Below are 53,637 nucleotides of genomic sequence, written 5' to 3'. Positions count from 1 at the left end.
ATCCACCGTGATGAGATCGTCGGGGGCGGCATAGAGCGGGAAGCGTGCCCGTGCGGTACGCGCCCGGTCGCCTTTCAACAGGGGCTCGTAGTAGCCGGTGATCATGCCTTCGGTGCTGCCGTCTTCCTGGCTGGCCTGATAGGGCTGGAAACGCTGCTCGAAAAATGTCCGCACGGCCGCGTTGTCGGGAGACGGCATCGCAGCCGCATCGGCGCAGACCGCTTGCCATGCGGTGCGCTTGCCGAGCGTGGCGCAGCTGCGCAGAAAGGCGGTCCAGGCTTCGCCGGCGCTGTCGTCCTGCCAGAAGGCCACGGCTGCCCAGTCCACCGGTCTGAGCAGGGGATAGGCTACGGACGGAGTGGGGATGAGCGCGGGGGGCGCGGGTTCAAGTTGCGGAACGGGAGGCGGAACCGGCACCGGCACCGCTACCGGCGCCGGTGGAACGGGCGGCTTTCCTGGCGGCTGCACCGCACAGGCCGACAACAGCAGGGCGAACAGCCACGGACTTGCGCGTAACAGCATCACGGGTGAAGATGGCCCCATCGAAAACATGCGCCGAGTATAACAATGGAGAGACGGGTTTAATGGAGACACAGGGGCTGGGCTGGCTGCTGCTGGAGGCAGGAGTCGCGCTCGGACTGCTGCTGTTCATCGTGTGGTGGACGATGAAAAAATAAAACCCGGGCGCAGGGCCAAGGATTCATGGGGACGGCCTGGCTGCGCCCCCGTCTTTTTAGTGAAGCACCCTCGGCATCGACAGCGTGAACCGGGGGATTTCGGCGTCGAACTTGTTGCCGTCCTCAGCCACCATCTGATAGCTGCCGCGCATGGTGCCGACCGGCGTCGCCAGCGCGGTGCCGCTGGTGTACTCGAAACTTTCGCCCGGCCGCAGCAAGGGCTGTTCGCCGACCACGCCGAGTCCCCTGACTTCCTGGATGACGTTTTCGGCGTCGGTGATGATCCAGTGGCGCGAAATCAGTTGCGCGGCTTCGGTACCGGTGTTGGCGATGGTGACGGTGTAGGCGAACACGTAACGATCGGCCGAGGGATCGCTCTGTTCGGCCAGATAGGTCGTGTTGACGTTGACGCTGATACGGTATTTCTTGCCTTCGGCCACGGGCATGCTCGACGGGTACGGGATGCCTGGAGTGTAACGCAATGACGTGGCAGGCTGCTAAAATGGCCGGGTTTTCCCAAAAAATCCCGGAGCTTCCCATGACGTACCGCATCGCCCCGTCCATCCTGTCCGCCAACTTTGCCCGGCTCGGCGAGGAAGTCGACAACGTGCTCGCCTCCGGCGCCGACATCGTCCACTTCGACGTAATGGACAACCACTACGTGCCCAACCTCACCATCGGCCCGCTGGTGTGCGAAGCGCTGCGCAAGCACGGCGTCACCGCGCCGATCGACGTCCACCTGATGGTGAAGCCGGTCGACCGCATCATCCCCGATTTCGCCAAGGCCGGCGCCACCTATATCACCTTCCACCCGGAAGCGTCCGAGCATGTCGACCGCACCATCGGCCTGATCAAGGAGAGCGGCTGCAAGGCCGGCCTGGTGTTCAACCCCGCCACCCCGCTCGACGTGCTGGAATACACCCTGGACAAGCTCGACATGGTGCTGCTGATGAGCGTCAACCCCGGCTTCGGCGGCCAGAAATTCATTCCCTACGTGCTCGACAAGGCGCGTGCCGTGCGCAAGATGATCGACGATCGCGGTCTCAGCGTGAACATCGAAATCGACGGTGGTGTCGGCCCCGCCAACATCGCCGAGGTTGCCAGGGCTGGCGTCGACACCTTCGTCGCCGGTTCGGCCGTGTTCGGTGCCGCCAAGGACAGCGATCCTCAGCGCTACAACAGCGTCATTGCCGCGATGCGCGCGGAACTGGCTAAAGTCTAACAACAGATACAAGGTTCAGGTTGCAAGAGACAAGGTGTTCTCTTGCAACTTGAATCTTGCAACTTGAACCTATGAATTTTCCTCTTCCCATCAAGGCCGTCGTCATCGATCTCGACGGTACCCTGCTCGACACCGCACCGGATCTGGCGCATGCCGCCGAACTGATGATGGCCGACCTCGGCCGTCCCTGCCCGTCGCCGGAAACGATTGCCACCTACATCGGCAACGGCGTGTCGCGGCTGGTCAAGCGCGTGCTCACCGGCGACATGGATGCCGAGCCCGATGCGGCGCTGTTCGAACAGGCCATCGCCTCCTATCAGAAGCATTACGGTGAGCACGTGTCGCTGCATTCGCGCCCGTTCGACGGCGTGGTCGCAGGCCTCGACGCCTTCAAGGCGATGGGTGTGCACATCGCCTGCATCACCAACAAGGCCGAAGCGTTCACCCATCCGCTGCTGAAGGACACCGGCCTGTTCGATTATTTCGAGCTGATCCTGTCCGGCGACACGCTGCCGAAGCGCAAGCCCGATCCGCTGCCGCTGCTGCATGCCTGCGAGGTGTTCAAGGTGAAGCCGGCCGAGCAGCTCCTGATCGGCGACTCGCTCAACGACACCCAGGCTGCGCGCGCTGCAGGCAGTCCGGTGTTCTGCGTGCCCTACGGCTACAACCGCGGCCGCCCGGTCGCCGAGCTCGATCTCGACGCGGTGGTGCCGAGCCTCGCCGAAGCGGCGAAGATGGTGGTTAAGGCGTGAGCTTAGGGGCTAGGGGCTGGGGTCTGGGATCTGGGGCGCGTGCCAGCGGCGCGCGATGGTGACGCTGCGCGTCGTTCATTCCCTGGCCCCTAGATCCTAACCCCTAGCCCCTACTGACATGACTGAACAAGACTTCTTCGACCTCGCCCGCCAGGGCTACAACCGCATCCCGCTGGTGCGCGAACTGCCCGGCGACCTGGAGACACCGCTCTCGGTCTACCTCAAGCTCGCCAACGCGCCCTACACCTATCTGCTCGAATCGGTGGTGGGCGGCGAGCGTTTCGGGCGCTACTCCTTCATCGGCCTGCCGGCGCGCACGGTGCTCAGGGTTCGCGCCCACTTGCTGACAGTGGAAACCGACGGCCAGGTGGTCGAGGAGTACAGCCTGCCCGACCCGCTGGCCTTCATCGCCGACTTCCAGGCGCGCTTCAAGGCCGCGCCGGTGGCCGGGCTGCCGCGCTTCACCGGCGGGCTGGCCGGCTACTTCGGCTATGACACCATCCGCTACATCGAGAAGCGGCTCGCGCCCGAGTTCAATAAAAATCAGCCGCGCAAGGACGACACGCTGCGCACGCCCGACATCCTGCTGATGCTGACCGAGGAACTGGCCGTGTTCGACAACCTCGCCGGCAAGCTCTATCTCATCGCCCATGCCGATCCGATGCAGCCGGATGCCTATGCGCAAGGCCATTTGCGTCTCGCCGAACTGGCCGGGAAGCTGCATGTGCCGGTGCATCTGCCGGCCGAATCGGTGGTCGGGGAAGACGAGCCGACTTCCGAGTTCGGCGAGGCCGAGTTCAAGGCGGCGGTGCAGAAAGCCAAGGATTACATCGCCGCCGGCGATGTCATGCAGGTGGTGTTGTCGCAGCGCATGGCGCGGCCGTTCGCCGCTTCGCCACTGTCGCTCTACCGCGCGCTCAGGAGCCTCAATCCGTCGCCTTACATGTTCTATTACGATTTCGGCGGCTTCCACGTCGTTGGCTCGTCGCCGGAAATCCTGGTGCGGCTCGAAGGCGACAGCGTCACCCTGCGCCCCATCGCCGGCACCCGTCCGCGCGGCCTCACGCGCGAGGACGACCAGCGTCTGGCCGAGGAACTGCTGAGTGACCCCAAGGAACGCGCCGAGCACCTGCAGCTGCTGGATCTGGGGCGCAACGACACCGGGCGCGTCGCCGTCACCGGCAGCGTCAAGGTCACCGAGAACATGCAGATCGAGCGCTACTCGCACGTGATGCACATCGTCTCCAACGTCGAGGGCAAGCTCAGACCGGGCCTTTCCGCGCTCGACGTGCTGCGCGCCAGTTTCCCGGCAGGCACCGTGTCGGGCGCGCCCAAGGTGCGGGCGATGGAAATCATCGACGAACTGGAACCCAGCAAGCGTGGCATCTATGCCGGCGCGGTCGGCTATCTGGGGTTCAACGGCGACATGGATCTGGCGATCGCCATCCGCACTGCAGTGGTCAAGGACGGCATGCTGTACGCGCAGGCGGGCGCGGGCATCGTCGCCGATTCGGTGCCCGACAACGAATGGATGGAGACGCTCAACAAGGCGCGCGCCGTCGTGCGTGCGGCCGAACTGGCGTATACGACGCCACATGGACGCTAGCCCATAGTGGATCGGAATCCTTTAGGGCAGGCCCGCTTCACCAGCCTGGCCGGCTGATCCGGCCCCGACATCACGGCACAGCTAGCCCAGGCCGTATCGCTTGAGCTTGCGGTACAGCGTGCGTTCGGTGACGCCGAGCGCGGTCGCGACCCGGCTGCGATGGCCGGCATGCGAATCGAGCAGGGCGCGGATGTGGCTGCGCTCGATCTCGGCCAGCGGCTGCGTGCCCGCGCCCGGCTGCTGCGGCAGTGCCGCCACAGGCAGATGCAGGTCGGCGGCGCGGATCACGCCGTCCTGGCAGGTCAGCACCGCGCGCTGCAGCAGGTTGCGCAGTTCGCGCACATTTCCGGGGAATTCGTATGCCTGCAGCGTGGCCAGCGCGGCCGCATCCAGCCGGCAGGCACGGCGGCTGCCGGCCAGGCGCTGGAGCAGGAACGCCGCCAGCGCAGAGAGGTCCTCGCGCCGTTCGCGCAGCGCAGGCAGGGTCACGTCGATGCCTGCCAGCCGGTAATACAGATCGAGCCGGAACCGCTTCTCGTCCACCTCGTCCAGCAGCCGGCGATTGGTGGCCGATACCAGCCGCACGTCGGCGTTCAGCGTATGGGTGCCGCCGACGCGGCGGAATTCGCCGGTTTCCAGCACCCGCAGCAGCTTGGCCTGCAAGCCCAGCGGAATCTCGGCCACTTCGTCCAGGAACAGCGTGCCGCCGTCCGCCAGTTCGAACAGCCCTTTCTTCAGGCCGTTGCTGCCCGAGAAGGCGCCGCGCTCATGGCCGAACAGCTCGCTTTCGAACAGGGTTTCCGGCACGGCGGCGCAGTTGATCACGATGAAGGGGCCGCCGGCTCGCGTCGAACGGGCATGAATGAAGCGCGCGGCGAGATCCTTGCCCACACCGCTCTCTCCATACAGCAGGATCGAGGCCTCGCTGTCGGCCACCCGTGCGAGATTGTCCACGCAGGCCAGGAACGCAGGGGACTGTCCCACCATCTGCATGGCATCGCAGTCGGTGCCGACGCTGGCTTCCAGCGGAAAGAGCTGTTCGCCCAGATAGCGCTCGCCATTCACGCCGCGCAGGGCATGCCCGCGTATGCGGGTGCGCTCGGGCTGGTCGCCGGCATGGAAATGGGTGTGCAGCACCTCGACTGCTTCACCGTGGTCGAACAAGGTCTGATGCGGGCACTGTTCGCCGTTTTCATGGCAGGGGCGCGATGCGTGGTGCGACACGGCATAGCAGTGACGGCCGACGATGGCGTCGGGCGTCACGCCGTAGGCTTCGCCATAGCGCTGATTCGCCGCTACGATGCGGTATTCGCGATCGATCACTACAAAGGGCTGGTCGTTCGCGTCGATGAGATCCTGCAGTTCGATATGGGGCATGGCGGTGACCGGGTCATGACTTTCGCGGAGCGTGGCATGACATAATGGTCATGTCAAATGATGCATGCGCCGCCCATGCACGAATCCGGGCGCATTGAATGCCGGCACGGTATTTGCATTCCAGTTGCTAGACTACAAGAGAACCCTCAACAGGAGAGAGTAATGGCACAGATCGTGATTTTGGGTGCGGGCGTGGGCGGCATGACGATGGCCTATGAAATGCGTGAACAGGCGCGGACTGAAGACAAGGTCACCGTGATTTCCAACCAGCCCTATTTCCAGTTCACTCCATCCAACCCCTGGGTTGCGGTCAACTGGCGCAAGCGCGACGACATCACCCTGCCGGCCGCGCCCTATCTCAACAAAAAAGGCATCGATTTCATCCCGGTCGGCGCCGCGCGCGTGCACCCCGAACGCAACCAGATCGAACTCACCGATGGCCGGGTGGTGGACTACGATTTTCTCGTCATCGCGACCGGTCCCAAGCTGGCGTTCGACGAAGTCCCGGGACTGGGCCCGGAAGGGCATACCCAGTCGGTGTGCCAGGTCGAGCACGCCGTCGTCGCAGGCCAGGCTTGGGAGCGCTTCGTGCAGGAGCCCGGGCCGATCGTGGTCGGCGCCGTGCAGGGGGCGTCGTGCTACGGGCCGGCGTATGAATTCGCCATGATCATGGACACCGACCTCAGGCGGCGCAAAATCCGCGACCGCGTGCCCATGACCTACGTCACCGCCGAGCCCTACATCGGCCATCTGGGTCTGGGCGGCGTCGGCGACTCCAAGGGCATGATGGAATCCGTGATGCGCGACCGCCACATCAAGTGGATCTGCAACGCCAAGGTCAGCAAGGTCGAAGCCGGCAAGATGTTCGTCGCCGAACACAACGAAAAAGGCGAGATCATCAAGGAACACGAATTGCCGTTCGGCTACTCGATGATGCTGCCCGCATTCAAGGGCATCGACGCCGTGTTCGGCATCGAGGGGCTGACCAATCCGCGCGGTTTCATCACAGTCGACGCCTTCCAGCGCAATGCCAAATTCAAGAATGTGTATTCGGTGGGCGTCTGCGTCGCCATTCCGCCGGTCGAGGCCACGCCGGTGCCGACCGGAACGCCGAAAACCGGCTACATGATCGAATCCATGGTCACCGCGACGGCGCACAACATCCGTGCCGTGCTGGACGGCCGCGAACCGACCGAGAAAGCCACCTGGAATGCCATCTGCCTGGCTGACTTCGGCGACACCGGGGCGGCCTTCGTTGCGTTGCCGCAGATTCCGCCGCGCAATGTCAACTGGTTCAAGGAAGGCAAATGGGTGCACCTGGCCAAGGTTGCGTTCGAAAAATACTTCATGCGCAAAATGAAGAAAGGCTCGACCGAACCGCTGTACGAGAAATACGTGCTCGGTCTGATGGGCATCAAGAAGCTCAAATGATTCTCCCCGGACGCCTCCTCTAAAGCGCCTTCGGGCGCTTTTTTTCGCGCCCGGGGCGACGCCCTAGAGCAGGCTTTCGATCGCCGGGAAGAGCGCGCGTTCCTCGAACCGCACATGGGCGGCGAGACGTTCGCCGAAACGCGCCAGGGCCCCGGCATCGTTGCGCTGCAGACCGTCGAGCAGCCCGCGCAGCAGGCGATGGTCTTCGAGTGTGCGCTGCACGAGCGGCTGGGTGTCGGCGCTGTGCAGCAGCGGCAGCAGCGCGTGCTCCTCGGTGTGGAAGTGCGGATCCAGTTCCAGCCGGAATGCGTGGACGGCCCGCTCGCAGGCTGCGTCGACCTGCGCCGCGTCGCCCGACCGTGCGGCCCGCTCGCAGAATCTGGCCAGCGTCAGAGCGGCGTGGTGTTCGCGCGAGAGGGGTTGCAGAAACGGGCTGCGCTTCATGCGGCGTGCGGGTCAGGGCCGGTGGCGTGCTGCGCCGGAACGCGGTGCCTGGGGATCTGGAGCGGATGTCGCGCGTTCGGGTCGCGGCCGTTCGCCAGCCCGCCCTGCGCGCGCGCCGCGAATGACGCTGGCGAGCGTACCCAGAATGAACAGCACCAGCGCGGCAGCATTCAGCAGCCCGCCGAGGCTGCGCAGGTCGGGCTGGGCGAGGCCGTCGCCGGCGAGGCGCAGCAGCAACGAGGCGTGCAGCACCAGCAGGGGCAGGTAGAACGTCCAGTGGTACGGCATCTTCACCCGCACGACGGCCGGAAAGATCACCGGCGCGTGGCCGAACACCATCGAGAACACGAAGCCGATCAGGATGGCATGCAGCACGGCGTCGTAGGCGAGGCCGGCGAGGCTGCCGGCGGCGAGCAGCGTGACGCTGCCGACGGCGAGCCAGGCGTAGCCGGAGAGCAGGCATACCGCGATGAAGCGGGTCAGCCCCTGCGTCTTGACCGTTCGCCGCGCGATGTCCTGGCGCAGCAGCCACAGTGCCAGCGCGAGCAATCCTGCGGCATACAGCATGACGCCCGCAGGGTGTCCGGTGAGGAATCCGCCCGCCAGGAGCGCCACCAGGATTCCTGCAAACGTCCGTTTGGCCGTGGGGGAGGGAGGCAGGAAGCGGGACAGTTCGAGGCGTTCGCCCGCGATGGTCAGCACCAGGAAATTGATCCACAGCGCCACCACGCCCTGCAGCGGGGTGCCGGCGAGCCACAGCAGATTGCCGGCCAGCCAGCTGAGGGCGCCGAGCGTCATGGTCGCCATGAAGAGCGCGCGCTGGCGCAGCATGAGCAGCGCCGTGCCGGCGAAGAGCACGGCACTGCCGAGCGTGATCGCCGCAGCGCCGATGGCAGGGGGGTAGCCGGCCAGAATGGCCAGGCTGCCGAGGCCGGTCAGCAGCGGGCCGGCATATGCCCAGCGGCGTCCCATGGCAACGGCGCGCTCCAGCCCGATGACGGTGCCGAGGAATCCGGACACCATCAGCGGGCCGTGCAGCGGTGCCAGTTCGGCCATGGACAGCGGCACGTTCCAGCCGAGCCGGGCGAGGCCGGCCAGCACCCCCGACGCCAGCGCGGTGAAGCCGAGCATCAGGAGCGGCAGGCGGAATGGGACGCCGAGGTCGCCGGTACGCATGGCCTTCCCGTCTCAGGCGCAGCAGGACGCGATGCGGTCGATGCGCACCCGCCATACGTCCGGGCCGCTTTCCAGATACTCCCACCTGAACTCGCCACCGTATTGCGCCAGGAACTGGTCGTAGAGCGGCTTGGGGTCGTGGTCGTTGAGCAGCAGCAATGCCTCGCCGGGCAGCAGCCTGGAAAAGGTGCCGAAAATCAGGGGGTGGCGGTCGCGCGGCGCGATGGTGCGGACATCGACAGTGGTTTGCGGGGTGGTCGTCATGGGCGTTCTCCTGCGGTTGCGGGTGGGCTCAACTCCAGCCGAAATGGTCGCGCGCGTACGTGCTCATCCGGTCCGGGCTCCAGGGCGGGTCCCATACCAGGGCGAGTTCGATTTCGATGCCGGCCGGCGCCAACGCCTCCAGCGCGTGCTGGGCATCCTCGAGGATCATCTCCCCCATCGGGCAGGCCGGGGAGGTCATGGTGAGGTCGACGTGCAGCCGGGTCGGCGTGACCTCCACGCCATACACCAGCCCGAGGTCGACGATGTTCATGCCGACTTCCGGGTCGTCGACCCCGCGCAGTGCGGCGCGAACGTCTTCGGTAGTGATTACGGCAGAATGCTGCGGCATCGCACGCTCCATTAAGTGGTATTTAAAATACATGTTTAATTTAGCACCCGGGAGCAGCGAAAACAATTTATGAAATTACCGCTTCCGGGAATCCTCGCATTTGCGAGCGGCAGGGTGGACGGCGGGTCGCGGCGACGTGTCCTCCAAGGGTTTATAGCGTGCCCGATCTGGGCGACAATGGCGGTTTTCGCGCCTTCCGCCCAGCGACCCCGGTTTCGATGGACATCCCCCATCGTTGTCCGGAGCGTGCGCCGTACGGAATTTTAAGGATAGCCGCAGCATGCTGCTGATGATCGATAACTACGACAGTTTCACCTACAACCTGGTGCAGTATTTCGGCGAACTGGGCGAGGACGTCAGGGTGATCCGCAACGACGAAATCGACCTCGCCGGCATCGCCGCCATGCATCCAGACCATATCGTCGTCTCGCCCGGCCCCTGCACGCCCAACGAGGCGGGTGTGTCGGTGCCGCTGATCAGGGAATTCGCCGGCGCGATTCCCATTCTCGGCGTCTGCCTCGGCCATCAGAGCATCGGACAGGCGTTCGGCGGCAGGATTGTGCGGGCAAAGGAACTTATGCATGGCAAGACATCGATGGTTCAGCACCTCGATGTCGGCGTGTTCAAGGGGCTGCCCAATCCCTTTCGCGCCACCCGTTACCACTCGCTGGTGATCGAGCGTGAAACCCTGCCGGACTGCCTGGACATCACTGCGTGGACCGACGACGGCGAAATCATGGGGGTGCGCCACAAGACGCTGGCGGTCGAGGGAGTGCAGTTCCATCCCGAATCCATCCTTACCGAACACGGCCATGCCATGCTGGCGAATTTCCTGAAAGGCGCCCGATGATCACGCCGCAACAGGCGCTCGCCCGGCTGGTCGAGCAGCGCGAAATCTTCCACGACGAAATGCTGTCGCTGATGCGCCAGATCATGAGCGGGGAACTCACGCCGGTGCAGATCGCCGGCATCCTCACCGGCCTTCGGGTGAAGAAGGAAACCGTGGGCGAGATCGCCGCGGCGGCGCAGGTGATGCGCGAGTTCGCCTCCAAGGTGCCGGCGCAGAACAACGCGCATCTGGTCGACACCTGCGGAACCGGCGGCGACGCCGCGCATACCTTCAACATTTCCACCACCGCCGCTTTCGTCGCGGCGGCGGCCGGCGCACGCGTGGCCAAGCACGGCGGGCGCTCGGTGTCGTCGACCAGCGGCAGCGCCGACGTGCTGGAAGCGCTGGGGGTGAATCTCAACCTGACCCCCGAGCAGGTGGGTGCGAGCATCGACGCCATCGGCATCGGTTTCATGTTCGCGCCCAATTTCCACGGCGCCATGAAGCATGCCGCGCCGGCGCGGCGCGAACTGGGGGTGCGCACCCTGTTCAACATTCTCGGCCCGCTGACCAATCCGGCGGGCGCGCCGCACCAGTTGCTGGGGGTGTTCCACCCGGACCTGGTCGGTATTCTGGTGCGCGTGCTGCAGCGCCTCGGCAGCCGTCACGTCATGGTGGTGCACGGCTCCGACGGCATGGACGAGATCACCCTCTCCGGCGAAACCCTGATCGGCGAACTGAAGGACGGCGAGGTCACGGAATACGCGATCCATCCGCGCGAGTTCGGCTTCGAACCGTGCAGCAGCGACGTGCTCAAGGTGTGGGACGCGACGCAGGCGAAAGACATGCTGCTCGGCGTGCTCGACGACCTGCCGGGACCGGCGCGCGACATCGTGCTGCTCAATGCCGGCGCCGCCATCTACGTCGCCGATCGCGCGGCGACGCTGGGCGAGGGGATCGAACGGGCGCGCGAGGCGATCACGAGCGGCGCGGCGCGCGAGCGGCTGCGGCAGCTGGTCGAGTTTTCCTGCCGCAGCGGGGAAGCGTGAGCGCCATGTCCGACATCCTCGAAAAAATCCTCGCCACCAAGCGCGTCGAAATTGCCGCCGGACTTGCCAGCGTGCCGCTCGCCGAAATGCGGGCGCGCGCCGAAGCCGCTGCCGCCCCGCGTGACTTCGTCGGCGCGCTGCGCGCGAAGCTAGCCGCCGGGCAGCCTGCGGTGATCGCCGAAATCAAGAAGGCCAGCCCCTCCAAGGGGGTGATCCGCCCCGACTTCCGCCCTGCCGAGATCGCGGCGAGCTACGAGGCGGGCGGCGCTGCCTGCCTGTCGGTACTGACCGACCGCGACTACTTCCAGGGTAGCGCCGCGTATCTGGAAGAGGCGCGCGCCGCGTGCGCGCTGCCGGTGCTGCGCAAGGATTTCATCATCGATCCCTACCAGGTCTACGAAGCGCGCGCGATGGGGGCGGACTGTATTTTATTGATCGTCGCCGCGCTGGACCTGGCGCAGATGCAGACGCTGGAAGCGCTGGCGTTCGAGTTGGGGATGGCGGTGCTGGTGGAGTCGCACGACGCCACGGAACTGGCCGCCGCGCTGCAACTGAAGACGCCCCTGCAGGGCATCAACAACCGCAACCTGCGCAGCTTCGAGGTAAGCCTCGACACCACGCTGGCGCTGCTGCCGCAAATCGGCGGCGAGCGCATCGTCATCACCGAATCGGGCATCCTCGCGCCGGCCGATGTCGCGCGCATGCGCAGCCACGGCGTCAACGCATTCCTGGTGGGCGAGGCGTTCATGCGCGCCGCCGATCCGGGCGCTGAACTCGCCAGGCTTTTTGCTTGACGGGGTTCAGGTTGCAAGATGCAAGATGCAAGGAAAACCTTGTCTCTTGAATCTTGAGTCTTGAACCTCGCGCAGCGTAGCTGCGTCGAGTCAGCGCTTGCCTCCGAACAGGCTGCCGAGCACGCCGCGAATGAGCGAGCGGCCGACCTGGCTGCCGATGGAACGGGCCGCGGATTTCGCCATCGCCTCGACCGCCCCTTCGCGGCGCCCGCCGCGTCCGCCCAGAATGTCTCCCAGCACGTCACCGAGTCCGCCGCCGCTGGCGCCGGGCTGGGCGGCGGCTTTGGCCTGCTGTTCCGCCTGGGCCTGCGCGGCCGCCGCCTGCGCCGCCGCCGCCTGCGCCGCCTGCTCGGCGCGCGCCTTCAGATTTTCATAGGCGGATTCGCGGTCGATGCTCTTGTCGTAGGCGCCGGCGACCAGCGAGGTCTGCACCAGCTGCTGGCGCTGCGCTGCGGTGATGGGGCCGATCTGTCCCTGCGGCGGCACGATGTAGGCGCGTTCGACCATGCCAGGACGGCCTTTCTCGTCGAGCATGGACACCAGCGCCTCGCCGACGCCGAGTTCGGTGATGACGGCGGCCTCATCCAGCGCCGGGTTGTCGCGCATGGTTTCGGCAGCGGCCTTGACCGCTTTCTGGTCGCGCGGCGAGAACGCGCGCAGCGCGTGCTGCACGCGGTTGCCGAGCTGCGAGAGGATCTTGTCGGGGACGTCGGCCGGATTCTGGGTGACGAAATACACGCCGACCCCTTTGGAGCGGATCAGCCGCACCACCTGCTCGATTTTTTCCACCAGTGCGTCGGGCGCATCGGCAAACAGCAGGTGCGCTTCGTCGAAGAAGAACACCAGTTTCGGCTTGTCGAGGTCGCCCGCTTCGGGCAGGTTCTCGAACAGCTCCGCCAGCAGCCACAGCAGCAGCGTGGCGTACATTTTCGGCGACTGCATCAGGCGGTCGGCTGACAGGATGTTGATGACGCCGCGCCCGCGGTCGGTCTGGATCAGGTCGGCGATGTTGAGCATCGGCTCGCCGAAAATCTGCTCGCCGCCCTGCGACTCCAGCGCCAGCAGGCCGCGCTGGATGGCGCCGATGGAGGCCGGCGACACGTTGCCGTAGTCGGTGGTGAACTGTTTGGCGTTCTCGCCGACGTAGGCCAGCATGGCGCGCAGGTCCTTCAGGTCGAGCAGCAAGAGGCCGTTGTCGTCCGCCACCTTGAACACCAGATTCAGCACTCCGCTCTGGGTTTCGTTGAGATCCAGCATCCGTCCCAGCAGCAGCGGCCCCATGTCGGATACCGTGGCGCGCACTGGATGCCCGCCGGCGCCGAACGGATCCCACAAGGTGACCGGATAACCCTGATAGGCAAAGCCTTCGAGCCTGAGCGAGTCGACCCGCTCGGCCACCTTGGCATTGCCGCCGCCAGGCTGCGAGACGCCCGACAGGTCGCCCTTTACGTCCGACATGAAACAGGGCACACCGATTGCGGAGAACTGCTCGGCCAGCGTCTGCAGGGTGACGGTCTTGCCGGTGCCGGTGGCGCCGGTGATGAGGCCGTGGCGGTTGGCCATCTGCGGCAGCAGGAAAAGTTCGATGGCGTCGTTTTTGGCAACGAGCAGCGGTTCGGTCATGGCGGTTTCCAGAAGCGGGGATGCGAGGATTCTAGCCACTTCCGGGCGCCCGTTAAACCAGATATAGAAGCAAGTACTAATGTTCCGGGTATCATCGCGCCATTACGAAAAATCAGGGGGCGTTGTGACGGCGAAACAGCGGATACATGAAATCGTCATCGTCGGCGGCGGCGCGGGCGGGCTGGAACTGGCGACGCGACTGGGCGACAGGCTGGGCCGGAAGAAACGCGCGAACATCACGCTGATCGACGCCTCGCCTTCGCATCTGTGGAAACCGCTGCTATACGAAGTCGCCGCAGGCAGCCTCGATTCCTATGCCGAGCGCCTCGAGTACCTGGCGCAGGGCCACTGGCATGGCTTCACCTTCCGCCTCGGCCGCATGGACGGGCTCGATCGCGCGCGGCAGGAAGTCGGCGTCGCCCCCACCTTCGACGATGACGGCGTCGAGATCATTCCGCGCCGCAGCTTCCATTACGACACCCTGATCATCGCGGTCGGCTCGATCGGCAACGACTTCGGCGTGCCGGGCGTGAAGGAGCACTGCATCATGCTCGACACTCCCGAACAGGCGCGCGAATTTCATCGCCGTCACATCAACGCCTGTCTGCGCGCCAACACCCAGAGCGAAGCCGTCGCGCCCGGCCAGCTCACCGTCGGCATCGTCGGTGCCGGCGCCACCGGCGTCGAACTGGCGGCCGAACTGCACGACACCACGCGCGAGCTGTCGGCCTACGGCATGGACAACATCGAGCCCGACAAGAGCCTGAAGCTACTTGTCGTCGAAGCCTCCGACCGCATCCTGCCGGGGTTGCCGCCGCGCCTGTCGAATGCGGCCGCCGAACGCCTGACCGAACTGGGGGTGGAAATGCACACCCGGGAACGCATCGTCGAAGTGCGCGCCGACGGCATGCTGACCGCCGACGGCAGGTTCATCCCCGCCAGCATGATGGTGTGGTCGGCCGGCATCAAGGCGCCGGATTTCCTGAATGACATCGACGGACTGGAAAGCAACCGCATCAACCAGCTGGTGGTGCGCCCCACCCTGCAGACCACGCGCGATGACAACATCTTCGCCTTCGGCGACTGTGCCGCCTGTGCGATGCCGGACGGCAAGGGCTTTGTGCCGCCGCGTGCGCAGGCCGCCCATCAGCAGGCGTCGATGCTGGTGAAGTCGGTGTGCCGCCGCCTGCGCGATAAGCCCTTGCCCGAATATGTCTACCGCGACTACGGATCTCTGGTCGCGCTCGGCCGCTTTTCCACCGTCGGCAGCCTGATGGGCGGGCTCACCGGCGGCAGCATCATGGTCGAAGGCGCGATGGCGCGCTTTGTCTACTGGTCGCTACACAAGATGCACCAGATCGCGCTGCACGGCTGGTTCAAGACTGCGCTTTCGACTTACGCCCACTTCATCAGCACGCCGACACGGGCGCGGATCAAGCTGCACTAGTCATTCCACAGCCACGCTGCGCCGCGCACGCCGCTGGAGTCGCCGTGCTTCGGCGGCACCAGTTTCGTGTCGACGCGGTCGGAAAACACGTAGCGCGGCCATAGTCGCGGCACGCTGTCGTACAGCCGGGCGATGTTGGACAAGCCGCCGCCCAACACGATGACGTCGGGGTCGATGAGGTTGATGACGCCGGCGAGCGCGCGCGCCAGCCGTTCCTCGTAGCGCGCCAGCGTTGCGCTGCAGGGGCCGTAGCCGGCGTTCGCCAGTTGCACGATTTCGTGCGCGGGCAGATCCTCGCCGCCGTAGCGCACGTGGTCGGCGGCGAACGCCGGGCCCGAGAGCCAGGTCTCGATGCAGCCTTTCTTGCCGCAGTAGCAGGGGGGTGCGGTGTCGAGTTCGCGCGGGCTCGGCCACGGGTGCAGGATGGCCTCGCCGGTGGCGGGGTGCTGTCCGGTGGAGGCGCGGTCCGCCTGCGTGTGGGCGAACTGGAAGTAGGGCAGCGGCGAATGGCCCCACTCGCCGGCGATGGCATTGGCGCCCTTGAGCAGCTGGCCGCGCACGACTACGCTGCCGCCGACGCCGGTGCCGAGGATCACGCCGAAGACGGTGTCTGCCCCGGCGGCCGCGCCGTCGACGGCTTCGGACAGGGCGAAGCAGTCGGCGTCGTTGGCGAGCCGCACGTTTCGGTTCAGCGCGCGTTCGAGGTCCTGCTGCAACGGCCGCCCGTTGAGGCAGGTCGAATTGCAGTTCTTCATCAGGCCGCTCGCGGGCGAGATGGCGCCGGNGGTGCCGACGCCGATGCTGCCGCTCTGCCCGAGATCGAATTCGGCCGCGTGCACCAGCGCGGCGACCGCAGCCACCGTGGCGAGATAGTCGTTCTGCGGGGTCGGCACGCGGCGACGCAGAATTTCCCGTCTGCCGGCGTCGAGCGCGATCAGTTCGATTTTGGTGCCGCCGAGGTCGACGCCGAAACGTAGAGAGGGAGCCACGGTGTAAAATCTCCGGCTATTCAAATTGCGTTGGAATCGACATGGCAGGACATTCGAAGTGGGCCAACATCCAGCACCGCAAGGGACGCCAGGATGCCAAGCGCGGCAAGATCTTCACCAAGCTTATCAAGGAAATCACCGTGGCCGCCAAAATGGGCGGCGGCGATCCCGCGATGAACCCGCGCCTGCGGCTGGCGATCGAAAAAGGCAAGGCGGAGTCGCTGCCGAAGGACAACATCGAGAATGCGATCAAGCGCGGCACCGGCCAGCTTGAGGGCGTCAACTACGAGGAAGCGCGCTACGAGGGCTACGGCATCGGTGGCGTCGCGGTGATGGTCGACTGCCTTACCGACAACAAGACGCGCACCGTCGCCGACGTGCGCCACGCCTTCGTCAAGCACGGCGGCAATATGGGCACCGACGGCTGCGTCGCGTTCCAGTTCAAGCACTGTGGGCAGATCATCCTGGAGCCGGGCGCTTCCGAAGAGGCGGTGATGGAGACCGCGCTCGATGCCGGCGCCGACGACATCATCCCCAACGAGGACGGCTCGATCGAAGTACTGACGACGCCCGACCCGAAGGCCTTCGAGGCAGTGAAGGAAGCGCTGGAGAAGGCCGGGTTCAAGCCGGCGGTGGCCGAGATCACCATGCGCCCCGAAGCTGAAACCGAGCTCGCTGGCGACGACGCGGTGAAGATGCAGAAAATCCTCGACGCGCTGGAAAGTCTGGATGACGTGCAGGAGGTTTACACCAATGCGGTATTGCCGGAGTAATCCTTCTTTTGCGCATCCTCGGCATTGATCCCGGGCTGCGGCTCACCGGCTTCGGCGTGATCGAGCAGACCGGCCAGAAACTCGCCTACGTCGCCAGCGGCGTGATCAAGAGCGGCGAGGGCGAACTGCCGCAAAGACTCGGTGTGCTGTTCGCCGGGCTGAACGAGGTGATTTCCAGCTACCGGCCCGACACCTGCGCGGTGGAAATCGTCTTCGTCAACGTCAATCCGCAATCCACGCTGCTGCTTGGGCAGGCGCGCGGTACGGCGATCTGCGCGGCGGTGTCGAATGAACTGATGGTCGCGGAATACACGGCGCTGCAGATCAAGCAGGCGGTGGTCGGTCACGGCAAGGCCGCCAAGGAGCAGGTGCAGGAAATGGTCAAGCGCCTGCTGGGTTTGCCGGCTGCGCCCAAGGCCGACGCCGCCGACGCGCTCGCCTGCGCCATCACTCATGCTCATGGCAGCCGTCTCGGCGCACACTCCACCGCAGGCTATCGCGTCAAGGGCGGGCGCCTGGTATGAACGAGGAATCCACATGATCGGCAGAATCACCGGCATGCTCGCCGCCAAGCAGCCGCCGCAGGTGCTGGTGGACGTAAACGGCGTCGGCTACGAAATCGACGTGCCGATGAGCACCTTCTACAACCTGCCGGCCATCGGCGAGAAGGTCAGCCTGCTGACCCATCTGGCGATCCGCGAAGACGCGCATCTGCTGTACGGCTTCGGCAGCGAGATCGAGCGTGCGGCGTTTCGCGAGTTGCTGAAAGTCTCCGGCATCGGCGCCAAAACCGCGCTGTCGGTGCTGTCCGGGCTGTCGGTCAACGATCTGTCGGCGGCGATTGCGGCGCAGGAAATCGGCCGCATCGTCAAGGTGCCGGGCATCGGCAAAAAAACCGCCGAACGCCTGCTGCTCGAACTCAAGGGCAAGCCGGTGTTCGCCGGCGCGATCGCCAGCACGTCGCCCGCCGGCGTATCGGACGACGTGCGCCAGGCCTTGCTGGCACTGGGCTACAACGAACGCGAGACTACCGAAGCCGTGCGCCAGCTGCCACCCGATCTGCCGGTGGGCGAGGCGATCCGGCAGGCGCTGCGCGCCTTGTCGCGCGCCTGAACATGGCGCCCAATGCCAGCCCCGCGCTGGTGTCGCTGCGCAAGCGTTTCGTCTGGCTGTTGGCTGGCGTGGTCGGCTTGTTTGTGGCGGGCATGGCGTTGAGCCTGCTGTTCAGCCTGCGCACGAACAATGCTGCCGAACTGCATCTGCTGCAGGTGGAGGCGGCGCAAGCCCACACCAGTGTGATGCGGCGCTGGAATTATTACCGCGAAGTGGCCGACCACCTGGCAAGTGATCCGCAGCTGCTCGATCTGTTGCTGGTCGGTTCGATCGAGGAAAAGCAGCAATGGGCGATGTCGCGGCAGCGTCTGTTGCCCAACATCCTGGGGCTGGCGATCGTGAGCCCGCAGGGCGAGGTCTATGGCGATACCCGCCTGCTGCGCGTGGGACCGAGTTGCCAGCGCGACCTGCTTCAGAGCGGCGTGAGCATGCAGAATCAGGTGCTGGTTCACCGCGACGTGCCCGGACTGGAGCATGTCGATTTGAGCGCGCCGGTGCGCGGGGTGGGCGGCGAGGTGCTGGGTCAGGTGTTCTTGAGCGTGTGGCTGACGCAACTGCAACGCATCGTCGACGACTCCACCCAGCCTGGCCATGCCATTGCCATCGTCGATGCGGCCGGCAAGCCGATGGCCGGCAGCGGCAGCCTGCAGGGGGCGGTGCGCGAGATCAGCGTTGCGTTGCCGGCGATGGGCTGGACGCTGCGGGTGCAGTCCCCGGTGCAGGGGATCACGCACAACGGCCGTCTGCAGATATTGGCGGGGATATTGACCCTGATAGCCGTTCTGCTATTGCTGGTCGTGGTGGTGGTGCGATTGCGGCGCCCGGTTCTGCAGGACATCGATGCCGCGATGGAGGCGCTGGCGTGCCTGACCCGCAACGAGCCGGCGCCGCCCATCGTGACGCGCTATGCCGAATTCGCTCCCGCGGCCGCGGACATCAACCGCATCGCGCAGCAGTTGCACGATCAGCGCGAGCAGCTGGCCCGGCTCAGCCTGACCGATCCGCTTACCGGCTTGCCCAACCGGCGCGCTTTCGAGAACCGGTTTCCGCAGATGCTCGGCCTGGCGGAGCGCGGCAATTCCGTTGCGCTGATTGTGCTGGACGTCGATCATTTCAAATCGATCAACGACCGGTTCGGCCACGGCGCGGGCGACCGGGCGCTGACTGCGCTGGCGGATACGCTCAGGACCCTCACGCGCAGTTCCGACATGGCTGCCCGCCTGGCCGGAGACGAGTTTGCGGTTCTGCTGTCCGGACTGGATGATGACGGCGTGCTTGCCTGGTATCGGCGCCTGGCCAGCCGCCTCCAAAGCGAGCTGCATGCCGCGGATCTGGGGGTGGACAACACGGTCAGCGCAGGCCAGACCTGGCTGCTGGATACGGCCGGCGACGATATCGAGCAGGCGTTCGCGCGCGCGGACCGCGCGCTTTACCGGGCCAAGGCGCTTGGCCGGGGTCAATTGGCCTTCGCTTCCTCGGTGAGCGCAAAAGACGCAGGGTAGAATCGGCGCATGTCTGCAGAAATCCGTCCGGTGCCATGATCGAAACCGACCGCCTCATCGCTCCCGCCGCCGCCAGCCCGCAGGAAGAGCAGGTCGAGCGCGCGCTGCGGCCGCGCACCCTGGCCGAATACGTCGGCCAGGCGAAGGCGCGCGAGCAGCTCGAAATCTTCATCCATGCGGCCAGGAAGCGCAGCGAGGCGCTTGACCACGTGCTGCTGTTCGGCCCGCCGGGGCTGGGCAAGACCACGCTGGCGCACATCATCGCGCGCGAGATGGGCGTCAACCTGCGCCAGACCTCGGGACCGGTACTGGAACGTGCCGGCGACCTCGCCGCGCTGCTGACCAACCTGGAGCCGCACGACGTGCTGTTCATCGACGAGATCCACCGGCTCAGCCCGGTGGTCGAGGAGGTGCTGTATCCGGCGCTGGAGGATTTCCAGATCGACATCATGATCGGAGAAGGTCCGGCAGCGCGCTCGGTCAAGCTCGACCTGCCGCCGTTCACCCTGGTCGGCGCCACCACCCGCGCCGGCATGCTCACCAACCCGCTGCGCGACCGTTTCGGCATCGTCGCGCGGCTGGAGTTTTATACGGCGGAAGAACTCGGCTTCATCGTGCACCGCTCGGCCGGCCTCTTGCAGATGAACCTGGAAGAAGCCGGTGCGCTGGAGATCGCGCGCCGTTCGCGCGGCACCCCGCGCATTGCCAACCGCCTGCTGCGCCGGGTGCGCGATTACGCCGAGGTCAAGGCGGGCGGGCATGCGACCGGCGCGGTGGCCGATGCGGCGCTGGTGATGCTGGATGTGGACCGTGCCGGGCTCGATGTGATGGACCGGAAGCTCTTGTCGGCAGTGGTCGAGAAATTCATGGGCGGCCCGGTCGGGCTCGACAACCTCGCCGCCGCCATCGGCGAGGAGCGCGACACCATCGAGGATGTGCTCGAACCCTTCCTCATCCAGCAGGGCTATCTGCAGCGCACGCCGCGCGGCCGCATCGCCACCCCGCTGGCATATCGCCATCTCGGGCTTGCTGCCCCTTCCGGCGAATCCGGCGCGGAGTTGTTCTGAACATGGCGTTTGTCTGGCCGGTGCGCGTGTACTGGGAAGACACCGATGCCGGCGGAGTGGTGTATTACGCCAACTACCTCAGGTTCATGGAACGTGCGCGCTCGGAATGGCTGCGTGCCGAGGGGTTCGAGCAGGACGCCCTGCGCGACGAGGCGGGCGTCGTGTTCGTGGTGCGGCGGGTGGAAATCGATTATCTGTCGCCGGCGCGCTTCAACGACCGGCTCGACGTGTCGGTCACGCTGCACGAAGCCGGACGCGCCAGCCTCAGCGTGCGGCAGGAACTTCTGCGCGGCCCCACCCGTCTCGCAGAGGCCGTCGTGACGCTCGCCTGCGTCGATGCGGTGCGCTTCAAAGCCGTTAAAATACCTGTGCCCTTACTTCAAACCCTGACCCACGCGACGTGAATCCCGAACTCAGCCAAGACCTCTCGCTGCTCCACCTCGTTCTCAACGCTTCGCTGCCGGTGCAGATCGTCATGGCGCTGCTGCTGGGTGCATCGCTGATGTCCTGGTGGTTCATCTTCATCAAGATGTTCGCGCTGAAGCGCGCCCTGCGCATGACCGATCGTTTCGAGCGCGAATTCTGGGGCGGCGGCGACATCAATGCCATGTACCAGCGGGTGGCCGCCGAACGCGAGGATGCGGGCGAAATGGAGCACATCTTCGAGGCCGGTTTTCGCGAATTCATGAAACTGCGGCGGCAGACCGGCCTGTCGCTCAACGTCATCATCGACGGCACCCGCCGCGCCATGCGCGCCACCTACCAGCGCGAACTCGACGGACTGGAATCGCACCTGTCGTTTCTCGCCACCGTCGGCTCGGTGTCGCCCTACGTCGGCCTGTTCGGCACGGTGTGGGGCATCATGATCGCATTCATGGGACTGTCGAGCGTCGCCCAGGCTACCCTTGCGCAGGTCGCCCCCGGTATCGCGGAAGCACTGATCGCCACCGCGATGGGCCTGTTCGCCGCGATCCCCGCGGTGGTCGGCTACAACCGCTACACCCATGACATCGACCGCCTGGCCAACCGCATGGAAAGCTTCATGGAAGAGTTTTCCAACATCCTGCAGCGGCAGGCGACCAAGGCGGTCTGATTCATGGCGCGGACCCGCAAACAGGTCGCCCAGATCAACGTCGTGCCGATGATCGACGTGATGCTGGTGCTGCTCGTCATCTTCATGGTGACGGCACCTTTCATCAACCCCGGCCAGGTCGATCTGCCGAGCGTCGGCAAGACGGCGCAGTCGCCGGCGCAGCCGCTGGAAATCATCATCAAGGAGTCGGGCGAATACCAGCTGCGCAATCGCGCGACCGGCGGCACCGCGCGGGTGGTGGCGAAATCGGCGCTGGCGGACGAAATCGCTGCGCTGCATCGCGCCTTGCCGGATCAGCCGGTGGTCATCGCGGCAGACAGGAATGTCCGTTACGAGGAAGTGATGAATACGATGACGCTCTTGCAGCAGGCGCAGATCACCCGCATCGGACTGCTCGCCCGCCCGGCCCCATGAACCTTCCGACAGACGCGCCTTTCGTCTCGCGCCCGGCGCCCCGGTTTGCGGCCGGCGTGCTGGCATTAGGGGTACACGCCGTCTTTGTGCTGCTGCTGGTGTTCGGCGTGTCATGGCAGACCCAGCATCCCGCACCGGTGATGGTCGACTTGTGGGAAAACCTGCCCAAGGCCGCGCCGCCTGTCGCGGTCAAGCCGCCCGAGCCGCCGCCCCCGCCACCGGTAAAAGCGCCCGAGCCGGTCAAGGCCGTGCCCGCCCCCAAGCCGGTGGCGGACGAACCGGCGCCGCCCAAGGCGCCCGACATTGCGCTGGAAAAAAAGAAAGCCGAAGCCGAGCGCCTGCGAAAACAAAAAGCCGAGGCCGAGCGTCTGGAAAAACTGAAGGCCATCCAGGCCGAGGAACAGCAAGCCCGGGCCGAAGCCGCCAGAAAGGCACATGAAAAACAGCTGGCCGAACAGAAAAAACGTGAGTTGCTGCGCCAGATGGAAGAGGATTTGATGCAGCGGACGGCGGACGAGGAGGCAGCCAATGCGGCGCTGGCCATGAAGCAGGCCGCGGAACGTGCCGCCGCCAGCAAGCGGCAGACCGAGGTGGCGCGCGTCGTGGGGCAGCATCGCGACCAGATCAGCGCCAAGGTGCGCGGCAATACCCGGCTGCCAGACAACCTGAAAGGCAACCCCGAAGTGCGCTGTGCGGTGAGGTTGCTGCCCACCGGTGAAGTGCAGAGCGTGCGGGTGACGCAGAGCAGCGGGAATGCGGCATACGACGAGGCGGTGGTGCGTGCCATCGAGAAATCCTCCCCGCTGCCGTTGCCGGCCGATCGGGACGCACGCGCCGCATTCGTGCCGGAACTTTCTTTCGTCCATCGTCCCAAAGAGTGAGCCGGAGGCATCCGGCGCAAGGCCGCAGGCGGCGCGCAGCGCAAAGCCCGGTATGAGGCCTGTGCTAAACTGCCCGTCCTATCAAGCGCTTTCGATCGAGATTCCCGTTCCCATGTTGCGTGCTGTTCTACTGTTACCGCTGTTCTGCTTTGCCTTGCTTGGCGCATCGTTTCCTGCGCGGGCGGCAATGGAAATCCAGGTCATCGGCGGCGCGGCCAACAAGATTGCAGTGGCAATGGTGCCGTTCAAGGCTGCGCCGGGCCAGCCTGTGCCCGCGCTGACCCAGATTGCGGGGGACGATCTCAACCGCAGCGGCCAATTCCGGCTGGTGGACGCCGGCGGGATGCCGCAACCGGCCGAGTCCGCGCAAGTCAACTACGGCGCCTGGCGAAGCAAGGGAGCGGACGCCATGGTGGTCGGCCAGGTGATTGCCTTGCCCGGGGGGCGCTTCGAAATCCGTTTCCGTCTGCTCGACGTGGTCAAGCAGACGCAGCTGGCAGGCTACAGCTACACCATTTCGGCGGCGCAATGGCGCGCGACGGCGCACCAGATTGCCAATATCGTGTACGAAAAGCTGACCGGCATCCCGGGCGCTTTCGGCAGCCGTATTGCTTATGTGCAGAAGCGGGGCAAGTCCTTCGAGTTGCGCGTGGCCGATGCCGACGGACAAACCCCGCGCACGGTCGTGCGCTCCGTTGAGCCGCTGATTTCGCCGATGTTCTCGCCCGACGGCAGCCGCCTGGCGTACGTATCGTTCGAAGACAAGAAGCCCATTGTGTATGTGCAGTCCCTGCAGGACGGCGCGCGCCGCAAGCTTGCGGCATTCAAGGGATCCAATTCGGCGCCGGCCTGGTCGCCCGACGGCAGACGCCTGGCCGTGGTGCTGACGCGCGACGAGGCGTCGCAGATTTATCTGATCAACGCCGACGGCAGTGGGCTTGCCCGGCTGACCAAGGGCGGGAATATCGATACCGAGCCGGTGTTTTCGCCGGATGGACAAACCCTGTATTTCACCTCGGATCGCGGCGGCAGTGCGCAAATTTATCGTATGGCGGCCAGCGGCGGCGAGCCCAGGCGCGTGACTTTCAACGGCAGTTACAATGTTTCCCCCACGATCAGCCCGGATGGACGGCACCTCGCCTACATCAGCCGCGATGGAGGGCGATTCAGCGTGGTGCTGCATGAACTGGCTTCCGGGCAGACCCGTGTGCTGACTGATACCGCGCGTGACGAATCGCCCAGCTTTGCGCCCAATGGACAGGCCGTCCTCTATGCCACCGTAGAGGGCGGACGTGGGATACTTGGCACGGTGAGCCTGGATGGCAAAACGCGCGCGCGCCTGTCCGAGCCGGGCGTCGATGCCCGCGAGCCAGCCTGGGGACCATGAGGATCGGGCATGCTTGTTTCGAGGCGGGGAACGCTGCGGGGAGTGAACCCCGCGCTGCTCTCGCGCCAAGCCGTTTTCGTTAATAAGGAGGAGAGACTGATGAACAAGATTTTCTGGCCCATTCTGCTGGCATTGACCCTGTCTGCGTGCGGCACCACCGGCGGCACGCAAGCGACCGTTGAAGACCGTACCGGCGGCAAGGCTGCCAGTGCAGGGCAGGCCGCCGGTGCCGGCAAGACCGCCGGCACCGAAACCACTGCGCTGGGCGGCGCGGGTGTGGCGGGCAGCGCGCTGGATGGCAGCTATGCCGGCGATCCGCGGAAGAATCCGGCCAGCCCGCTGTCCACCCGCAGCATATTTTTCGATTTCGACAGCTTCGTGGTGAAGGCAGAATATCGTCCGGTGCTCGAAGCGCATGCGGGATATCTGCTGTCCAAGCGCGATGCGCGCGTGATTCTGCAGGGCAATGCCGACGAACGCGGCAGCCGCGAATACAACCTGGCGCTGGGGCAGAAGCGTGCCGAAGCGGTGCGCAAGGCGCTGGCCGTGCTGGGCGTGGCCGAGGCGCAGTTGGAAGCGGTCAGCTTCGGCGAGGAAAAGCCGCGCAATGAAGCCAGCACCGAGGAAGCGTACGCCGAGAACCGCCGCACCGATGTGGTGTATGCCGACGAGTAACCGGTTTTGATGCGCTACGGCTTGATTCTCGCTTCCGTGCTCGCGCTGGCTCAGCCGGCGTGGGCGGACACCGCTGAGCTCGCCCGCCAGGTGCAGGCGCTCGATGCCCGCATCGGCAAGCTGGAGGGTGCGATCCAGCAAAATCAGCAATTGCTGGGTCTGCTGACGGAGGTTGAAACGCTCAAGGCCGAAATCGCCCGGCTGCGTGGTCAGGCGGAAGTCCAGACGCACCAGTTGGACACGCTGGGCAAGCGGCAGAACGACCTGTATGTCGACCTCGACCAGCGCGTAACGGACCTCGCCAAGGCAGCCAAACCTGCGCCGGTTGCCGATGCGGTTCAGCCCGCCGCACCCGCTGCCCCCCCCAGTGCGCCTGCCGCACCGGTCGCCGCTGCACCCGCATCCGCAGCTACATCCGCATCCGCCACGCCACAGCCGGACCCGCAACTTGAAGCCCGTGGCTATGAAGCGGCGCTCGGCCATTTCCGCGAAGCCAACTACGCGGGCGCCATTGCCGGATTCAAGGGTTTTCTCAAGGCGTATCCCGGCAGTGCGCTGGCTTCCAATGCCCAATACTGGATCGGCTATTCGTATTACGCCCTGAAGGATTACAAATCCGCGCTGGCACACCAGCAGAAGCTGGTGGCGATCTATCCCGCCAGCGCCAAGGTGCCCGACGCGCAACTCAATATCGCTGCCAGCCAGATCGCGCTAGACAACATCGACGGCGCGCGCAAAACGCTCGAAGAACTGGTGGCCAAACATCCCGGCACCAGCGCGGCCAATATTGCCACCCGCCGGCTGGCCGCATTCAAGTAGGTTTCCGTGGCCGGGCCCGTTACGTTCCGCCCGCGAGAGGCAGGCCGTGGTTGTTCCAGTGAATACCCCGAAGAGCATAAAGGGGAGGCTGGGGCCGCAGAGCCGGTCGAACAGCAACGATCGCACACTCCGGACGCGGCAGCCCGTGTGGAATCGTATGCCCTCAAGGACTCCGATCCACTACGGGCTCTTGTGCCCACCGGGGTAGAAGCCCGTTTGGAATCGTATGCCACCACCACGCTGCGCCTGACGGAAGTGTTTTTTTCGCTGCAAGGCGAAACCAGCCGCGCGGGTTTGCCAACCGTGTTCGTCCGTCTGTCGGGCTGCCCGCTGCGCTGCCGCTGGTGCGACACGCCTTACAGCTTCCAGGGCGGCGAAACCGTCACCCTGGCCGCGTTGCTGGCGCGGGTGGCGGACTACGGCGTGCCCACAGTGTGCGTCACCGGCGGCGAGCCGCTGGCGCAAAAAAACTGCCTGTCGTTGCTGACCGCGCTGTGCAACGCCGGCTATTCGGTGTCGCTGGAAACCAGTGGCGCGCTCGATATCGGCAAGGTCGATCCGCGGGTGTCGCGCATCGTCGACATCAAGCCGCCGGCATCGGGCGAAGCGGCGCGCAACCGCTGGGAGAACCTCGCCCACCTCACGCCGCACGACGAAATCAAGTTCGTGCTGGCCGACCGCGCCGACTACGAATGGGCGCGCGAGATCATTCAGGTCCGGGGCCTTGCGCGGATTTGCTCGGTCCTGTTTTCGCCGGTGCAGGGCGAACTGCCGCCGGCGCATCTGGCCGACTGGATCCTGGCCGACAGGCTGCCGGTGCGGCTGCAGGTGCAGCTGCACAAGCTGCTGTGGGGCAACGTGCCGGGCAAATGAAACCCGCGGTCATCCTGCTTTCCGGCGGGCTGGACTCCGCCACCGTGCTCGCGATCGCGCGTGAAGCCGGCTACGTCTGCCACGCGCTGAGCCTGGACTACGGCCAGCGCCACAATGCCGAGCTTGCCGCCGCGGCGCGGCTGGCCACAAGCCTGGGAGCCGCCGGGCATCGTGTGGTGCGGTTGGGACTGGGGGATTTCGGCGGCTCGGCGCTGACCGATGCAGCCATTGCCGTGCCCGAAACGCCGACCGCGGGCATCCCGGTCACCTACGTGCCCGCGCGCAACACGGTGATGCTGGCGTTGGCGCTCGCCTGGGCCGAAGTCCTGGGCGCACGCGACATCTTCATCGGCGTCAATGCCGTCGATTATTCCGGCTACCCCGACTGCCGCCCAGAATTCATCGCTGCATTCGAACGCATGGCCAACCTGGCGACCCGCGCCGGAATCGAAGGCGCGAAGCTTCGGATCCACGCGCCGCTGCAGCACCTGTCCAAGGCGCAGATCATCCAGCGCGGCGCCGCGCTCGGCGTCGATTATGCGCAAACCGTGAGCTGCTATCAGGCCGATGCCGACGGCCGTGCCTGCGGCGTGTGCGATGCCTGTCGCCTGCGGCGTCAGGGATTTGCGCAGGCCGGGGTGCCCGACCCCACGCCGTACAAATAGCGTTCGCCGTTCGGCCTGCCCGATCAAGCCCTTGCAGAAACGGAAGCCGCCAGAACGTGACGCGGCCGCCAGTGGCAAGCCCTATCCTGACTCATTCCCCCTCATCCCGTGAAAAAAACGCGCGTAACGCTTTACCCAGCGGCATGGCCTCGTTTATAATTTCCGGCTTTCGCGGATAGGGCGCCAGCTCTTTTCCGGGGGTCGGTAGCTCAGCCGGTAGAGCAGCGGACTTTTAATCCGTTGGTCGCGAGTTCGAATCTCGCCCGACCCACCAAAATCCAAAAAAGCCACGTGCAAGCGTGGCTTTTTTATTGCCGGTGCCGCGCAGGGGTGGGGCGTGACGAAAAACGTCAACTCATGCCATGGCGGGTCATGCGCAGCGCGCGCGAACTCTGGAAGGCAACGTGACAATAGGCTGCGGCCGAATTGAATTCGGGGCCAAGGGCCAGAATTGACAGGCTTTCTCGGGATCGTCCCCGCAAAATTGGATCCCGGCCCTAAAGTTGGCATGCCTGCTGCTCGTTAACAAGCCAGACACGGGAGGCTCGTGTTCAACTTGCCCAACTTAAGGAGATTTGAAATGCGTAAAGTTCAACAAGGTTTTACTTTGATCGAACTGATGATCGTGGTGGCGATCATCGGTATTCTGGCTGCGATTGCGATTCCGCAGTATGGCGATTACACCTCTCGCACGCGTGCCTCGGGTGCTGCCCAGGAATTGAACAGCTTGAAAACCGCCATGTCTGAATGCTATATGTCAGAAGGTGCCTGGACTAACTGCACAACCCAAGGCAGCAATGGCATCCCGACTCTGTCAGTGTCGAAGTTTGTTACTGCTGCACCCACAATTGCTGCTGCCACTGGAGCAATCACCGCAACGACCGGCGCAACGGACACCAGTGGTACTAATTTGACTTACACCATGACCCCGTCAACGACTGCAGGACAAGCCAATATGGTTTGGGCTGCAAGCGGCACAATCTGTGATGCCAAGCGTGGCCTGAAGTCTGGCCAAGGTGGTTGTCCGTAAGCGTACGCGCAGAGCGCAACGCGAATAACCGGGGGATTTGCCCCCGCTTGTTAAAAGGAACGGCCACCTTGGGTGGCTGTTCCTGTTCAGAAATGGCTTAAAAAGCAGAAAAGGAAAATGCGGTCAGTTTGAACGGACCCTACATTTAGGCTAAAACAAAACCCCGCCTTCGTGAAAAGACGGCGGTTGTGGTAGTCCGAGACCGCCCCAGCGGTCTTTTTTAGCCCATAGTGGCCCGCTGTGGCGCCGTGATTGCTCAGATCACGCCCTGCGCCAGCATGGCGTCGGCCACCTTGATGAAGCCGGCCAGGTTGGCGCCGTCGACGTAGCTGACGCTGCCGTCTTCGCGCTGCCCATGCTGCAGGCAGGTCTGATGGATGCCCTGCATGATGCTGAGCAGACGGGAATCGACCTCTTCGCGCGGCCACGACAGGCGCATGGCGTTCTGGCTCATCTCCAGGCCCGAGGTGGCGACGCCGCCGGCGTTGCTCGCCTTGCTGGGGGCATACAGGATGCGGTGCTTGTCGAAGAGGCGCGCAGCTTCGGCGGTGGTGGGCATGTTGGCGCCTTCGGCCACGGCAACCAGGCCGTTCTTGATCAGCGTCGCCGCATCGTTGTCGTTGAGCTCGTTCTGGGTGGCGCAGGGCAGCGCCACGTCCATCGGCACGTTCCAGGGGCGCATGTTGGCATGGAATTCGCCGCCGACGCGCTCGGCATAATCGCTGACGCGACCGTGGAGGTGGTTCTTGACCTCCATCAATTCGGCGAGCTTGTCCGGGGTGAAGCCGGCGTCGTCCACCACGGTGCCGCTCGAGTCCGACACCGTGACGACCTTCGCGCCCAGGGCCATGGCTTTTTCGATGACGAATTGGGCCACGTTGCCCGAGCCGGAGACGCCGACCCGCAGATTCTCGATCGAACGGCCGGCATGCTTGAGCATTTCGTCGGCAAAATAGACCGCGCCGTAGCCCGTGGCTTCCGGGCGAACGAGCGAGCCGCCGTAGCTCAGGCCCTTGCCGGTGAAGTTGCAGTCGGCTCGGTTGGTCAGTTTCTTCATCATCCCGGCCATGAAGCCGACTTCGCGCGCGCCGACACCGATGTCACCGGCCGGCACGTCGGTTTCGGCGCCGATGTGACGATACAGCTCGGTGATGAAGGCCTGGCAGAAGCGCATCACTTCGCCGGGGCTCTTGCCCTTGGGATCGAAATCCGCGCCACCCTTGCCGCCGCCCATGGGCAGCGTGGTCAAGGCGTTCTTCAGGGTCTGCTCGAAGGCCAGGAACTTGAGGATGGACAGGTTGACCGAGGGATGAAAGCGCAGCCCGCCCTTGTAGGGGCCGATGGCCATGCTGTGCTGGATGCGATAGCCGCGGTTGACCTGGACCTCGCCGTGGTCGTCGACCCAGGAGATCCGGAAGATGACGATCCGTTCCGGCTCGATCAGGCGGTCCAGCAGGCCGTGCTCGGCGTACTTGGGGTGCTGGGATACGAACGGCCACAGACTTTCCACGACTTCGGTAACGGCTTGCAGATACTCCGGCTGGCCGGGGTTGTGCTCGGCGGCGCGGCGGATGAATTCATCCGGATTCTGATATTTCATGTTGCGTTGACTCGGTGATTGGGCTGAGGAAAAGCGAGACTGTATCAGAAAGAGCGGCGTATCACTGCTTGCCGCAGGGTAACGCCCGCTACCCGTATTGCGTGTATTGCGTCGCGCGGGGAGGCTGGCGGGAGGGGTCAGTCATGCCCTGCGTCCGGGACAAGGCGCCGGATGAGCTCAGCCGCAAATCCGCGGCTTTGCAGGAAGCGCATCTGCCGGGCTTTCTCCTGCGCGTCGGCGGGTGCGGAGCCGAATTTCTTCTCCCATACTGCGCGCGCGCGCTCGAATTCGCTGTCGCGGTTATCGCTCAGCACGGCTTCGATGATGGCGTCGCCCACGCCGCGCTGCCGCAGGTCGTAGGCAAGCTTGACGCTGCCGGCGCGGGCGCGGTGGTCGGCGACCCAGCTTTCGGCGAAGCGGCGGTCCGACAGCCAGTTTCTGGTTTCAAACTCATCCAGCAGGACGGCAATTTCTGCGCGCTCGAAGCCTGCCGTTTCGAGCTTGCGGGCGAGCTCACAGCGGCTGTGTTCGCGCCGTGCCAGCAGGCGCAGGGCGCGTTCGCGCAGCTCGCCGGGCTCAGGCGCCGGCTTCATCCCCGGCCGCCGTGGGGTTGCTGACGCCGACGGCGGCGCGGACTTTGGCTTCGATCTCGGCGGCGATTTCCGGGTGTTCCTTCAGGTATTCGCGCGCATTGTCCTTGCCCTGGCCGATCTTCTCGCCGTTGTAGGCGTACCAGGCGCCGGACTTGTCGACCAGCTTGTGGGCGACGCCGAGTTCGATGATTTCGCCTTCGCGCGAGATGCCCTGGCCGTAGAGGATGTCGAAGAAGGCTTCCTTGAACGGCGGCGAGACCTTGTTCTTGACGACCTTGACCTTGGTTTCGTTGCCTATGATCTCGTCGCCTTTCTTGATCGCGCCGATGCGGCGGATGTCGAGACGGACCGAGGCGTAGAACTTGAGGGCATTGCCGCCGGTGGTGGTCTCGGGGTTGCCGAACATGACGCCGATCTTCATGCGGATCTGGTTGATAAAGATGACCAGGGTGTTGGTGCGCTTGATGTTGGCGGTGAGCTTGCGCAAGGCCTGGGACATCAATCGGGCTTGCAGCCCCATGTGCGAATCGCCCATCTCGCCTTCGATTTCGGCCTTGGGGGTAAGCGCGGCGACCGAGTCGACCACCACCACGTCGACCGAACCGGAACGCACCAGCATGTCGGCGATTTCCAGCGCCTGTTCGCCGGTGTCGGGCTGCGAGACCAGCAGGTTGTCGACGTCGACGCCGAGTTTCTGCGCGTAGCTTGGATCGAGCGCGTGTTCGGCGTCGATGAAGGCGGCGGTGCCGCCCATTTTCTGCATTTCGGCGATGACCTGCAGCGTGAGCGTGGTCTTGCCGCTTGATTCCGGGCCGTAGATTTCGACCACGCGGCCGCGCGGCAGGCCGCCGACACCGAGTGCGATATCGAGCCCGAGCGAGCCGGTGGAGACGGCCTGGATATCGCGCGCCACGTCGTGATCGCCGAGGCGCATCACCGAGCCCTTGCCGAACTGCTTTTCGATCTGGCCGAGCGCGGCGGCCAGCGCTTTCGATTTGTCTTCTGCCAATGCGGGGGATGCCATGGTTTCTCTCTCCTGGTCAGTGGGGGCGTTCGAAGGACAGGCGTCGCAGCGTCTGCATGGGGTGCAATGTAGGAGATATATTTATTGATGTCAATAAAAAATATCACGTATGTAGAAAATATAACTTGCTAGATTGTATTCGGCAGGGGGCGCCCTATAATTTCGGGCACATCGGCTCAAGCGGAGCGGGCATCATGATTGCAAAAGAAAAAATGCGCATGGACGTGAAGTGGGCGACACGCCAGCGGTTGCAGTACATCGAGATCATGGCCTGGTACGCCGGGGTGGTGACGCGCAGCGACGTCGCCCGGGCGTTTGGACTGTCCGACCCGGCGGCGACCAAGGATCTCAAGCTCTACGGCGATCTGGCCCCCGGCAATCTCGTCTATCAGCACAGCGTGTTCGGTTTTGTGCCGGGCGCGGATTTCGGCGCCGTCTTTGCCGATCTCACACCCGCTGCCGTGCTGCCGGTCATCGCCGCCAATCTGGCGGTGGCGAACGGGCCGTACGGAGACGCGCTGGTCTATGGCTTGCCGACCGCGGCGCTGCCGCTGCCGGCCCGCTTGCCCAGGCCGCAGACGCTGGCGCAGATCACCCGCGCCATCCACGGCCGGCGCAAGCTGCGCGTCGGCTACCGTTCCCTGTCCGGGCGAGAGGGTGGGTCGCAGCGGGTGCTGGAACCACACACCCTGGTCAGTACCGGGCTGCGCTGGCATGTGCGGGCATATAGCGAGGACACCTGCGATTTCCGCGATTTCGTGCTGTCGCGCGTCATCGCGGCCGAATGCCTGGATACGCCCGCCGAATCCGGCGAGCAGTACGACGACGACTGGGTGGAGACGGTGAGCCTCAAGCTCGCCCCGCACAGCGGGCTCGATGCGCCCAGGCGCGAGAGCCTGTTGCTGGATTACGGCGCGAGCGGCGAGGCCATCGAAGTGACGGTGCGGCGCGCCCTGCTCGGCTACGTGCTGCAGCGGCTCGGCGTCGACACCACGCCAGCGCATTCGCTGAATCCGAACGCCTACCAGCTGATGCTGCTGAATCGCGACGAGATCGAACCGTTCGCCGCCTGGGCTTTCGGCTAGATCCGGGTTGCAAGTTACAAGTTACAAGGAGGGGCGGCCCTGGCCGCTCTTTTTTCTTGCAACTTGCAACTTGCAGCTATTCAAGCAAATCGATCAGCCCGCGCAGTGCCGCCGCCACGGCGCGCGAGCGGATTTCCTCGCGGTCGCCGTCGAGGCGGCAGGTGGACGACATGAGGGTGCCGTCTTTCAGAGCCCAGCCGTAGCACACCAGTCCGACCGGCTTTTGCGGCGAGCCGCCGCCGGGACCGGCGATGCCGGAAATGGCGAGTGTGGCCTGGGCGTGGCTGTGCTTCAGCGCGCCGGCGGCCATGGCACCGGCGATTTCTTCGGAGACGGCGCCATGCGCCTCGATGAGTCCGGCCGGCACGCCGAGCATCTCGGTCTTGGCGGCGTTGGCATAGGTGATGAAGCCGCGCTCGTACCACTGCGAACTGCCGGGCAGTGCGGTCAGCAGTTGCCCGACCCAGCCTCCGGTGCAGGACTCGGCGGTGGCGAGCATCCAGCCGCGTGCAAGCAGCTTGTCGCCGAGTTCGCGGGCGAGCCGGACCAGTTCTTCGTCGCTTACACGAGCCATTGCATTCCTTTAATCACGGCGATTGCGTACGCTGCCGCCAGCAGGTCGTCGAACATCACGCCGAAGCCGTTTTTCAGGTGCGCGTCGGCGAGCCGGATCGGCCAGGGTTTCAGGATATCGAACAGGCGGAACAGTGCAAAGGCCAGCGCAATCCATAGCCAGCCGGCGGGGGTGAACAGCAGCACCAGCGCGAAGGCGACGATTTCGTCCCACACCATGCCGCCGTGGTCGGCGGCGCCGAGTGCGCGGCCAGTGCGGCTGCACGCCCACACGCCCAGCAGGAAGGCGGCGATCAGCAGAATGATCCGGTTCGGCAGGTCGGGCGCGGCGGCACCGATCAGCCAGAACAGCGGCAGGCCCAGCAGGGTGCCGGCGGTGCCGGGTGCTTTCGGCGCGAGGCCGCTGCCGAAACCGAAGGCGATCAGGTACGCCGGGTGCGCAAAAAGAAATTTGAAATCAGGCTGCAAAGTGGTCGTACCCGGTACGTTCGAAGGGCAGCGGCTGGCCGTCCGGGGCGACGACCGCGAGTCCGGGTTCGGCGGTGATGTGGCCGATGCGGGTGACTGCGACGCCGGCATTGCCGGCGGCCGCCCGCACTGCATCGTGCTTGCCGGGCGGCGCGGTGAAGCAGAGCTCGTAGTCGTCGCCGCCCGCCAGCACGCAGTCGCGCGCGACTTTTTCATGCAGATACGCCTGCACCACCGGCAGCGTGGGCAGCGCGGCGAATTCGAGCCGGGCACCACGCTGCGAGCGTTGCAGAATGTGCCCGAGATCGCCCAGCAGCCCGTCCGAGATGTCGATCGCACTGGAGGCGACGCCGCGCAGCGCGATGCCGAGCGCCACCCGCGGCGTCGGCAGATAAAGCGCAGGCAGCACGCGTGCGGCGTCGACCTGCTCCATGAACAGGCGGCCCTGGCGATACGCCAGGGCCATGGCCGCCGAGCCGATCACGCCGGATACCCAGACGTCGTCGCCGGGCCTGGCGCCGTCGCGCCGCAGCGCCTCGCCCGGCGGCACTTCGCCCATGACCGTGATGCTGATCGTCAACGGGCCGCGCGTGGTGTCGCCGCCGACCAGTTCGATCCCGTGCTGGTCGGCCATGCGGAAAAAACCGCGCGCAAACGCGGTGAGCCAGGCGTCGTTTGCCTCGGGCAGCGCGATCGCCAGCGTTGCCCAGCGCGGCGTTGCGCCCATCGCGGCGAGGTCGGACAGGTTCACCGCCAGCGACTTGTGGCCGAGCCCGGCGGGGCTGTCCTGCGGCGAGAAATGGCGGCCTTCGAGCAGCATGTCGGACGACACCGCGAGTTGCATGCCCGGCGTCGGCGCCAGCAGCGCACAGTCGTCGCCCACGCCCAGCACCGCGCCGGGCGTGGCGCGGGTGAAGTGGCGGGCGATGAGGTCGAATTCCACGTGAGACTCAAGAGGCAAGGTACAAGGGACAAGGCGGAACGCGTGATGAGGGCCGTTCATGGCCGGCCGCAATCCTGTCCCTAGTCTTTCTTGCGTGCATGCCCGATTTCCACTGCACGCACGTCCTGCGCCAGCTTGTCGAGCACGCCGTTGATGTATTTGTGGCCGTCGGTGCCGCCGAATTTCTTGGCGAGTTCGACGCCTTCGTTGATGGCGACGCGCCACGGCACGTCAGGGCAGTGCAGCAGTTCGTAGGCACCGATGAGCAGGATGCCGCGCTCGATCGGCGAGAGTTCGGCGAGCGGGCGGTCGAGCAGGGGGGCGATGCGCGAGCTCAGCATGTCCTCCTCTTTCAGCACGCCGTAGAGCAGGGTGCGGAAATAGGCTTCGTCGGCGCGCTGGAACTGCTCGTCTTCCTTGAGGTTGGCGGCAATCAGGGTGACGTCGGCGCCGCCCACCAGCCAGGCGTAGACGCCCTGCAGCGTGAATTCGCGGGCAATCTTGCGGGAACCGGCCATCAGAGGCGTTTCAGCAGGTTGGCCATTTCGATCGCCGTGCGGGCGGCGTCGCGGCCTTTTTCGCCCATGCGTGCGTGGCCCTGCTCTTCGGTGTCGACGGTGATGATGGCATTGGCGATCGGCACGCCGGTTTTCAACTGGACGTCGAGAATGCCGCGCGCGGATTCGTTCGAGACGACTTCGAAATGGTAGGTGTCGCCGCGCACCACGGCGCCGAGCGCGATGAGCGCATCGTATTTCTCGGACAGCGCCAGTTCCTGCAAGGCCAGCGGATGTTCGAGCGCGCCCGGCACGTTGACCAGCAGCACGTCGTCACGGGACACGCCAAGCCGCAGCAGTTCGGCTTCGCAGGCCGACAGCAGGCCTTCGCAGATGTCCCGGTTGAAACGGCTCATGACGATGCCGAATTTCAGTCCCTTGCCCTGGTAGGCCGGGTCGAGTTCGGAGAAATTGTCCTTCTTGCTTCCCATGGTGCGTCCTTGTCTTCAGTGGCTCATGCTTTTTCGGAATAGCCGGTGACTTCCAGCCCGAACCCGTCCATTGCGGGCATCTTGCGCGGGCTGGCCAGCAGCTTCATTTTGACGACGCCGAGGTCGCGCAGGATCTGCGCCCCGATGCCGTAGTCGCGCAGGTCGTATTTGCTGCTGTCGACCGGCTCCGGGTTGATGCGGTGCAGCAGCGCATCGGCGGTTTCCGGCCGATGCAGTAAAACCAGCACGCCGGACTGCGATTCGGCGATGCGTTCCATCGCGCCCATGATCGGCCACGAATGGCCGCCGCCGGTGACGTCGAGGAAGTCCATCACCGAGAGCGGCTCGTGCACGCGCACCAGGGTTTCGCGGTCGGCATGGATCTCGCCCTTGACCAGTGCGAGGTGGGTTTCCTTGGCGCATTTGTCACGGTAGGCGATCAGTCGGAACGCGCCGTACACCGTCTGGATCAGGCGGTCGGCGGCGCGCTCGACCAGGCTTTCGGTCTGGTTGCGGTAATGGATCAGGTCGGCGATGGCGCCGATTTTCAGGCCGTGTTGCTGCGCGAACGGGATCAGGTCGGGCAGCCGCGCCATGGTGCCGTCGTCCTTGAGGATCTCGCAGATCACCGACGCGGGTTCGAGCCCGGCGAGGCCCGCGAGATCGCAGCCGGCCTCGGTGTGGCCGGCGCGCACCAGCACGCCGCCGGGCTGCGCGCGCAGCGGGAAGATGTGGCCGGGCTGGATGATGTCGGCAGGCTGGGCGGCGCGCTTCACCGCGGCTTGGATGGTGACCGCGCGGTCGGCCGCGGAAATGCCGGTGGTCACGCCTGCGGCCGCCTCGATTGATATCGTGAACGCGGTGCCGTGCGGGGTCTGGTTGTCGGAGACCATCTGCTTCAGGCCGAGCTGGCGGCAGCGCGCGTCGGTCAGCGTCAGGCAGATCAGTCCGCGCCCGTACCTGGCCATGAAGTTGATCGCGTCGGGCGTGACGTGCTCGGCGGCCATCACCAGGTCGCCCTCGTTTTCGCGGTCTTCCTCGTCGACCAGCACGACCATGCGGCCGGCCTTGAGTTCTTCGATAATTTCCAGGGTGGAGGCGAGGCTCATCGGTCGTTGTTCCTAACTTAATCTTTATCCGTGACGTTGGTGAATGGCATCATGCGCTCGACATAGCGCGCGATCATGTCGACTTCCAGGTTGACGCGGCTGCCCGGCTGCAGATGCTTGAGCGTGGTCATTTCCAGCGTATGCGGGATGAGGTTGAGCGCGAAGCGCGCGCCATCCACGCGGTTGACGGTGAGCGACACGCCGTTCACCGTGATCGAGCCCTTGCGGATGATGTAGCGCGCGAGTTCGGCCGGGGCGTCGATTTCCAGCAGATGCGATTCGCCTGCCGGCGCGAAGCGGTGCACCGCGCCGACGCCGTCGACGTGTCCCGACACCAGATGCCCGCCGAGCCGGTCGGCCAGCCGCAGCGCTTTCTCCAGGTTGACTTCGGCGCCCGGCGTGAAGCCTTCGGTTACGCGCAGGGTTTCGGCGGAGACGTCGACGCTGAAGCTGTCGGGCGTCAGCGCGGTCGCGGTCAGGCACACGCCGTTGACCGCGATGCTGTCGCCAGGACCGACATCGGAAAAGTCGAGGCCGCCGCCGTGGATGAGCATGCGCGCGTCGGCGCCGCGCGCTTCGTATTCGTGGATGCGGCCAATGGCCTGGATGATGCCGGTGAACATGCGGTAAGAGGCCAGAGTGGGACCCCACATTGTAGGCGTTTAGGCTGGGCGGGAGAACCCCGGTCTTCCGCCCGCGGAAACGGGCCGATATTTATATGAAGATAAGCAGGTCTTCAAGTTGCTATAATGGGCGGCAATTTTGTAGAGGATGGAAAGACCGGCATGCCTGCGCCCACATCGTTTGCCATTCGCGGCCATACCCTGCTGCCCATCGTGCAGGGGGGTATGGGCGTGGGCGTGTCGGCCCACCGCCTGGCCGGCGCGGTGGCACGTGCCGGCGCGATGGGAACGATAGCGAGTATCGACCTGCGGCATCATCACGCCGACCTGTCGGAACGCTCGCAACGCTGCCGTGACAAGGATGAACTCAACCGGCTCAACTTCATCGCGCTCGACCGTGAAATCAGGGCTGCGCTCGCTATCGCAGCCGGCCATGGCCTGGTCGCGGTCAACGTGATGAAGGCCGTGGAGGCGTATCCGGACTATGTGCGGCAGGCGTGCGCCTCGGGCGCGCAAGCGATCGTGATGGGCGCGGGACTGCCGCTCGATCTGCCGGAACTCGCCGCAGCTTATCCCGAGGTTGCGCTGATTCCGATCCTGTCGGATGCGCGCGGTGTCGCCGTCGTGCTGAAGAAATGGGCACGCAAGGGGCGGCTGCCGGATGCCATCGTAATCGAGCATCCGCGTTACGCAGGCGGCCATCTCGGTGCACCGGACCCGGCCGATCTGGCGAATGCGCGTTTCGATTTCGCCGCGGTATTGCCCGGCATTTTCAAGGTTTTTGAAGAGCAGGGCATCGCGCGCGGGCAGATTCCGGTCATCGTCGGCGGCGGCTTCAACAGTCACGCGAAAGTGCTGGCGGCACTGGCGCTGGGGGCGAGCGCAGCGCAGGTTGGCACGCCGTTTGCCGTGACCGAGGAAGGCGATGCCCATCCCAACTTCAAGCGCGTGCTACTCGATGCGCAGCCCGAGGACATCGTCACTTTCATGAGCGTGGCCGGGCTGCCTGCGCGTGCGGTGAAAACGCCATGGCTCGCCAACTACCTCAAGCGCGAATCCAGGCTGCAGGCGGTGGCGAAGGCCGACCCCGGGCGCTGCGCCATCGGCCTGCATTGCCTGGCGCAATGTGGCCTGCGCGACGGCCTCAAGAAAGCCGGGCAGTTCTGCATCGATTCGCAGCTGGTAGCCGCGCTCAAGGGCGACGTCAACAAGGGCCTGTTCTTCCGCGGCAGCGAAAGCTTGCCGTTCGGCCGCGCGATCCAGCCGGTGCAGGCTTTGATCGACTATCTGCTCACCGGCGGCAAGCCGGCGGCCACCGCGGCGTGAGCAGCTTCACCGACCGTATCCACAGCTTCGGCCGCGCCATGCTGGAGCGGCACGGCGAACGGGTGCACAAGGTCGCGCTCGATGCCGGCTTCACCTGCCCCAATCGCGACGGCAGCAAGGGCATCGGCGGCTGTACTTTCTGCAACAACAAGTCCTTTGCCCCGGGCGCACGCGACCCGGCGCCGCTCGCCGCGCAATTCGAGCGCGCGCGCGGCCGCATTGCGCGGGGCACGGGCGCGCGCCGCTTCATCGCCTATTTCCAGGCCTACACCAATACCTATGCGCATGTGGACGAGCTGCGCGCGCTGTACGACGCCGCGCTGGCGGCGCCCGACGTGATGGGCCTGTCGATCGGCACGCGGCCCGACTGCGTGCCGCCGCCGGTGCTCGACCTGCTGGCGGAGTACCGCGACCGCGGCCACGAGGTGTGGTTGGAACTCGGCCTGCAGTCGTCCTTCGACGCCACCCTGGCGCGCGTCAACCGTGGCCACGGCTTCGCCGAATACGAGGCGGCGACGCGGGCGGCGCGGGCGCGCGGCATTCCGGTGTGCTGCCATCTCATCGTCGGCCTGCCCGGCGAGGACGCATCGCACAGCCACGCGAGCCTCGACCGCGTGCTCGAGGTCGGTGTCGACGGCCTCAAGCTGCACCCGTTGCATGTGGTCAAGCACACCCGACTGGCGATCGAATGGAAACGCGGCGAGTACATCCCGCTGGCCGAGGCGGATTACCTGTGCATCGCCGCCGATCTGATCGAGCGCACCCCGTGGGAGGTGGTCTACCACCGCGTCACCGGCACCGCCTCGCCCGACATGCTGCTGGCACCCGCGTGGTGCGCGAAGAAGTGGGACGTACTGAACGGCATCGCCGACGAACTGGCGCGGCGCGATAGCCGCCAGGGCGCCCGCGCGGGCCAGATATGGAAGGAGAAAAGTCATGTCGCTTGATCTGATCTGCCCGGCGGGCAGCCTGGTTTCGCTCAAGGCCGCCATCGACAACGGCGCCGATGCGGTCTACATGGGGTTCCGCGACAACACCAACGCGCGCGCCTTCCCTGGCCTCAACTTCGACGCGGCACAGGCGGCGGAGGGCCTGCGCTACGCGCACGAGCGCGGCCGCAAGGTGCTGCTCGCGCTCAACACCTATCCGCAGTCCGATACCTGGACTCGCTGGACCGGCGCGGTCGACCAGGCGGCGAAGCTCGGCATGGACGCCGTGATCCTCGCCGACCCCGGGCTGATGCGCTATGCGGTCAGGCATTATCCGAACCTCAGGCTGCATCTGTCGGTGCAGGGCTCGGCCACCAGCTACGAGGCGGTGAATTTCTACCGTGAGCATTTCGGCATCCAGCGCGCCGTGCTGCCGCGCGTGCTGTCGCTGCCGCAGGTGGAAAACGTGGTGAAGCACACCGGCGTCGAGATTGAGCTGTTCGGCTTCGGCGGCCTGTGCGTGATGGTGGAAGGGCGCTGCCTACTGTCGTCGTACTGCACCGGCGAATCGCCCAACTCGGCAGGCGTATGCTCGCCGGCGAAAGCGGTGCAGTGGAAGGACACGCCGGCCGGCCTGGAATCGAGGCTGAACGGCGTGCTGCTCGACCGCTACGGAAAGGACGAAAAAGCCGGCTACCCGACGCTGTGCAAGGGCCGCTTCGACGTCGGCGGCGAAACCTACTACGCCATCGAGGAGCCCACCAGCCTCAACACCCTCGACCTCTTGCCCGAGATGTTGAAGATCGGCATCGCCGCGATCAAGATCGAAGGTCGCCAGCGCAGCCCGGCCTACGTGGCGCAGGTGACGAAGGTGTGGCGCGCCGCCATCGATGCGGTGAAAAAAGACGCCGCTGGCTTCAAGCCCGCGCCCGCCTGGCAGGCCGAACTCAACAAGCTGTCGGAAGGGCAGAGCCATACGCTCGGCGCCTACCACCGGCCGTGGAAGTGAGAGGTGAATGATGCGCCCCCTTTTCTTGAAATCTTGTAACTTGAATCTTGCACCTGTGAAATGAACCTCAGCCTCGGCCCCCTCCTGTATTACTGGTCGCGCGACGACGTCCTCGCTTTCTACGACGAAGCGAAACGCTGGCCGGTGACGCGCGTGTATCTGGGCGAAAGCGTGTGCTCGCGCCGCCATCTGCTGCGTTTGCCGGACTGGCTTGCCGTGGCTGAACAGCTCGCCGCAGCCGGCAAGGAAGTGGCGCTCTCCACCCAGACGCTGATCGAGTCGGAATCCGATCTGAAGACGCTGCGCCGGATCGTGGGCGACGGCCGTTTCCTGGTCGAAGCTAACGAATGGGGCGCGGTGCGGCTGCTGTCCGAAGCGGGCGTACCCTTCGTCGCCGGCCCGACGCTGAATGTCTACAATCCGGAAACGCTGGACGTGCTCGCCGGTCTCGGTGCGCAGCGCTGGCTGCCGCCGGTGGAAGTCACGCGCACCGCGCTGGCGTCGCTGCTCGAGCGCGCGCCGGCCGGCATGGAAACGGAAATATTCGCCTACGGCCGCCTGCCGCTGGCGTATTCGGCGCGCTGCTTCACCGCGCGCCACTACAACCTGCCCAAGGACGACTGCCAGTTCCGCTGCCTCGACCATCCCGACGGGCTGCCGCTGGCCACCCGCGAGGGCGCGCCCTTCCTCACGCTCAATGGCATCCAGACGCAGTCCGCCGGGGTCTATAACCTGATCGGCGAACTGCCGGCCCTGCGTCAGCTCGGCATCGCCAGCCTGCGCCTGTCGCCGCAGTCGCGCCACATGGGACGCGTGGTCGAAGCTTTCCGGGCGGCGCTGGCGGGCGAGGACAACGCCGCCGATGCGCTGGCGCGCATCATGCCCGGGCCGCCGGTCGACGGTTACTGGCATGGCCGGGCGGGACTGGAATACGGGACGCAGCAACCATGCTGATTACACGCAGGCTGGAATTCGACGCCGGCCACCGCATTCCCCATCACGCCAGCCAGTGCCGGCACCTGCACGGCCATCGCTACGCCATCGAGATCAGCCTTTCCGGCGAGATCATCGACACCGAAGGCGCGGCGATGCAGGGCATGGTGATGGACTTCTCCGAAGTGAAAGACATCGCCAATGCCGCGCTGGTCAGCCGCTGGGATCATGCCTTCCTGGTCTACCAGGGCGACCGCGAAGTGGTCGACTTCCTGGCGACGCTGGCCGGACACAAGACCGTGGTGCTGCCAGTGGTGCCCACGGCGGAAAACCTTGCGAACGAGGCGTTCCGCATCCTCGACGCGGCCTACCTTGACGGCTACGGCAACCGGCTGCGGCTGCGGCGGGTGCGCTTGTATGAAACCCCCAACAACTGGGCCGACGCCGAGCGCTAACCCATTGAGCACAGGAGCCATCATGCAGAACCTTGCTTTGCCCCCGCAGCTTGTCAACGCAGTCGCCCGACTTCCCGCCGCACCGCCCAGCCTGGCGTTTTCGCTGGCGGCCAACCGGCTGCTGTGGCCGGCGCTGAAAACGCTCGACTGGCGGCCGCTGGCCGGCCGGCGCTACGCCATCCGCATCAAGGACCTCGGGCTCAGCCTGCGCTTTACCGTCACGGCGCGCGGATTCGCGCCGGACAGCGGCGCGCCCGAACTCACCATCAGCGCCACCGCCCGCGATTTCCTGCTGCTGCTCGGCCGGCGCGAAGACCCCGACACCCTCTTTTTCAGCCGCCGCCTGGTGAGCGAAGGCGACACCGAACTCGGCCTCACCGTCAAGAACCTGCTCGACGCCCTCGACCCCGAGGTGGTGCTGCACCGCCTGCCCGCGCCGCTGGCCCATCTGGCGCGGCGCCTGATGGCGGCATAGCCCGCCTCCCGGGCTGCCGGAAAAGGCTCATCCCGGTGCATGGCAGCAGGGGCGGTTCAGGCCGGCAGCGCGATTTTCTGGTCGACGCTGAACTGGTAGTCGTGGAACACCTGTTCGGCGCTGAGCACCTGATAGCTGCCGTCCGGCGCACGCCGGGTGGTGTCCTTCAGGCGCCAGGTGGTCTGGCCGCAGGTCCAGATGTCGAAGTTGCGCATGTGGGTGCACAGGCAGGTCTTGTCCTTGACTGAAACCTTCTTCGCACCCGGGTGTAGTTCCACCTGGCTGTTGTAGGCATCGATATAGGCGCAGCGACCGTTGGCGTCGAGCAGGTAGCCGTAGGCTTCGCAGTTGGGGCGGATGCCGGCGCCGATGCCGGGGCTGCCCTTGAGCATGCGCATCGGGTAGCCGGTCGGCGAAATGGTGTTGACCTCGATGTCGTCCTCGCTGGCCCTGAAGTATTCCTGCTTGACCTTGTCTGGCAGGCCGCACTCGCGGGTGACGGTGAAGCGGGTCGCCACCTGTACCGCCGCCGCGCCCTGTTCGAGGAAGACCGTGGCATCGCTGCCGGTGAAAATGCCGCCGGCGGCGATCAGCGGAATGTCGAGGTGTTCGGTTTTGAGGAACGCCAGCACTTCGCTCATGATGGTGGCGAGGTCGTACTGCGCCCAGTCCAGGCCGAAGCCGAGGTGGCCGCCGGCAAGCGGCCCCTCCACCACGATGTAGTCGGGCAGGCGCTGCAGGCGGGCATTCTTGCGCAGGAACATCGCCAGCGCACGCGGCGAGGAGACGATGATGCCGAGCTTGGCGTCGCGAAAGCGTGGATGATCCTCGATCAGTGCGAACGAGCCGAGATGCAGGCCAGCGGAGAGCGTGATGCCGTCGATGCCGGCATCGAGCGCCGCCGACAGGCGCATGCGCAGCGTCTCGCGCGGCGCGTTCATGGTGAGCTTCTCCATGCAGTTGATGAAGATCATGCCGTCGCCATGCTTGGCTTCCATCGCCCGGCCCACATGGTTGCGGGTGGCTTCCTCGAGTTCTGCGAGGTTGAAGTGCACACTGGACTTGTCGCTGCTGGCAACGTTGGCCTTGTACTTCTTCAGCTTCTGGCTGACGAAGTTGGTGTCAAAGCGGGTGTCGGACACGGTCTGCACCATGGCATCGGAAATATGGCCGATGCCGCCGAGGCGCGCCGCTTCGAGCGCCAGCTCGGCGGTCGAAATGTCCACCCCCATGCCGCCGATGACGATCGGCACCAGCTCCTGTTTGCCGAAGCGCAGGCGGAAATCATCCACGCGTTTCATTCTGATCCTTATAAATGCCGTTGACAGGCCCGACCGGAGCTTGCGCTCCCGGTACCGTGCCCCGTATTGATTCTGGCCGGCGGGATACCGCTGAAAAAGGCTGCTGCGAACTCGTTCAGCACCTTGTCAGGCTTTGGTTCACCGCCTGAATGGTGAAATTGTATCCGTACGCCGCGCGAATGGCACCGGAATGATTCCGGGCATGCCGCAAGACCCGATTTTTTTATGTGGATTTAAATATCTTCTTGCATTGTTTAAAAAGTTCATTTATATAATCGGTCGAACACATGATCAATAGATCATGTGTTCGACCTGTGCCATCACAACCCTGGAGATCCCATGAAAAAAATCCTGTTAACCCCGCTGATACTGGCCGCCAGTCTTGCATCGTCCGGGCTCTCTGCCGCTGAACCGCCCCAGGGCGCCGCCCCCATGCCGGCTGAAATGCAGCAGATGATGAAGACGTACAAGCCGGAGCTGCGCCAGAAGGTGATGGCGCTGTCGCCCGAACTCAAAGGCACCATCCAGAAACTGCATGCGGGTCATGTGCGGCGCGCCAAGGAGACGACCCTGCGCCAGGTCATGCATGAAATCCTGTCCGAATACCAGAGCATCGCCTCGGCGCTGGCAACCGACAACGCCGAACAGGCGGCCGAGGCGGCCCGGCGGCTGGCCAACCATCGCATACCCAAAGGCGGGCTGCTGCCCTATTTCGCGCTGAATCAGGTCACCGACAACGACCTGGGCGTGCTGCCCGCCATGAATGACATCGTCGAAGGCAGTGCGCTCAAGCTGGCGGACGCAGCGGATGCGGGGGATATGCCGAAGGCGGCTTCCTACATGAGCGACATCATGACGGGATGCGTCGCCTGCCATCAGAAATTCCGTGGCGTGCCCGGTATTTCGGCCAATCTGATGACCCCCCTTTCGAAGTAAACAAATCCCTTGCTTGAGGAGCCTCGAACATGAATAAACAGATACTTGCAGCCGCCGTATCGGCGGCCACCTGTTCCCTTGCATTCAATGCGCACGCCACCAACGGCGACCAGATGATCGGCGTGACTGCCACCCAGTGGGGGATGGCGGGGGCGGTGGTGGCCGCCCCGCAGGATGCCGGCACGATCATGACCAACCCGGCCGGTCTGGCCGAACTCGGTATGAAGGAGGTGCGCTTCGACATGGGCTTTGGCTTGCTCAATCCACCGCGCAAGGCCAACGGCGCTGAAAGCGATTCCGACTATTACCTGATTCCGTCGGGTGCCGTGGCCTTCAACGTCAATGACCGGCTCTACCTGGGCATGGGCATGGCGGGCCTGTCGGGGATGGGGGTCGATTTCGCCGACATCATGGCCGGCGCCCCGGGTGCGCAGGCCGTTGTCACGACCAAGCAGTTCTACAAGATCGCTCCCGGCTTCGGCTACAGGGTGAGCGACAAGCTTTCCGTCGGCGCCGCGCTCAACATCGACTACCAGAGCCTGGCGATCCATAACAACAGCTTCACGCTGCCGCAAAACCAGGTGTATGGCTTCGGGGCCACCGCCGGCCTGATCTACAAGTTCAACAACCGCTTGCAGATAGGCGCTTCCTGGATCAGCAAGCAGAGCATGGACGAGTTCAGGTGGAATACCACGGCCGGCAGGTACGCCATGACCATGGACGCGCCCCAGCAATTCGCCCTGGGCGTAGCATTCAAGCCCATGCCGGGGCTGCTGATCGAAGCCGACGTGAAGCACATCGGCTTCAGCGACGTGCTGGATCGGGTGGACTTCCAGACCCCCGGCGGCCCCAGTGCCATGAACTTCGGCTGGGACGACCAGGTCGTCTATGCCATCGGGGTGCAGAAGGAGATCAATCCGAAGACCACGGTACGGATGGGGTTCAACTATGGCAAGTCGCCCATCGGCCCCGAAAACGTCAACAGCAACATCGGCTCACTGGCGGTCACCGAGAAGCATCTGTCGGTGGGCATGACGCGCAAGCTGAGCGACAAGGTGTCGGCTTCGCTTTCCTACATGCATGCCTTCCACAACGACATCACCTCGAACGTGGCGCCGTACAACAAGATCGAGCTGGAGCAGAACATCGCCAATGTCCAGATCAGCTACCTGTTTTAATTTCTGGAGGAGAATGTCATGACCGTAGACCGTACCGTACATCTGATGGCGGGCCTGATGGTGCTGCTCAGCATCGCCCTGGCCCATTTCTCCAACCCGGCCTGGCTCTGGCTCACGGCTTTTGTGGGCGCCAATCTGGCACAAAGCGGCGTGACCGGTTTTTGTCCGCTGGCCTTCATGCTCAAAAAAGCCGGGGTCAAGGAAGGCAGCTGCTGTTCCTGAAAACGCGTTGATGCGGCACCTTTCGGCAGCGGCGCGTGCTGCTGCCGATCCCTTACCCCTGGACGCGACAAATTTCCGCAACAGCCATAAGGCACTTATATTCCCTATGTTGCAATTGCGCCAGGCACCTGAACACCGTGACCGTTAAAAAAAGGAAATCCGCAGAAGTCCGCCGCCATGACATCATCGAGGCGGCCATGGAAATCATTCGCCATGAAGGAGTGGCCAGGCTGACCACCCGTTCGCTTTCCAAGGCGGTCGGCATCGCGCAGCCCACCCTGTTCCTCCACTTTGGCAACAAGAGCCACGTCCTTCTTGCGCTGGTGGACACCATTCAGGAACGGCTGCAGCAGGAAATGGCCGGCCTCGGCCTGGCGCAGATGACTCCGCTGGAACGCCTGAAGGTGGTCATCCGCGCCCATCTGAATTTCATCCAGCGGCAGCCGGGCATCCCCCGCCTGCTGTTCTCGGAAGAACTGCAAAGCGGCGACCCGCTTTTTCGCGACCGCATGAACGAACTGGTGTCGTTTTTTCTGAACTTCATCGCCGGCCTGATCAGCGCCGCGCAGGCGCATGGAGAAATCCGCCCCGACATCGTTCCCCAGCAGAACGCCTGCATCCTGATCGCAGCAGTGCAGGGGCTGGCTTTCCGCTGGGTCCTCTCGGACCAGCGTTTCGAACTGACGGAACAGGCCGACGCCGTCATCGTCACTCTGATCGAAGGCTGGGCGCCGAGACCCGGGAGTTAACCCGGTGCCGGCCGTCCGGGCAAGGTCAGGCCGGGTCGTCCCGGCACGCGATCAGCGCCGGGTCGTCGCAGTGGTCGATCAGGATGCGCTTGACCCGCATTTGCCAGAGCCGGCCGAATTCCGTCCGCTCGACGTCGCTCGCCGCCCCCGCCAGCATTTTCGGCATCAGCGCCTGCAGTTCCGGCGGCGCGGGGACGACTTCGGGATGGTAGGCGACAGCTACGTGCGCGCCGGTGTCGAGGCGGCTGAAACGGATTTCGGCGGGACTTCCGGTCGCGAAGGCCAGCAGATTGCGGCGGCTATACCGCCCAGCAAGACCCTTGAAGCCGCCTTCGCCCGCCGCACCGGTCAACAGGCCGGCCACGGCGGCGATGACGCCGGTGACGCCGTCGGTCTGCGCCGCGCCGAATTCGACGCGGATGCCGCCGCGCTCCGGAAGGCCGTCCGGGTAGAGCCTGCCGAGCGCCTGCCGGGTCATCAGGTAGGCGCCCGCCACCGTGGGGCAGGAATGCCCGGCGAGCTTGACCGCATCGAGGTAGCCGTATTCGATCCGCCCATTGCCGGCGGTGCCGAGGAATTCGGCCAGCGGGTCGTACAGCGTGATGCGGGCGACGGCATCGAAAAAGGCGGGGTAGCTCATGATGGACTCCTTGACTGGATGATCAGGGCCTGCACCAGTGCAATGCTGGCCTGCAGCAGAAACAGGATCAGCGTAACGGCGCCCAGAAGCAGGCCCCATTCCCGGCCGGTTCCGGCCGCGCTGCCGGCGATGACGAACAGTACGGCACGGGCGCCGCCGTAGCGCCCCAGATCATTGCGTAGCCTGGCGTGCCAGCCGAACTGCACGCCGGGACGCAGCCATACCGGCAATAACTGGCTGGCCGCTCCTGATACCAGGGGCAGGATGAATCCGGCGACGAAGGCCCATGCCGGCTGGACGGAATGAAACGTGGCCGCAGCGGGGATGGCGTTCACGGCGCCGAGCATCGCGCTGCCGAGCAGCCCCGCCAGTGCGGCGGTGAGCAGTGGCGCGGCGCCATGCAGCGCGACGATTTCAGCGCGATGGAGCCGCAGCCAGCGGGTCCCCAGCCGCATTGGCGGAATCGCCCACAACGCGCCGCCGATCCAGGCGAGCGGGCCGTACCATGCGGCGCCGAAGGCGACCAGCAGCGTGCCGGCGACGGCCCAGGGCAGATCCCGGCGCAGCCGTGGTCCGACTTGCGGGTCGGGCCTGCCGGTAACGGTCGGCAGCAGCACGGCGAGGGTGGCCATGGCGGTCAGCCCGACGAAGCCGAGCGTGTTGAGATGGAGGTGGAGGCGGCGCAGGGCCGGCGCCTGCTGCGGCCAGATCACGCTGGCGAGAATCGCGAGCAGGGCCGCCGCGAGGCAGGCCAGCGCCGCTTCGTACCAGTCCAGGCAGGGATGGGGGCGGCCCAGCATGCCGGCGCGCCGGCGGCGGCTCCAGACGAACAGCGCGCCGGCAGCGGTCACGGCCAGCAGCGCACCTGCCGGTTGCCCCCAGAGCATGCCGGGAAACCCGAACGCGGCTACCACCAGCGCACCGCCGGCCAGCGCCAGAACGGGGAGGATGGCCAGTGCGCTGGGTGCGCTGCGGGTGCGGGTGAGCACCGGGATGAAATGGCTCATGGCGCCGAAGATCAGCGGCATGGCGCCTACCGCCAGAATCAGGTGCAGGGCGGCGGCGCGGCCGGCGTGGGACGACCACAGCAAGGCCGCGGCAAACGCGGTCAGGGCAAGAAACACCAGCGCCGGCAACACTGCCGGGCCGTTCAGGTGCGGACGAAGTCGATCACGATTTCCCCCGGGTTGCGCTGCAGGTACTGGATCGCAACGGCATCGCCATAGCGGGCGTGCAGCTGGTCGAGCAGCGGAAGCGGGTCATGATCGTTGACGAAGCGCATGCGCTCGCCCGAGTTCAGCGCGTCCAGCGCACCGAAAATGGCGGCATGGCGGAAACGCTTGGCGATTCCGCGTGCATCGAACGGATAGACCTGATCCTGGCGAAGATGCAGATGGGCACTCATGGCTGTCGTCCTATAGATGTAAATGGAATACATATTATAAACACGGGATTGTGTTTTCTGCGCTTATAATATGTTTTTGTTTGACGTATTTAGCCACCATGCAACTCACCCGCTTTACCGATTTTTCCCTGAGGGTGCTGATTTATCTGGGCGCACATCCCGACGGCCGGGTCACGGTAGCGGAGATCGCCAGCGAGCACGGCATTTCCCGCCACCATCTGACGCGCGTGGTACACCAGCTGGGTGTCAAGGGCTACATCGAAACGGTGCGTGGCAAGGGGGGCGGCTTCCGTCTGGCGCGCCGCCCCGAGCAGATACGGATTGGCGATGTGGTGCGCGACATGGAAAGCGGGTTCGAACTGGCCGAGTGCTTCCGGCCGGGCGACACGGCATGCCGCCTGTTGCCCGGCTGTGCGCTCAAACCCGTCCTGCTCGATGCGGGACGTGCCTTTCTGGCAAGCCTGGACGCTTACACCCTGGCGGATTTGTTGCCTGCCTTTGCCATCCCCATCTGGGCCGCCAACGCGAAACTAGGAGAAGCGCCCGCCGTAGCGGGAAAAACGCCGCACGGCTGACAGCAGGTTGAATTCCAGCAGCACCGCCGAGAGCGCCAGTCCGGTACCTGCCGGGACGGCCAGCAGCTTTGGCCAGAACGGGACGGCGATGAGCAGCATGCAGGTGCCGAGGTGGAGACGAAATTGCCAGCGCTTTCCGCGTTCCGCAATCATGTCCTTCATGGTGGGGATGCTGCCCGCGCGTGCCTGCAACTGGGCTTGCAGGTGAAACCAGGCGAGGAAAGGCACGATCTTGTAGAGCATGCCGCAGACCACGCTCACGGCGAAGCCGCCGATGAACAGCACGCCCAGTAGTAGCGGATAGGCATCGCTGCCTGCCCAGGCCGGCCAGAGCCGGGCCAGCAGCCAGACGGCCGCGCTGGCGATCAGGCTGGCCATGCCGACGCGCCAGAAATCCAGGGTGACGTCGGGCAGCTTTCTGCGGCGCCGCGACTGCAGGCGCAAGGTGACCAGCGCGAAGACCAGAACCCCTGCTGCAAGACCGCTTTCGGCGACTAGGGTGATTTCCGTTGCCGCGGGCAGCAGCGGGGCAATCGCATGCAGCAGCAGCAATGCAAGGATGGTACCGGCCAGCCAGCGCATGAGCCGGGGGGGGTAGGGTGGCGTGATCTGGAACATCGGTACGACTTGGTAGGCGACGCCGATCACCAATAGCAATACCCAGCCGAGCAGACCGAAGACGACATGCGCGGCGATGAATATTTCGTCTTTGGCCGGCGTCCACCCGCCGGTGCGCATGCTGGCGAGCGCCATGCCGAGGAGTAGGGTCAGACCGAGGCTGATCACGGCGAGCCGCATGCCGGTCACCGTGGCGCTGGCAACCGCGCGCCGCAGGCCGATTGCCGTTGCGGCGAGAAAAACCGCAAAACCGCAACCCAGCAGGAACATTGCTGCGGTGAGCGCTCGCGCGTCTGCGCCGAGGAAGCCTGTCATCAGGACCACGGTTCCGGCAGCAAGGAAAAAATGAGTGAAGCGGGCCACGCCGCGGGACGCGGGCAAGGCGGCCCCTGCCACCACCGGCAGCATCTGCAGCAGCGCGCCCAGCATCGCCATGGCGAGGAAACCCAGCGTCAGCGCGTGAGTGAGCGCGAGCGCCGGCAGCGTCCAGCGCGAGGCCAGCGCAGCGGGAGCCAGCATGATCAGGCCCGCGGCGGCCAGCAGGAACAGGGGCGCGGTGAGAAAGAACCGTAGCGGCTGCGCGAATGGCGGCGCCTGTTCGAAGGAAAGTCCGGTCTGCATGCTCATGGCTGGGTGAGTATCGCCTATGCCGCTATGCGGCGGGTGGCTCGTCTTGCGCCGGGCTGATCAGGATTACGTAGCTTCCATCCGTCTGCGGCGCAGTGTCGTGGCGGTAGCCGCGGCTGTCCAGGATGGAATAGAGCGGAAACGGTTCGCGATGCAGCAGCAATCGGATGTGCTGGCCGGGCTGCAGCAGGGCCAGCGCGTGCAGCACCTGTTCCATCGGTTCCGGCGGTTCCAGCCAGCGGGCGTCGACCCGGATTTCGTCAGCCGGCGTGGCCATCGACGGTGCGTGCGGTCACCTCGCCACCGCATCCATGCTGCGGATCAGCGTCTCGCGATCGGCCGCAAGCACCTGATCGGACATCGGGTAGAGCATGTTTTCCTCCTTCAGGTTGTGCTGCTGCATCAGCATGTTGAGCGTTTCCGACAGGCCGAGATAGGCGTTGTGGTCGGCCTCCAGCACCGCGCGCGCCATGTCCTGCAGCAGGGCGCGGATCTGCTCGTGCTCCGTGCGCATGACGTAGGTCGGGCCCATCGTGTTGCCGGTACGGGTTTCGAACGCGGGGAACAGCACATCTTCCTCCATCCGCAGATGGTGCGCCATCGCCGCCTGAAAGCGGTCGAACAGGCTGCGTGCGTTGTCCCAGTTCTTCTGCGCCACGGCAGCTTCGGCGGACGCAAATAAATCGTCGCAGGCGCGGTGGTCGCCTCCCAGATAATCCAGAATCATGCCCATGCGGTGCCTCCATAAGTTGATGAAAAAATGTATGTTTAAGTTTATCAGGATATGCCAACCTTAATTTCTTCTTGACTTGAACACAATATGTCGTATGTTTGCTTTCAGCAATACACAAAATGTTGATCAGGAGGTGAGGGGAATGAATTCAGTGATAGCAGCTCTGCCCTGCGAAGTCATCAAACGCGACGGGCGCCAGGCAATATTCGATGCCACAAAAATACGTTCGGCCATTTTGCGTGCCGGGCAGGCCAGCGGCGAATTCGGCGAAGCCGAAACCGACTTGCTCACCGCCCAGGTGGTGAAGGTGCTGATCCACAAATTCCGCAGCGCCCCGCCGAGCATCGAGCGCATCCAGGATGTGGTCGAGCAGAGCCTGATCGCCGCCAACCACCTGGCTACCGCGCGTGCCTACATCGTCTATCGCGAAACGCACAAGAAGCTGCGCGAGGACCGCAAGACGGTGGTGGACGTGGAAGCCTCGATCAATGAGTATCTGTCGCGCCAGGACTGGCGGGTCAACGCCAACGCCAACCAGGGTTATTCGCTGGGCGGGCTGATTCTCAACGTCTCCGGCAAGGTGGTGGCCAACTACTGGCTCAACCATGTCTATCCGCCCGAGCTCGGCGAGGCGCATCGCGACGGCTCGCTGCATATCCACGACCTCGATATGCTGGCAGGCTACTGCGCCGGCTGGTCGCTGCGCACCCTGCTGCACGAAGGCCTCAACGGCGTGCCGGGCAAGGTCGAAGCGGGCCCGCCCAAGCACATGTCGTCCGCGGTCGGCCAGATCGTCAACTTCCTCGGCACGCTGCAGAACGAATGGGCCGGCGCGCAGGCGTTCTCGTCGTTCGACACCTACATGGCGCCGTTCATCCGCAACGATGGCATGAGCTACGAAGCGGTCAGGCAGTGCATCCAGGAACTGATCTACAACCTCAACGTGCCGTCGCGCTGGGGCACCCAGACGCCGTTCACCAATCTGACCTTCGACTGGACCTGCCCAGAGGATCTGCGCGAACAGGTGCCGGTGATCGGCGGCAAGGAAATGCCTTTCACCTACGGCGAACTGCAAGTCGAGATGGACATGATCAACCGCGCCTACATCGAGGTCATGACCACCGGCGACGCCAAGGGCCGCGTGTTCACCTTCCCGATTCCGACCTACAACATGACGCCGGACTTTCCGTGGGAGTCTGAAAACGCCGACCGCCTGTTCGCCATGACCGCGCGCTATGGCCTGCCGTACTTCCAGAACTTCATCAATTCCGAAATGAAGCCGAACCACATCCGTTCGATGTGCTGTCGCCTGCAGCTCGACCTGCGCGAACTTCTGAAGCGCGGCAACGGCCTGTTCGGCTCGGCCGAGCAGACCGGCTCGGTCGGCGTGGTGACGGTCAACTGCGCGCGCCTCGGTTACGAATATCCGGGCGACGAGGCCGCGTTGCTGCGCCGTCTCGATGCGTTGCTCGACATGGCGCGCAACGGTCTGGAAATCAAGCGCAAGGAAATCCAGCGCCTGATGGATCAAGGTTTGTTTCCGTATACCAAGCGCTATCTCGGCACGCTGCGCAATCACTTTTCGACCATAGGCGTGAACGGCGTCAACGAAATGATCCGCAATTTCACCGCCGACGAACATGACATCACGACCGAATGGGGACACGATTTCGCGGTGCGCCTGCTCGACCACATCCGTGGACGCATCGTCGCCTTCCAGGAAGAGACCGATCACATGTATAACCTGGAAGCGACGCCGGCCGAAGGCACCACCTATCGTTTCGCGAAGGAAGACCGCAAGCGTTATCCGGCCATCCTGCAGGCGGGGACCGAGGACGCGCCGTACTACACCAACTCGTCGCAACTACCGGTGGGCTTCACCGACGATGCCTTCGAGGCACTGGAACGGCAGGACGACCTGCAGCGCAAGTACACCGGCGGCACCGTCCTGCATCTCTATATGTCGGAGAACATTTCCTCGATCAATGCCTGCCGCAATCTGGTGCGCCGTTCGCTTACGCGCTTCCGTCTGCCCTACATCACGGTCACACCGACTTTTTCCATTTGTCCCAAACATGGCTACATCGCCGGTGAGCACGAATTCTGCCCAACCTGCGATGAAGAAGCCCTGTCCCGCAAGCGCGCTGTCGCAGCTTGATCCCAACCCCCGATCCAAGGAGATTGATATGACTGACATGA

General features: G+C 64.9%; 63 protein-coding genes and 1 tRNA gene (2 of these 64 cut by a window edge). 38 read left to right on the top strand and 26 right to left on the bottom strand.

From position 1 onward, the window contains the following. Nucleotides 1–522, bottom strand: the beginning of a protein-coding gene (mltA, locus tag B059_RS18895; protein WP_018077982.1) for a murein transglycosylase A. It extends 738 nt beyond the left edge of the window; only the first 522 of its 1,260 coding nucleotides appear in the window; it begins with the start codon at nucleotides 520–522; its stop codon lies off the left edge, out of view. A 211-nt stretch (nucleotides 523–733) separates the two neighbouring features. Further along, nucleotides 734–1,117: a Co2+/Mg2+ efflux protein ApaG gene (gene apaG, locus B059_RS0109335; protein WP_026177415.1), complete on the bottom strand. Its 384-nt coding sequence runs from the start codon at nucleotides 1,115–1,117 to the stop codon at nucleotides 734–736. A 98-nt stretch (nucleotides 1,118–1,215) separates the two neighbouring features. On the opposite strand from apaG, the gene rpe reads away from it, so the two are divergent. From rpe to trpE, 3 genes are all read left to right on the top strand, one after another. Further along, complete coding sequence (gene rpe / locus B059_RS0109330; protein ID WP_026177414.1) at nucleotides 1,216–1,899, top strand: ribulose-phosphate 3-epimerase; 684 nt, start codon at nucleotides 1,216–1,218, stop codon at nucleotides 1,897–1,899. 71 nt (nucleotides 1,900–1,970) lie between these two features. Continuing rightward, complete coding sequence (locus B059_RS0109325) at nucleotides 1,971–2,651, top strand: phosphoglycolate phosphatase (protein ID WP_018077978.1); 681 nt, start codon at nucleotides 1,971–1,973, stop codon at nucleotides 2,649–2,651. 118 nt (nucleotides 2,652–2,769) lie between these two features. Continuing rightward, nucleotides 2,770–4,257, top strand: coding sequence for an anthranilate synthase component I (gene trpE, locus B059_RS0109320; RefSeq protein WP_018077977.1), 1,488 nt, complete (start codon nucleotides 2,770–2,772; stop codon nucleotides 4,255–4,257). A gap of 81 nt (nucleotides 4,258–4,338) precedes the next feature. On the opposite strand, the gene B059_RS0109315 is transcribed toward trpE, so the two are convergent. Continuing rightward, nucleotides 4,339–5,634, bottom strand: a complete 1,296-nt coding sequence (locus B059_RS0109315) for a sigma-54 interaction domain-containing protein (protein WP_018077976.1) — start codon at nucleotides 5,632–5,634, stop codon at nucleotides 4,339–4,341. 162 nt (nucleotides 5,635–5,796) lie between these two features. On the opposite strand from B059_RS0109315, the gene B059_RS0109310 reads away from it, so the two are divergent. Continuing rightward, nucleotides 5,797–7,065 (top strand): NAD(P)/FAD-dependent oxidoreductase, encoded by a 1,269-nt coding sequence (locus B059_RS0109310; RefSeq protein WP_018077975.1) that lies wholly within the window; start codon nucleotides 5,797–5,799, stop codon nucleotides 7,063–7,065. A gap of 63 nt (nucleotides 7,066–7,128) precedes the next feature. On the opposite strand, the gene B059_RS0109305 is transcribed toward B059_RS0109310, so the two are convergent. Genes B059_RS0109305 through B059_RS0109290 form a run of 4 tightly spaced genes read right to left on the bottom strand, consistent with a single transcriptional unit; the run spans nucleotide 7,129 to nucleotide 9,298 of the window. Next, nucleotides 7,129–7,509, bottom strand: coding sequence for a hemerythrin domain-containing protein (locus B059_RS0109305; protein ID WP_018077974.1), 381 nt, complete (start codon nucleotides 7,507–7,509; stop codon nucleotides 7,129–7,131). Nucleotides 7,510–7,521: 12 nt separating this feature from the next. After that, nucleotides 7,522–8,685 (bottom strand): hypothetical protein, encoded by a 1,164-nt coding sequence (locus B059_RS0109300; protein WP_018077973.1) that lies wholly within the window; start codon nucleotides 8,683–8,685, stop codon nucleotides 7,522–7,524. 12 nt (nucleotides 8,686–8,697) lie between these two features. Continuing rightward, on the bottom strand, nucleotides 8,698–8,949 hold the full coding sequence (locus B059_RS0109295; protein WP_018077972.1) for a DUF2249 domain-containing protein: 252 nt from the start codon (nucleotides 8,947–8,949) through the stop codon (nucleotides 8,698–8,700). A 28-nt stretch (nucleotides 8,950–8,977) separates the two neighbouring features. Next, nucleotides 8,978–9,298 carry a metal-sulfur cluster assembly factor gene (locus B059_RS0109290; protein ID WP_018077971.1) on the bottom strand — a complete coding sequence of 107 codons (321 nt, stop codon included), beginning with the start codon at nucleotides 9,296–9,298 and terminating at the stop codon, nucleotides 8,978–8,980. Nucleotides 9,299–9,578: 280 nt separating this feature from the next. On the opposite strand from B059_RS0109290, the gene B059_RS0109285 reads away from it, so the two are divergent. From B059_RS0109285 to trpC, 3 genes are read left to right on the top strand one after another with little or no spacing between them, the layout of a single operon-like run. Then, nucleotides 9,579–10,148: an anthranilate synthase component II gene (locus tag B059_RS0109285; protein ID WP_018077970.1), complete on the top strand. Its 570-nt coding sequence runs from the start codon at nucleotides 9,579–9,581 to the stop codon at nucleotides 10,146–10,148. Beyond that, on the top strand, nucleotides 10,145–11,176 hold the full coding sequence (trpD, locus tag B059_RS0109280; protein ID WP_018077969.1) for an anthranilate phosphoribosyltransferase: 1,032 nt from the start codon (nucleotides 10,145–10,147) through the stop codon (nucleotides 11,174–11,176). The genes B059_RS0109285 and trpD overlap by 4 nt, the downstream gene beginning before the upstream one ends. A 5-nt stretch (nucleotides 11,177–11,181) precedes the next feature. Beyond that, nucleotides 11,182–11,970, top strand: a complete 789-nt coding sequence (trpC, locus tag B059_RS0109275; protein WP_018077968.1) for an indole-3-glycerol phosphate synthase TrpC — start codon at nucleotides 11,182–11,184, stop codon at nucleotides 11,968–11,970. Nucleotides 11,971–12,060: 90 nt separating this feature from the next. Here the strand turns inward: trpC and B059_RS0109270 are convergent, their stop codons facing one another. After that, nucleotides 12,061–13,593, bottom strand: a complete 1,533-nt coding sequence (locus B059_RS0109270; RefSeq protein ID WP_018077967.1) for a helicase HerA-like domain-containing protein — start codon at nucleotides 13,591–13,593, stop codon at nucleotides 12,061–12,063. A gap of 79 nt (nucleotides 13,594–13,672) precedes the next feature. On the opposite strand from B059_RS0109270, the gene B059_RS0109265 reads away from it, so the two are divergent. Next, on the top strand, nucleotides 13,673–15,040 hold the full coding sequence (locus B059_RS0109265) for an NAD(P)/FAD-dependent oxidoreductase (RefSeq protein WP_018077966.1): 1,368 nt from the start codon (nucleotides 13,673–13,675) through the stop codon (nucleotides 15,038–15,040). Here the strand turns inward: B059_RS0109265 and B059_RS0109260 are convergent. Continuing rightward, nucleotides 15,037–16,029, bottom strand: coding sequence for an ROK family protein (locus B059_RS0109260; RefSeq protein ID WP_018077965.1), 993 nt, complete (start codon nucleotides 16,027–16,029; stop codon nucleotides 15,037–15,039). The two genes, B059_RS0109265 and B059_RS0109260, sit on opposite strands and share 4 nt — an antisense overlap. A gap of 41 nt (nucleotides 16,030–16,070) precedes the next feature. On the opposite strand from B059_RS0109260, the gene B059_RS0109255 reads away from it, so the two are divergent. The 16 genes from B059_RS0109255 to B059_RS21655 all read left to right on the top strand — a co-directional run bounded on the left by B059_RS0109255 (nucleotide 16,071) and on the right by B059_RS21655 (nucleotide 28,321). Next, nucleotides 16,071–16,802 (top strand): YebC/PmpR family DNA-binding transcriptional regulator, encoded by a 732-nt coding sequence (locus B059_RS0109255; RefSeq protein ID WP_018077964.1) that lies wholly within the window; start codon nucleotides 16,071–16,073, stop codon nucleotides 16,800–16,802. Between the two features lie 8 nt (nucleotides 16,803–16,810). Beyond that, complete coding sequence (gene ruvC / locus B059_RS0109250; RefSeq protein WP_018077963.1) at nucleotides 16,811–17,326, top strand: crossover junction endodeoxyribonuclease RuvC; 516 nt, start codon at nucleotides 16,811–16,813, stop codon at nucleotides 17,324–17,326. 13 nt (nucleotides 17,327–17,339) lie between these two features. Further along, a complete protein-coding gene (gene ruvA, locus B059_RS0109245; protein ID WP_018077962.1) occupies nucleotides 17,340–17,915 on the top strand; it encodes a Holliday junction branch migration protein RuvA in 576 nt (191 codons plus the stop codon). Between the two features lie 2 nt (nucleotides 17,916–17,917). Further along, entirely contained in the window at nucleotides 17,918–19,417 is a 1,500-nt protein-coding gene (locus tag B059_RS0109240) for a sensor domain-containing diguanylate cyclase (protein ID WP_018077961.1), read from the top strand. Nucleotides 19,418–19,452: 35 nt separating this feature from the next. Further along, nucleotides 19,453–20,484, top strand: a complete 1,032-nt coding sequence (ruvB, locus tag B059_RS0109235) for a Holliday junction branch migration DNA helicase RuvB (protein ID WP_018077960.1) — start codon at nucleotides 19,453–19,455, stop codon at nucleotides 20,482–20,484. 2 nt (nucleotides 20,485–20,486) lie between these two features. Continuing rightward, nucleotides 20,487–20,888, top strand: coding sequence for a tol-pal system-associated acyl-CoA thioesterase (ybgC, locus tag B059_RS0109230; RefSeq protein ID WP_018077959.1), 402 nt, complete (start codon nucleotides 20,487–20,489; stop codon nucleotides 20,886–20,888). Continuing rightward, on the top strand, nucleotides 20,885–21,577 hold the full coding sequence (gene tolQ / locus B059_RS0109225; RefSeq protein WP_018077958.1) for a protein TolQ: 693 nt from the start codon (nucleotides 20,885–20,887) through the stop codon (nucleotides 21,575–21,577). The genes ybgC and tolQ overlap by 4 nt, the downstream gene beginning before the upstream one ends. Before the next feature lie 3 nt (nucleotides 21,578–21,580). Beyond that, entirely contained in the window at nucleotides 21,581–21,991 is a 411-nt protein-coding gene (gene tolR, locus B059_RS0109220) for a protein TolR (protein ID WP_018077957.1), read from the top strand. Further along, nucleotides 21,988–22,872, top strand: coding sequence for a cell envelope integrity protein TolA (gene tolA, locus B059_RS0109215; RefSeq protein ID WP_018077956.1), 885 nt, complete (start codon nucleotides 21,988–21,990; stop codon nucleotides 22,870–22,872). The genes tolR and tolA overlap by 4 nt, the downstream gene beginning before the upstream one ends. Nucleotides 22,873–22,984: 112 nt before the next feature. Beyond that, nucleotides 22,985–24,259 carry a Tol-Pal system beta propeller repeat protein TolB gene (tolB, locus tag B059_RS0109210; RefSeq protein WP_026177412.1) on the top strand — a complete coding sequence of 425 codons (1,275 nt, stop codon included), beginning with the start codon at nucleotides 22,985–22,987 and terminating at the stop codon, nucleotides 24,257–24,259. A 99-nt stretch (nucleotides 24,260–24,358) separates the two neighbouring features. Then, entirely contained in the window at nucleotides 24,359–24,934 is a 576-nt protein-coding gene (gene pal, locus B059_RS0109205) for a peptidoglycan-associated lipoprotein Pal (protein WP_018077954.1), read from the top strand. Nucleotides 24,935–24,955: 21 nt separating this feature from the next. After that, nucleotides 24,956–25,753 (top strand): tol-pal system protein YbgF, encoded by a 798-nt coding sequence (ybgF, locus tag B059_RS0109200; RefSeq protein ID WP_245538767.1) that lies wholly within the window; start codon nucleotides 24,956–24,958, stop codon nucleotides 25,751–25,753. A 216-nt stretch (nucleotides 25,754–25,969) separates the two neighbouring features. Next, a complete protein-coding gene (gene queE / locus B059_RS0109195) occupies nucleotides 25,970–26,626 on the top strand; it encodes a 7-carboxy-7-deazaguanine synthase QueE (protein WP_018077952.1) in 657 nt (218 codons plus the stop codon). Then, on the top strand, nucleotides 26,623–27,291 hold the full coding sequence (gene queC / locus B059_RS0109190; RefSeq protein WP_018077951.1) for a 7-cyano-7-deazaguanine synthase QueC: 669 nt from the start codon (nucleotides 26,623–26,625) through the stop codon (nucleotides 27,289–27,291). Before queE ends, queC begins: the two co-directional genes overlap by 4 nt. Before the next feature lie 198 nt (nucleotides 27,292–27,489). After that, nucleotides 27,490–27,565, top strand: a tRNA-Lys gene (locus tag B059_RS0109185). A 306-nt stretch (nucleotides 27,566–27,871) separates the two neighbouring features. Further along, entirely contained in the window at nucleotides 27,872–28,321 is a 450-nt protein-coding gene (locus B059_RS21655) for a pilin (protein ID WP_026177411.1), read from the top strand. 256 nt (nucleotides 28,322–28,577) lie between these two features. On the opposite strand, the gene gdhA is transcribed toward B059_RS21655, so the two are convergent. The 3 genes from gdhA to recA all read right to left on the bottom strand — a co-directional run bounded on the left by gdhA (nucleotide 28,578) and on the right by recA (nucleotide 31,523). Continuing rightward, entirely contained in the window at nucleotides 28,578–29,921 is a 1,344-nt protein-coding gene (gene gdhA / locus B059_RS0109175) for an NADP-specific glutamate dehydrogenase (RefSeq protein WP_018077950.1), read from the bottom strand. A gap of 137 nt (nucleotides 29,922–30,058) precedes the next feature. Next, on the bottom strand, nucleotides 30,059–30,514 hold the full coding sequence (gene recX / locus B059_RS0109170; RefSeq protein ID WP_018077949.1) for a recombination regulator RecX: 456 nt from the start codon (nucleotides 30,512–30,514) through the stop codon (nucleotides 30,059–30,061). Next, nucleotides 30,498–31,523 (bottom strand): recombinase RecA, encoded by a 1,026-nt coding sequence (gene recA, locus B059_RS0109165; protein ID WP_026177410.1) that lies wholly within the window; start codon nucleotides 31,521–31,523, stop codon nucleotides 30,498–30,500. The genes recX and recA overlap by 17 nt, the downstream gene beginning before the upstream one ends. A 209-nt stretch (nucleotides 31,524–31,732) precedes the next feature. Between recA and B059_RS0109160 the strand changes: the two genes are divergently transcribed. Next, a complete protein-coding gene (locus B059_RS0109160) occupies nucleotides 31,733–32,623 on the top strand; it encodes a helix-turn-helix transcriptional regulator (RefSeq protein WP_018077948.1) in 891 nt (296 codons plus the stop codon). A 76-nt stretch (nucleotides 32,624–32,699) separates the two neighbouring features. On the opposite strand, the gene B059_RS0109155 is transcribed toward B059_RS0109160, so the two are convergent. From B059_RS0109155 to B059_RS0109125, 7 genes are all read right to left on the bottom strand, one after another. Further along, nucleotides 32,700–33,197, bottom strand: coding sequence for a CinA family protein (locus B059_RS0109155; protein WP_018077947.1), 498 nt, complete (start codon nucleotides 33,195–33,197; stop codon nucleotides 32,700–32,702). Further along, entirely contained in the window at nucleotides 33,185–33,664 is a 480-nt protein-coding gene (locus tag B059_RS0109150; protein WP_018077946.1) for a phosphatidylglycerophosphatase A family protein, read from the bottom strand. Before B059_RS0109150 ends, B059_RS0109155 begins: the two co-directional genes overlap by 13 nt. Beyond that, nucleotides 33,654–34,607, bottom strand: coding sequence for a thiamine-phosphate kinase (gene thiL, locus B059_RS0109145; RefSeq protein ID WP_018077945.1), 954 nt, complete (start codon nucleotides 34,605–34,607; stop codon nucleotides 33,654–33,656). The genes B059_RS0109150 and thiL overlap by 11 nt, the downstream gene beginning before the upstream one ends. Nucleotides 34,608–34,687: 80 nt before the next feature. Then, nucleotides 34,688–35,125 carry a transcription antitermination factor NusB gene (nusB, locus tag B059_RS0109140; RefSeq protein ID WP_018077944.1) on the bottom strand — a complete coding sequence of 146 codons (438 nt, stop codon included), beginning with the start codon at nucleotides 35,123–35,125 and terminating at the stop codon, nucleotides 34,688–34,690. Continuing rightward, the gene (gene ribH / locus B059_RS0109135; protein WP_018077943.1) at nucleotides 35,125–35,595 is read right to left on the bottom strand and encodes a 6,7-dimethyl-8-ribityllumazine synthase; all 471 of its coding nucleotides are present in this window, start codon (nucleotides 35,593–35,595) and stop codon (nucleotides 35,125–35,127) included. The genes nusB and ribH overlap by 1 nt, the downstream gene beginning before the upstream one ends. A gap of 23 nt (nucleotides 35,596–35,618) precedes the next feature. Then, nucleotides 35,619–36,704: a bifunctional 3,4-dihydroxy-2-butanone-4-phosphate synthase/GTP cyclohydrolase II gene (ribBA, locus tag B059_RS0109130; protein ID WP_018077942.1), complete on the bottom strand. Its 1,086-nt coding sequence runs from the start codon at nucleotides 36,702–36,704 to the stop codon at nucleotides 35,619–35,621. A gap of 17 nt (nucleotides 36,705–36,721) precedes the next feature. Next, entirely contained in the window at nucleotides 36,722–37,327 is a 606-nt protein-coding gene (locus B059_RS0109125) for a riboflavin synthase (protein ID WP_018077941.1), read from the bottom strand. A gap of 162 nt (nucleotides 37,328–37,489) precedes the next feature. Between B059_RS0109125 and B059_RS0109120 the strand changes: the two genes are divergently transcribed. The 6 genes from B059_RS0109120 to ubiT are packed head-to-tail and all read left to right on the top strand — an operon-like array spanning nucleotide 37,490 to nucleotide 42,454. Next, complete coding sequence (locus B059_RS0109120) at nucleotides 37,490–38,653, top strand: NAD(P)H-dependent flavin oxidoreductase (RefSeq protein WP_026177409.1); 1,164 nt, start codon at nucleotides 37,490–37,492, stop codon at nucleotides 38,651–38,653. After that, nucleotides 38,650–39,600, top strand: coding sequence for a tRNA modification radical SAM protein MnmL/YtqA (mnmL, locus tag B059_RS0109115; RefSeq protein ID WP_018077939.1), 951 nt, complete (start codon nucleotides 38,650–38,652; stop codon nucleotides 39,598–39,600). Before B059_RS0109120 ends, mnmL begins: the two co-directional genes overlap by 4 nt. Continuing rightward, nucleotides 39,590–40,591, top strand: coding sequence for a ubiquinone anaerobic biosynthesis protein UbiU (gene ubiU / locus B059_RS0109110; RefSeq protein WP_018077938.1), 1,002 nt, complete (start codon nucleotides 39,590–39,592; stop codon nucleotides 40,589–40,591). Before mnmL ends, ubiU begins: the two co-directional genes overlap by 11 nt. Before the next feature lie 60 nt (nucleotides 40,592–40,651). Continuing rightward, nucleotides 40,652–41,545, top strand: coding sequence for a U32 family peptidase (locus B059_RS0109105; protein ID WP_018077937.1), 894 nt, complete (start codon nucleotides 40,652–40,654; stop codon nucleotides 41,543–41,545). After that, complete coding sequence (gene queD / locus B059_RS0109100) at nucleotides 41,539–41,979, top strand: 6-carboxytetrahydropterin synthase QueD (RefSeq protein WP_018077936.1); 441 nt, start codon at nucleotides 41,539–41,541, stop codon at nucleotides 41,977–41,979. Before B059_RS0109105 ends, queD begins: the two co-directional genes overlap by 7 nt. 22 nt (nucleotides 41,980–42,001) lie before the next feature. Beyond that, a complete protein-coding gene (ubiT, locus tag B059_RS0109095; protein ID WP_018077935.1) occupies nucleotides 42,002–42,454 on the top strand; it encodes a ubiquinone anaerobic biosynthesis accessory factor UbiT in 453 nt (150 codons plus the stop codon). 56 nt (nucleotides 42,455–42,510) lie between these two features. Here ubiT and B059_RS0109090 read toward each other — a convergent pair whose 3' ends face one another. Further along, entirely contained in the window at nucleotides 42,511–43,755 is a 1,245-nt protein-coding gene (locus B059_RS0109090) for a nitronate monooxygenase (RefSeq protein WP_018077934.1), read from the bottom strand. A gap of 339 nt (nucleotides 43,756–44,094) precedes the next feature. Between B059_RS0109090 and B059_RS0109085 the strand changes: the two genes are divergently transcribed. The 4 genes from B059_RS0109085 (at nucleotide 44,095) to B059_RS0109070 (ending at nucleotide 46,840) form a co-directional block, all read left to right on the top strand. Then, complete coding sequence (locus B059_RS0109085) at nucleotides 44,095–44,691, top strand: hypothetical protein (RefSeq protein ID WP_018077933.1); 597 nt, start codon at nucleotides 44,095–44,097, stop codon at nucleotides 44,689–44,691. 29 nt (nucleotides 44,692–44,720) lie between these two features. Next, nucleotides 44,721–45,869, top strand: a complete 1,149-nt coding sequence (locus B059_RS0109080) for an OmpP1/FadL family transporter (protein ID WP_018077932.1) — start codon at nucleotides 44,721–44,723, stop codon at nucleotides 45,867–45,869. Nucleotides 45,870–45,887: 18 nt separating this feature from the next. Further along, the gene (locus tag B059_RS0109075) at nucleotides 45,888–46,091 is read left to right on the top strand and encodes a YgaP family membrane protein (RefSeq protein ID WP_018077931.1); all 204 of its coding nucleotides are present in this window, start codon (nucleotides 45,888–45,890) and stop codon (nucleotides 46,089–46,091) included. A gap of 137 nt (nucleotides 46,092–46,228) precedes the next feature. Continuing rightward, nucleotides 46,229–46,840: a TetR/AcrR family transcriptional regulator gene (locus B059_RS0109070; RefSeq protein WP_018077930.1), complete on the top strand. Its 612-nt coding sequence runs from the start codon at nucleotides 46,229–46,231 to the stop codon at nucleotides 46,838–46,840. Between the two features lie 25 nt (nucleotides 46,841–46,865). Here the strand turns inward: B059_RS0109070 and B059_RS0109065 are convergent, their stop codons facing one another. The 3 genes from B059_RS0109065 to B059_RS0109055 are packed head-to-tail and all read right to left on the bottom strand — an operon-like array spanning nucleotide 46,866 to nucleotide 48,885. After that, the gene (locus tag B059_RS0109065; protein ID WP_018077929.1) at nucleotides 46,866–47,480 is read right to left on the bottom strand and encodes an FmdE family protein; all 615 of its coding nucleotides are present in this window, start codon (nucleotides 47,478–47,480) and stop codon (nucleotides 46,866–46,868) included. Beyond that, complete coding sequence (locus tag B059_RS0109060; RefSeq protein ID WP_018077928.1) at nucleotides 47,477–48,619, bottom strand: hypothetical protein; 1,143 nt, start codon at nucleotides 48,617–48,619, stop codon at nucleotides 47,477–47,479. The genes B059_RS0109065 and B059_RS0109060 overlap by 4 nt, the downstream gene beginning before the upstream one ends. 11 nt (nucleotides 48,620–48,630) lie before the next feature. After that, nucleotides 48,631–48,885: a DUF2249 domain-containing protein gene (locus B059_RS0109055; RefSeq protein ID WP_018077927.1), complete on the bottom strand. Its 255-nt coding sequence runs from the start codon at nucleotides 48,883–48,885 to the stop codon at nucleotides 48,631–48,633. Nucleotides 48,886–48,983: 98 nt separating this feature from the next. Between B059_RS0109055 and B059_RS0109050 the strand changes: the two genes are divergently transcribed. Beyond that, nucleotides 48,984–49,460: an Rrf2 family transcriptional regulator gene (locus B059_RS0109050; protein WP_018077926.1), complete on the top strand. Its 477-nt coding sequence runs from the start codon at nucleotides 48,984–48,986 to the stop codon at nucleotides 49,458–49,460. On the opposite strand, the gene B059_RS0109045 is transcribed toward B059_RS0109050, so the two are convergent. The 3 genes from B059_RS0109045 to B059_RS0109035 are packed head-to-tail and all read right to left on the bottom strand — an operon-like array spanning nucleotide 49,416 to nucleotide 51,438. Further along, nucleotides 49,416–50,705, bottom strand: coding sequence for a hypothetical protein (locus B059_RS0109045; RefSeq protein ID WP_026177408.1), 1,290 nt, complete (start codon nucleotides 50,703–50,705; stop codon nucleotides 49,416–49,418). The genes B059_RS0109050 and B059_RS0109045 overlap by 45 nt on opposite strands. Nucleotides 50,706–50,730: 25 nt before the next feature. Next, nucleotides 50,731–50,982 (bottom strand): DUF2249 domain-containing protein, encoded by a 252-nt coding sequence (locus tag B059_RS0109040; RefSeq protein WP_018077924.1) that lies wholly within the window; start codon nucleotides 50,980–50,982, stop codon nucleotides 50,731–50,733. A gap of 15 nt (nucleotides 50,983–50,997) precedes the next feature. Then, on the bottom strand, nucleotides 50,998–51,438 hold the full coding sequence (locus tag B059_RS0109035) for a hemerythrin domain-containing protein (RefSeq protein ID WP_018077923.1): 441 nt from the start codon (nucleotides 51,436–51,438) through the stop codon (nucleotides 50,998–51,000). A gap of 142 nt (nucleotides 51,439–51,580) precedes the next feature. On the opposite strand from B059_RS0109035, the gene B059_RS0109030 reads away from it, so the two are divergent. Further along, complete coding sequence (locus tag B059_RS0109030) at nucleotides 51,581–53,596, top strand: ribonucleoside triphosphate reductase (RefSeq protein WP_018077922.1); 2,016 nt, start codon at nucleotides 51,581–51,583, stop codon at nucleotides 53,594–53,596. 28 nt (nucleotides 53,597–53,624) lie between these two features. Next, nucleotides 53,625–53,637, top strand: the beginning of a protein-coding gene (nrdD, locus tag B059_RS21650; protein WP_018077921.1) for an anaerobic ribonucleoside-triphosphate reductase. 173 nt of this gene lie beyond the right edge of the window; only the first 13 of its 186 coding nucleotides appear in the window; the start codon lies at nucleotides 53,625–53,627; the stop codon falls past the right edge of the window.

The sequence above is a fragment of the Thiobacillus denitrificans DSM 12475 genome, assembly GCF_000376425.1.
Taxonomy (GTDB): Bacteria; Pseudomonadota; Gammaproteobacteria; order Burkholderiales; family Thiobacillaceae; genus Thiobacillus; species Thiobacillus denitrificans.
Note: the sequence above shows the minus strand (reverse complement) of the source record. Positions and strands in the feature narration are given on the sequence as shown.

Excerpts from the sequence above, each read along its gene's own strand:
- rpe (WP_026177414.1), top strand. The coding sequence starts at position 1,216 with ATGACGTACCGCATCGCCCCGTCCATCCTGTCCGCCAACTTTGCCCGG.
- B059_RS0109325 (WP_018077978.1), top strand. The coding sequence starts at position 1,971 with ATGAATTTTCCTCTTCCCATCAAGGCCGTCGTCATCGATCTCGACGGT.
- trpE (WP_018077977.1), top strand. The coding sequence starts at position 2,770 with ATGACTGAACAAGACTTCTTCGACCTCGCCCGCCAGGGCTACAACCGC.
- B059_RS0109315 (WP_018077976.1), bottom strand. The coding sequence starts at position 5,634 with ATGCCCCATATCGAACTGCAGGATCTCATCGACGCGAACGACCAGCCC.
- B059_RS0109310 (WP_018077975.1), top strand. The coding sequence starts at position 5,797 with ATGGCACAGATCGTGATTTTGGGTGCGGGCGTGGGCGGCATGACGATG.
- B059_RS0109305 (WP_018077974.1), bottom strand. The coding sequence starts at position 7,509 with ATGAAGCGCAGCCCGTTTCTGCAACCCCTCTCGCGCGAACACCACGCC.
- B059_RS0109300 (WP_018077973.1), bottom strand. The coding sequence starts at position 8,685 with ATGCGTACCGGCGACCTCGGCGTCCCATTCCGCCTGCCGCTCCTGATG.
- B059_RS0109295 (WP_018077972.1), bottom strand. The coding sequence starts at position 8,949 with ATGACGACCACCCCGCAAACCACTGTCGATGTCCGCACCATCGCGCCG.
- B059_RS0109290 (WP_018077971.1), bottom strand. The coding sequence starts at position 9,298 with ATGCCGCAGCATTCTGCCGTAATCACTACCGAAGACGTTCGCGCCGCA.
- B059_RS0109285 (WP_018077970.1), top strand. The coding sequence starts at position 9,579 with ATGCTGCTGATGATCGATAACTACGACAGTTTCACCTACAACCTGGTG.
- trpD (WP_018077969.1), top strand. The coding sequence starts at position 10,145 with ATGATCACGCCGCAACAGGCGCTCGCCCGGCTGGTCGAGCAGCGCGAA.
- trpC (WP_018077968.1), top strand. The coding sequence starts at position 11,182 with ATGTCCGACATCCTCGAAAAAATCCTCGCCACCAAGCGCGTCGAAATT.
- B059_RS0109270 (WP_018077967.1), bottom strand. The coding sequence starts at position 13,593 with ATGACCGAACCGCTGCTCGTTGCCAAAAACGACGCCATCGAACTTTTC.
- B059_RS0109265 (WP_018077966.1), top strand. The coding sequence starts at position 13,673 with ATGTTCCGGGTATCATCGCGCCATTACGAAAAATCAGGGGGCGTTGTG.
- B059_RS0109255 (WP_018077964.1), top strand. The coding sequence starts at position 16,071 with ATGGCAGGACATTCGAAGTGGGCCAACATCCAGCACCGCAAGGGACGC.
- ruvA (WP_018077962.1), top strand. The coding sequence starts at position 17,340 with ATGATCGGCAGAATCACCGGCATGCTCGCCGCCAAGCAGCCGCCGCAG.
- B059_RS0109240 (WP_018077961.1), top strand. The coding sequence starts at position 17,918 with ATGGCGCCCAATGCCAGCCCCGCGCTGGTGTCGCTGCGCAAGCGTTTC.
- ruvB (WP_018077960.1), top strand. The coding sequence starts at position 19,453 with ATGATCGAAACCGACCGCCTCATCGCTCCCGCCGCCGCCAGCCCGCAG.
- ybgC (WP_018077959.1), top strand. The coding sequence starts at position 20,487 with ATGGCGTTTGTCTGGCCGGTGCGCGTGTACTGGGAAGACACCGATGCC.
- tolR (WP_018077957.1), top strand. The coding sequence starts at position 21,581 with ATGGCGCGGACCCGCAAACAGGTCGCCCAGATCAACGTCGTGCCGATG.
- tolA (WP_018077956.1), top strand. The coding sequence starts at position 21,988 with ATGAACCTTCCGACAGACGCGCCTTTCGTCTCGCGCCCGGCGCCCCGG.
- tolB (WP_026177412.1), top strand. The coding sequence starts at position 22,985 with ATGTTGCGTGCTGTTCTACTGTTACCGCTGTTCTGCTTTGCCTTGCTT.
- pal (WP_018077954.1), top strand. The coding sequence starts at position 24,359 with ATGAACAAGATTTTCTGGCCCATTCTGCTGGCATTGACCCTGTCTGCG.
- queC (WP_018077951.1), top strand. The coding sequence starts at position 26,623 with ATGAAACCCGCGGTCATCCTGCTTTCCGGCGGGCTGGACTCCGCCACC.
- B059_RS21655 (WP_026177411.1), top strand. The coding sequence starts at position 27,872 with ATGCGTAAAGTTCAACAAGGTTTTACTTTGATCGAACTGATGATCGTG.
- gdhA (WP_018077950.1), bottom strand. The coding sequence starts at position 29,921 with ATGAAATATCAGAATCCGGATGAATTCATCCGCCGCGCCGCCGAGCAC.
- recX (WP_018077949.1), bottom strand. The coding sequence starts at position 30,514 with ATGAAGCCGGCGCCTGAGCCCGGCGAGCTGCGCGAACGCGCCCTGCGC.
- B059_RS0109160 (WP_018077948.1), top strand. The coding sequence starts at position 31,733 with ATGATTGCAAAAGAAAAAATGCGCATGGACGTGAAGTGGGCGACACGC.
- B059_RS0109155 (WP_018077947.1), bottom strand. The coding sequence starts at position 33,197 with ATGGCTCGTGTAAGCGACGAAGAACTGGTCCGGCTCGCCCGCGAACTC.
- nusB (WP_018077944.1), bottom strand. The coding sequence starts at position 35,125 with ATGGCCGGTTCCCGCAAGATTGCCCGCGAATTCACGCTGCAGGGCGTC.
- ribH (WP_018077943.1), bottom strand. The coding sequence starts at position 35,595 with ATGGGAAGCAAGAAGGACAATTTCTCCGAACTCGACCCGGCCTACCAG.
- ribBA (WP_018077942.1), bottom strand. The coding sequence starts at position 36,704 with ATGAGCCTCGCCTCCACCCTGGAAATTATCGAAGAACTCAAGGCCGGC.
- B059_RS0109125 (WP_018077941.1), bottom strand. The coding sequence starts at position 37,327 with ATGTTCACCGGCATCATCCAGGCCATTGGCCGCATCCACGAATACGAA.
- B059_RS0109120 (WP_026177409.1), top strand. The coding sequence starts at position 37,490 with ATGCCTGCGCCCACATCGTTTGCCATTCGCGGCCATACCCTGCTGCCC.
- ubiU (WP_018077938.1), top strand. The coding sequence starts at position 39,590 with ATGTCGCTTGATCTGATCTGCCCGGCGGGCAGCCTGGTTTCGCTCAAG.
- B059_RS0109105 (WP_018077937.1), top strand. The coding sequence starts at position 40,652 with ATGAACCTCAGCCTCGGCCCCCTCCTGTATTACTGGTCGCGCGACGAC.
- queD (WP_018077936.1), top strand. The coding sequence starts at position 41,539 with ATGCTGATTACACGCAGGCTGGAATTCGACGCCGGCCACCGCATTCCC.
- ubiT (WP_018077935.1), top strand. The coding sequence starts at position 42,002 with ATGCAGAACCTTGCTTTGCCCCCGCAGCTTGTCAACGCAGTCGCCCGA.
- B059_RS0109090 (WP_018077934.1), bottom strand. The coding sequence starts at position 43,755 with ATGAAACGCGTGGATGATTTCCGCCTGCGCTTCGGCAAACAGGAGCTG.
- B059_RS0109085 (WP_018077933.1), top strand. The coding sequence starts at position 44,095 with ATGAAAAAAATCCTGTTAACCCCGCTGATACTGGCCGCCAGTCTTGCA.
- B059_RS0109080 (WP_018077932.1), top strand. The coding sequence starts at position 44,721 with ATGAATAAACAGATACTTGCAGCCGCCGTATCGGCGGCCACCTGTTCC.
- B059_RS0109075 (WP_018077931.1), top strand. The coding sequence starts at position 45,888 with ATGACCGTAGACCGTACCGTACATCTGATGGCGGGCCTGATGGTGCTG.
- B059_RS0109065 (WP_018077929.1), bottom strand. The coding sequence starts at position 47,480 with ATGAGCTACCCCGCCTTTTTCGATGCCGTCGCCCGCATCACGCTGTAC.
- B059_RS0109055 (WP_018077927.1), bottom strand. The coding sequence starts at position 48,885 with ATGAGTGCCCATCTGCATCTTCGCCAGGATCAGGTCTATCCGTTCGAT.
- B059_RS0109050 (WP_018077926.1), top strand. The coding sequence starts at position 48,984 with ATGCAACTCACCCGCTTTACCGATTTTTCCCTGAGGGTGCTGATTTAT.
- B059_RS0109045 (WP_026177408.1), bottom strand. The coding sequence starts at position 50,705 with ATGAGCATGCAGACCGGACTTTCCTTCGAACAGGCGCCGCCATTCGCG.
- B059_RS0109040 (WP_018077924.1), bottom strand. The coding sequence starts at position 50,982 with ATGGCCACGCCGGCTGACGAAATCCGGGTCGACGCCCGCTGGCTGGAA.
- B059_RS0109035 (WP_018077923.1), bottom strand. The coding sequence starts at position 51,438 with ATGGGCATGATTCTGGATTATCTGGGAGGCGACCACCGCGCCTGCGAC.
- B059_RS0109030 (WP_018077922.1), top strand. The coding sequence starts at position 51,581 with ATGAATTCAGTGATAGCAGCTCTGCCCTGCGAAGTCATCAAACGCGAC.